The sequence below is a fragment of the Alcaligenes sp. Me129 genome (genome assembly GCF_050487245.1).
GTDB lineage: Bacteria > Pseudomonadota > Gammaproteobacteria > Burkholderiales > Burkholderiaceae_B > Alcaligenes > Alcaligenes phenolicus.
Genome location: NZ_JBKQGX010000003.1, coordinates 112766 through 169905 on the forward strand (window position 1 = coordinate 112766; position 57140 = coordinate 169905).

Consider the following 57140-nt stretch of genomic DNA (forward strand, 5'->3'; position numbering starts at 1 on the left):
GCTTCCAGGCAGCGGCCGAAGCTGGTTTCAAGGGAGTGGAGTACCTGTTCCCCTACGCCTACGACAAACAGCAGCTGGCTGACAAACTGCAACAACACGGTTTGACCCAAGTGTTGCACAACCTGCCTGCGGGCGACTGGGACGGCGGCGAGCGCGGCATTGCAATCCTGCCCGAGCGCGTGGGTGAATTCCAGGACGGCGTAGGCCGTGCCATTGAATACGCCACCGCGCTGGGCTGCAAGCAAGTCAACTGCCTGGCTGGCAAGCTGGCCGAAGGTGCAGACCGCGAACTGGCTCACAAGACCTTGGTCAGCAATCTGCAGTTTGCTGCCGCCAAGTTGAAAGACGCCGGCCTGCGTCTGCTGGTTGAACCCATCAATACCTTCGACATTCCAGGTTTCTACCTGAACCGTACCGAACAGGCCGCGGCGCTGTTGCAGGACGTGGGTTCGGACAATCTGTTCATCCAGTACGACGTCTACCACGCCCAGCGCATGGAAGGCGAGCTGGCTGCCACCATGAAAAAGCACCTGGACAAGATTGCACACATCCAGATCGCGGATAACCCAGGCCGCAACGAACCGGGCACAGGCGAGATCAACTACGCCTGGCTGTTCAAGTACATCGACAGCATTGGCTACCAGGGCTGGATCGGCGGCGAGTACAAACCCGCTGGCGTGACCAAGGATGGCCTGGGCTGGATGACTGAACTGACTAAAGTCACTGCCTGATCGTCGAATACCTGCAGATAATTATTAGGAGATTACACAATGGCTAAAATCGGTTTTATTGGTTTGGGCATCATGGGTGCACCCATGGCCGTCAACCTGATCAAGGGTGGTCATGAGCTGTTTGCCTACACCCGTGGCGACTTCCCCAAAAGCGTGAAAGAAGCTGGCGCCACCGTTTGCGCCAACGGCACCGAAGTAACCCGTCAGGCTGACATCATCATCACGATGGTGCCCGACACCCCGCACGTGGAAGATGCGCTGTTTGGCGAAGACGGCATTGCCGCCGGTCTGAGCGCTGGCAAGATCGTGGTGGACATGAGCTCCATCTCCCCCGTGGCCACGAAAGACTTTGCCGAGCGCATCGTCAAGCTGGGCTGCGAATACCTGGACGCGCCTGTGTCCGGTGGTGAAGTCGGTGCCAAGGCTGGCTCGCTGACCATCATGGTCGGCGGCAAGCAAGAAGCCTTCGACAAGGTCAAGCCCCTGTTTGAACTGATGGGCAAGAACATCACCCTGGTCGGCGGCTACGGCGACGGCCAGATCACCAAGGTGGCCAACCAGATCATCGTGGCCTTGACCATTGAAGCCGTGGGCGAAGCCCTGCTGCTGGCCTCCAAGGCCGGTGCCGATGCGGGCAAGGTTCGTGAAGCGCTGATGGGCGGTTTCGCAAACTCCCGTATTCTGGAAGTTCACGGTGAGCGCATGGTCAAGCGCACGTTTGATCCAGGCTTCCGCATCGAACTGCACCAGAAAGACTTGAACCTGGCCCTGACCACGGCGCGCCAGCTGGGTGTAGCACTGCCCAACACCGCAACGGCCCAGGAGCTGTTCAATACCTGCGCCGCCCACGGTGGCGCCGCACAAGACCACTCCGCCATGGTCCGCGCTCTGGAAATCATGGCCAACTACGAGATTGGTCAATAAGATCGGTTCAAGGATGCTCCCGTCCGGACTGATTTTTTCCAGATATCAAGCCAGTACGACCGGGACATCCAGCAAGCGGGCTGCGGCCCGCTTTTTTTTACCGCCAAGTCCCCCCCAGACAGCACAATCTTTCTCGAAGGCTGCAAGTCAAAGCGGGGAGGTGAAGGCGTGTTGTAGCGCAGTAAGATGGTTTGTTGCCGTCACTCTGCATTAGGATTGACCCATGAAGATCGAGCCACAAGACTTACTCAGCAAAATGTTTCAAGCTGCCGTCAACGCGGCTCAGCCTGAACATTGCATCCCGCCTTATCTGCCCGATGCTCCCAAAGGCCGCACCATTGTGATCGGTGCTGGCAAAGCATCGGCAGCGATGGCCCAGGCACTGGAGCGTCACTGGGACAAAGGCCCCATCAGCGGTGTTGTCGTCACCCGCTATGGCTACGGCGTGCCTTGTGATCACATCAAGATTCTGGAGGCCTCTCACCCGGTCCCCGATCAAGCCGGTGAAGACGCGGCCCGCGAAATTTTGCGCACGGTCAGCGATCTGAACGAAGACGATCTGGTTATTTGCCTGATTTCCGGTGGCGGCTCGTCTCTGCTGCCTCTTGCCGGAGAAGGTATCACCCTGGCGGACAAGCAAGCCATCAACAAAGCGCTGCTCAAATCGGGCGCTTCAATTGGTGAGATGAACACGGTACGCCGCCACTTGTCTGCCATCAAAGGTGGCCGTCTGGCAGCGGCTTGTGCCCCCGCCCGCGTCCTGAACCTGCTGATTTCCGATGTTCCCGGCGACAAGCCCATGGACATCGCTTCTGGCCCCACGGTGGCAGATCCCACCACGTGCGAGCAAGCGCTGGAAATCATTACCCGCTACGGCATCGAGATTCCAGCCGCAGCCCGTGCCCTGCTGGAGAGCGGCGATGGCGAAACCATCAAACCCGACGATCCACGCCTGGCTCATGTCACCACCCATCTGGTTGCTACCCCCCAATTGGCCCTGCTGGCTGCAGCTCGTGTCGCTGAAGCCCGTGGCGTGCGTCCCGTCTTGCTGGGCGACAGCATTGAAGGCGAAGCGCGCGATGTAGGCAAAGTCATGGCTGGTATTGCCCTGAGCGTTTCCCAGCATGGCCAGCCTGCCCAGGCCCCCTGCGTGCTGCTCTCGGGCGGAGAAACCACCGTGACCTTGCGCGGCCAGGGCCGTGGCGGTCGCAATGTGGAGTTCCTGTTGTCCACCGCCATTGCCTTGAACGGGGCACCCGGTATCTACGGTTTGGCAGGCGATACCGACGGTGTGGATGGCCAGGAAGAAATTGCCGGAGCCTTCTGCGGTCCGGACACTTTGGAGCGTGCTTGGCAACAAGGTATACGCCCAAGGGCCAGTCTGGACAATAATGATGGTCATGGCTTCTTTGAAGCCTTGGATGACGCATTGGTTACGGGCCCTACCCTGACCAACGTCAACGATTTCCGTGCAATTCTGGTTTTACCCCCTAGCGATTAACGCTTTTCTTAAAGGACTGGACATGAGAGACACGAAAGTACTGACCCTGGCCGATGTTAAAAAAATTGCTGCTGCTGCCGAGCAAGAAGCGCTGAAGAACAACTGGACTGTCAGCATCGCCATTTGCGATGCAGGCGGTCACGCGCTCTGGATGCAACGTATGGACGGCGCTCCCTTGATGAGCGCGCAGGTTGCTCCCGCCAAGGCACACACATGCGTGCTGGGCGGTGGCAAGCCCAGCAAGGTTTTTGAAGACATGGTCAACAATGGTCGCTTTGCCGCTCTGTCCATGCCCATCACGCCACTGGAAGGCGGCGAGCCGATTGTGGTGGACGGTCAAGTCATTGGTGCAGTCGGCGTGTCCGGCGTAAAGGCACCTGAAGACGCTCAGATCGCCCGCGCCGGTATCGCTGCTCTTTGAGCTATCGATCCCCCTAAGGACAACACCCCATGAAACGTCAACGTCATTCCCGCATACTGGCTACCCTGGGTCCTGCCAGTTCTACGCCAGAACGCATTCGTGAACTGTTCGAGGCCGGCGCTGATGTGTTCCGCCTGAACTTCAGCCACGGCACACATGAAGACCATGCCGCGCGCTATCACACCATTCGTCAGATTGAAAAGGAAACCGGTCGCAGTATCGGTATTCTGATGGACCTGCAAGGGCCCAAGCTGCGCGTTGGCAAAATGCAAGATGGCCGCGTGACATTGGAAACCGGCCAGAAATTCCGCCTGGATCTGGACCCCGCCGAAGGGACCAGCCAGCGTGCCTACCTGCCTCACCCCGAAATCTTCGCTGCACTGGAAGATGGGACAGACCTGCTGCTCGATGACGGCAAGCTGCGTCTGCGTGTGGACAGCTTTGGTCCGGATTTTGCAGAAACGACGGTCATGGTCGGCGGTCCGCTGTCCGACCGCAAGGGCGTGAACGTACCCGGCGTGGTACTGCCTATCTCGCCCTTGACCGAAAAAGACCTGATCGATCTGAAGTTTGGACTGGAATTGGGCGTGGATTGGGTTGCGCTGTCCTTTGTGCAACGTCCTGGCGACATCCGTGAAGCCCGCGAGCTGATCGGCGACAAAGCCTGGATCATGGCCAAGCTGGAAAAACCGCAAGCGCTGGAACACCTGGAAGAAATTGTCCAGCTGTGTGATGGCGTGATGGTGGCACGTGGCGACCTGGGCGTGGAAGTCCCACCCCAGCGCGTGCCTGTGTTGCAGCGTCAAATCGTGCGTACTGCCCGTGCGGCAGGCCGTCCGGTGGTTGTCGCTACACAGATGCTGGAATCCATGATTACCTCTCCTGTGCCTACACGTGCTGAAGCTTCCGACGTGGCTACCGCCATCTATTCGGGTGCCGATGCCGTCATGCTGTCCGCCGAATCGGCCTCCGGCCAGTTTCCACTGGAAGCGGTGTCCATCATGGACAGCATCATCAAGGAAATCGAAAACGATCCTAGCTGGCGCACCATTCTGGAAGCCAACCACAGCACCGCTGAAGCCAGCACCGCAGACGCGATCTGCTGCGCCCTGCGTCGCGTGGCCAGCATTCTGGAACCGGCAACGAACGTGGCCTACACCACAACCGGCTTTAGCGCCTTGCGAGCCAGCCGTGAACGGCCCATCGCCCCTATCCTGGCACTGACACCCCGTGTGGAAACCGCACGCCGTCTGAGCTTGGCCTGGGGTGTCCATGCCGTGCCTTGCGAGGACGTCAGCGATCTGGGCGAGATGATCGACCACGCTACCGATATGGCAGCGCAACATGAGTTCGCCCAGGCGGGCGACACCATCGTGATGATTGCCGGTGTTCCTTTTGGCACCAGCGGTCGCACCAACCTGCTGCATGTGGCCACGGTTCCACAGAAGTAATTTCGCTCAACCTTGGCGATAAAAAAAGCCTTGTCCATCCACAATGATGGGCAAGGCTTTTCCTATTCAGACTGTGCAGTATTTTTTTCATGTGAAGCCAAAACAGCGACGGCGAGCCGCACGGGCATCAACAAGGCCAGAAGCCCCGTAAATGCTAGCCCTTCAAGGCAGGTCATTCACAAACAAAGGATACGGGCAAAAAAAAACCCGAGATCTAGAGATCTCGGGCAAATCCACCAAAGGAGGAGGGTGGAGGAGACAATCGTGGCAAGTTGGGCTACCAGATAAAGTATCGAGCCAGAAAGCTAAGGGTTATTACGCTTGTGCTTTTGCTTATTTCCCGCTTTCTTTTCAACATCCAATAACTAAAGTCTACCCACAAAAATGGTGCAATGCAAGATAAATGCTGTGGAAAACCCTTAGATGCCCATCTTGTCGCTTTAATGCATCAATTTCCTAGCGCAAATCTCATCCCAGGTATCTAGTCGTTAACCCTAAGCCGCCAAACAAGCTCCAAACCTACAAAGCAAAACGGGTCAATTACTGACCCGTTTTGCTACTTGCATCCATGAAGGCTCGGCACTCATCAATAAGTGATTTGGCCCAGAGCCCCGTTTTACAAGCGATAAGCCGTCGTCGTCATGACTTTGGACATCATGCGCATCAAAGTTTTAACGGGTGGAGGCAAACCCACAGCCCCGTGATTCTCGGCGGTACGACGATGCTCAATCTCGTCATCGCGCATTTTTTCTACGATCCGGCGCGAGCGATTGTCTGTAGCAGGCAAGGACTCCAGATGGCTTTCCAGATGCTCTTCAACCTGGCGCTCGGTCTCGGCCATAAAGCCCAGGTTATAAGGCACCCCTGCCCGGCTGGCGAGCAAGCCTAACGCGAAAGAACCGGCATACCACAAGGGGTTGAACACGCTGGGGCGGCTATCGAGCTCGCGCAAACGGTCATCGCACCAGGACAGGTGATCCACCTCTTCCTGCGCAGCTTGCAGCAGCACTTCGGTTGCCTGGGGATCTTTGCACAACATGGCCTGGCTACGGTACAAGGCTTGGGCGCAAATCTCGCCTACATGGTTCACACGCATCAAGCCGGCAGCATGGCGGGCTTCGTCAGCCGTAATCTCGGACACTTCCTTGCCAGCGGGATTCGGGCGCGACGCGCGTGCCGAACGCCCCAATACTTCCAGGGCCCGATTCGTCTCGCTCAGAATCTGGTCAAAAAAGCTGTTGCGTCGGTACAGACGGGTATCGCTGTTGGAAACGGTATGGCTCATGAGGACACCTGCAAAACAAAATGGATGGGTATTATTGCCGCAAAAAGGCGATCACTGCCTTGCTCTCAGACAAGAGCCAAAGCAATGGCAGCACACAAGCCATGATAACCAGGCCTATGCCGGCAATCTCTTGGTCAGACTGCAGATAGAAATTACAGAGCCGAACCGGATTGTCGTAATACAGCAGACCAACAATGGCCATCATCCAACTGAAGTTACCAAAGAAGAACAGACGAAACACCAGATGGGCGCGGCGCCAGGACTCCATGAACAACATGCCCATCAAGACCAGACCGATATATTTGGCAGTAGCCATGGGAGGCGATACCAGCACATCGTCCAGTGCTTTGGGAACCATCCAGTAAGCCGCCGCAAAGCTGACCATGATCAGGCCAGGCAAACCATACTCATTCAAGGCGTAATACGGGCGTAGTAAAGACTGCATGGCAGCCGAACGTCCAACTCCCTGGTAGCGCAAGGCCAGTTGCAAGGTAATGCCCGACAGGACCAACAAGGGAATATGCACCAGCATGTGCAGACTCATGGAGGCGGTCAGCGGGCGATCCCAGAAGGCTGCGGCAGCAAACAGCAAAGCTGCCACCAATGCCAGGGCACTACCAAAATAAGGACGTACTTTAGGGGAGTCGACGACACGTTTTAAGGACATTACATCGCTCCCTTCTTATCCAGATCCTCGAGGGCACGCTTGGCATACGCCAGGGCCAACATAGGTTCACCGTAATCCACGATACGACCCAGGCGCGGTTCGGCACTGACAACGTGATAGGCCGCGTTGTGCTCGTACTCATCAAAAGGGGCGGGAATAACGACGATACCAAAATCATCCAGCACACGTTGACGCTGTTCGCCGGGCATCATGGTGACAAATTGCCAGACGTCCGGGTTGGCCTTCATGGTTTTGCTATAGCGGCGCAGGTGATCAGGCGAATCGGTGGGATCAAAACTGATGCTCAGCAGACGGATACGGTCCTGCAAGCCTTCGTCCACAATCGCTTTTTGCAGTTGCTGATACTCCGAGCCCATCGCCAGACATAGCGTGACACAGCGGGTATAGATGAAATTGACGATGGTAATACGGCCATCGTTTTGCAGCAGAGAGCTTAGCTGGGTACTGCCCCCGGCAGGGAGCAGTACTTCGACATCGGAGATCAGACGCGGCGAGGCGGCAACATCATTGCGACGGGCCGTCTCGGCTGTCAGGGCGGAGAACCCTTGCGTCAAATGGGCCAGTGCCCCAATACCCAGGGCGAAGACCAGGAGAATACTTATAAATAGTCTCATCGCTGGCCCATCATTTCAGTCTTACTCTTCCATGGGAGCCAGATCAGCGTCCCCATTCCAATGATCGGTTTTATCAGCTGTTTTTTCACGTTCGGCTTTGACAAAGGCCACGTCCACAGGATCGGCGCTATTGCCACCCAATTCTGTACGCAGGTAATTAACAACGGCCGTCATTTCCTCGTCATTGAACTTCTCGCGGAACTCGGGCATCGCACCATTGTACTTATTACCCTTGACCGTGATCTCACCCGTAATACCGTGCAGCATGATCTGGACCAAAACTTCAGGCTTGCGCAGTACCCATTCGGAACCCACCAGCGGAGGGAACACGCCTGGAACACCGGCACCCGTTGCCTGGTGACAGGCGGCACATTGGGCTACGAACAGCTGCTGACCATCTACCGCGCCTTCTGGCAATTCGAAGTCGGCAACGATACGGTTGTCGCCCACGGTTGCGTCATGGCTCAGGTCACTGCTGAAAATATAGTAGATGCCCCACAGGAACAGACCTGCAATGATCAGCAGAACCACCCAAGGGATCGGTGCTGCGTTTTCTTCCGGATCGGAATGCTCACGCAGCTGTGCTTCATATTTACGATTGTCGCTCATTCTAATTCTCCGAGGCGCCCCGCCTTGCGGGGCGCGCTAGCTCAGCAATGCCTGTTTATTTGATAACGCTGGCTGGCGCTACGGGATACGTACGATCCAGCGCCAACAGGTATTCAACCAGGTCCAAGGCCTCTTGCTTGGCCACAACCACCTTGCCTTCTGGTGCAAAATCACCTGGCAAGTTGACAACCTTGTCGCCTTCCTCTGCCTTGTCCTTGAGCTCGAACATGAAGGGGTAAGAAGGCATATTGCTGCCAGGAGTATAAGCACGAGGCTGATACAAGTGACCCAGGTGCCAGTCCACGCTAGGCTGACGAGCACCAATATTAAGCAAGTCTGGACCAGTACGCATGGTGCCGAGCAGGTGAGGTGTGTCGTAGAAGTAGTCGCCTGCTACCGAGGCACGACCCCAGCCACGCTGGAAGTCAGGAGCCTGGTTCTGGCTGCGTGGCTGCTGCGAGTGACAGTAGACACAGCCCATATCAATGTATTGCTGACGGCCGCGCAGTTGCACTTCCGTGTAAGGCTTCAGGCCTGGAGAGGGCTCCACCTTTTTAACTTGCAGGTAAGGGACAACGACCAGAGCCGATGTGGCCAGGGCGAGCGTCACCATGGCGCCGCCCAATAGTTTGTATTCGCTTTCCATGACTAAATCATGCCTCCACTACATTGCGAGTTGCCGAGCGCTGGTGAAACAGGGCTGGACCAATACGACGGCTGCCATAGCGCAAAGCCATTGCCACAAAGTGGAAGGCAAACACAAGGTGACCCAGAGTCATCAAACCACCACCAATCGAGCGCGACTTCAGGTAAGGCATCGTGACAAACACCGATTCCATGAAGGCTTTGGCAGGATCAAGCATGGCCAGACCTTGCAGCCAACCGCCAATGCTCAGACCAATAGCGTAGATGGAGAAACCAATCACAACCAGCCAGAAGTGCAGGGAGATCAGTTTGGGGTAAGGCCACTCCCAGGACAGCACGCGCGGCATCACGTAGTAGATGGCACCGAACATCACGATGGTAAAGAAGCCGTACAAGCCGATGTGGGCGTGGGCAACCGTGAAGTGCGTGAAGTGGGTAATCGTGTTGATGCTGCGCAGCGCTTCAAAAGAACCTTGGATGGAGCTGACGGTGTACATCATGCCGCCCAGCACGATAAAGCGCAGGGTGGGCGAGTGAATCAGGGTACGGAAGTGACCCTTCATGGTGTAGTGCTGGTTGATCGAGAAAGCCAGCACAGGGATGATCATCATCATGCTTTGCACGATGGACAGGGTAACCATCCACTGGGGCACAGGACCGCCAACCAGGTGGTGACCACCAACCTGACCGTAGAAAAATGCCAGACCCCAGAAACCCACCAGAGACAGGTTGTAGGAGCTGATAGGCTGACCGATGATCTTGGGCAGGAAGTAATACACCGAAGCCAGAGCCATCGGGGTGTAGAACAGACCCAGCACGTTGTGGCCAAACCACCAGTTCATGGTTGCTTGTTCAACACCCACGTGCACGGCAGGCAGGTTACCGACCAAGAACAGGATAGGGAACCAGAACAGGGCTGCGCCCATGTACCACACCGACACATACAGGTGGTGAGCACGACGGTTTTGCAAGGTGAAGACCAAAGGCAAGGCAGCCAGAGCACCACCGATAACCATCAGGATATCAACCTGCCAAGGCATTTCCAGCCATTCCATACCGTCGGTGATACCCATCGCGATACATGTCAGACCGATAGCCAGGCCAATGTTCCACAAGATCCCGCCCGTGATGGCATAACGCGCACCGATCAGGGGAGTCTTGAGCAAACGAGGCAGCATCCACATGGCAACGCCGAACGCGGCCATTGGAGCCCAGCCGTAAGCCACACCGTTCAGGTGCAGCGTACGCATGCGACCAAAGGTCATCCAGGCGTGTTGCGTCAGAAATTCGGGATCGTGCAGCTTGATCGAGCTGATCAAACCTGCCGTCGAGGCAAAGATCAGCCAGAAGACCGAACAGGCCAGCAAAATGAACGTGACCTTGGCGGAGGAGCGGTCGGCTTCCACGCGTTCTGCCAATTCAAGGCTCAGCGCCTGACGATCTTCAGCCGAAATTGCCTTGCGGCCCATTTCTTCTTGAAGTGCCTGACGTTGTTCAGGGGTGGCGGAGGGGTCATCTACCTGCCCGATTTCGCCTTTGGAGAAGATCTCTCGCGAAGCAGCGGGACTGTGGTCAAAGAAGTTACGGCGTAACGACCAGATGAAAACAAAGAGTCCTGTAACGGACAATATGAAAGCTAGTAGCAGTATTGAAACGGTATTCACAATGATCCAGGCCTGGTTAATGTGAAGCTGCCAAGCAGCTCGGCGGCACCTTGACGCGTCGCAGATCAAAAGAGCATGGACGCAAAAAATCTGCGACTGCCTAGGTCGCGAGAGCCGTCATGTTAAAACACCCGCTTGTGACGTCCGAATAAAGCCCCCATTGAAAGCAAGGTTTATTGAGACAGAACAAATACGAGCACGACATTTTTTGGTATACGGGCGACAGCCATTATAGGCGAGGGTAAACCCCTGTGACATATCTGTTTCAAAATGCCGTGTACCGCACAGCAGTTTATCCTAGGACAAACAACAAAACCAGTCTAAATCTTACAAAGAGCATGGTTCTGCTCTGATTTGTCCATATGGAATTTCTTATACGGGTGCCACATCCGCCACCATCAGATGCCCTGAGAAGTAACAAGGCCCACATCCGGGCTTCACATTTCAATTAGCAATAAAGCTGCAAAAATCCGCATCAAATCACGCTAAACCTGGTTTCCATCCAGGCGCGACACAGCCCTCATCAAAAAGTACAATCACCGCTATCAATCTACTGACGAGTCTTGGCTCGCACTGCAAACAAAGGAATTCATATGGAATGCACAATCGACTGGGGCGGCAAAGACGGAATGTTGTTCGTTGCCCGTACAGGCAGTGGTCATGTGACGGCCATGGACGGTGCACCCGAAGGTGGCGGCAATAACCTGGCTCCACGCCCCATGGAAATGCTGCTGACCGGCGCCGGTGGCTGCGCAGCCTACGACGTGGTGCTGATCCTCAAGCGTGGGCGTCACGCCATTACCGGCTGCCAGGTCAAGCTGACGGCCGAACGCGCCGACACAGACCCCAAAGTCTTTACCAAGATTCACTTCACTTTTGTGGTCACTGGCAAGGACCTGCCCCAGGCCGCCGTTGAGCGTGCCGTACAACTGTCGCACGACAAGTACTGCTCCGCTTCGGCCATGCTGGGCAAAACAGCCGAGATCACCTATTCCGTCGACATTCAGCAAGCCTGAGGCCACCATGTCCCTGTATCCCTACGAAGACCTGCTGCGCCTGGTCTACACCCAAGGCACTCCCAAAGGGGACCGCACCGGCACCGGCACGAACTCGGTATTTGGTCACCAAATGCGCTTCGATCTGTCGCAGGGTTTCCCGCTGATCACCACCAAGAAACTGCATACCCGCAGCATCTTTATTGAGTTGCTGTGGTTTTTGCGTGGTGAGTCCAATGTGCGCTGGCTGCAAGAGCGCGGCGTATCCATCTGGGACGAATGGGCCGACAAGGACGGCAATCTGGGCCCGGTCTATGGTGTGCAATGGCGTTCCTGGCCCACTCCCGATGGCCGTCATATCGACCAGATCAGTCAGTTGGTGGAACAGATCCGCAAAAACCCCGACTCACGCCGCCTGATTGTTTCGGCCTGGAACGTAGCGGATGTGGGCCAGATGGCCCTGCCCCCATGCCATGCCCTGTTCCAGTTTTATGTGGCAGACGGCAAGCTGTCTTGCCAGCTCTACCAGCGCAGTGCCGATATTTTCCTGGGCGTGCCCTTCAATATCGCCAGCTACGCCTTGCTGACTCACATGATGGCGCAGCAATGTGATCTGGAAGTGGGTGATTTCATCTGGACTGGTGGTGACTGTCACCTGTACTCCAACCACTTCGAACAAGCAGAGCTACAGCTCTCGCGCGAGCCTCGCCCCTACCCCAAGCTGACGATCAAGCGCAAACCTGCCAGTCTGTTTGATTACGAGTACGAAGACTTCGAAATCACCGACTACGATCCTCATCCCCACATCAAGGCGCCGGTTGCCGTATGAGTTCCACTCCTTTCATTCGCCTGGTCGTTGCCTATGCGGCCAATCGCTGCATTGGCAAGGACAATGACCTGCCCTGGCGCCTGCCTTCCGATTTGCAGCACTTCAAACGCGTAACCATGGGTTTGCCCATCATCATGGGCCGTAAAACCTGGGAGTCTCTGGGCCGCCCCTTGCCCGGCCGCCCGAATCTGGTGATCAGCCGCAATGCGGATTACCAGGCAAAAGGTGCGCAGGTATTCAGCAATCTGGACGAAGCCCTGGCAGCCTGCCCCGGCTTTGAAACCGCTTGTGTGATTGGTGGCGAACAGCTTTTCCGTCTGGCCCTGCCTGTGGCGCAGGAACTGATCGCAACCGAGATCAAGGCTGATGTGGACGGGGATACTTTCTTTCCGGAACTGCCCGCCGGAGAGTGGCAAGAAGTGGAGCGCCTGCCTCAGCCTGAGGAAAACGGTTTCACTTACGACTACGTGACCTACCGTCGCCGTAGTTAAGAAAACCGGCTACTTGGCCCAAGCTATCCGTCTCACTGCACGCTTAACCGCGTAGGCTCGAAACCAAATAAAAGGCCTGAATCCGATGACACGGATTCAGGCCTTTTTTGCGATCAGTCCGCCGAAATCAGGCAAGACCAAGGCGTATTCCTGCTAACTCAATATCTGAACTTACTCAGCCACCGCTGCATAAGCAGGGCCATCCAGCAAACCTTGCAGATCAGCCGGATTGTCAGCCTTGAGCTTGAAAATCCAGGTATCAAATGGAGCTTCATTGATCAGATGCGGTGCATCGGACAAGGCCTGGTTGAACTCCACCAGCTCGCCCGCTACAGGCGCGTAAATGTCGGAGGCGGCCTTCACCGACTCCACCACACCCGCTGTAGCACCCGCAGCCAGACGCGTCCCTGGGGTGAAGTCACCCACAAACACCAGGTCGCCCAACTGATCTTGAGCAAAGTCGGTAATGCCAACCAGCACAACACCGTCTTCATCTTTGGCCCACTCGTGGCTTACCACGTACTTTCTATCTCCTGGCAGCTGCATATCGCCTCCCTGACTGACCAGCCAACAATTCCGATGATTTCAGAAACGGCAGCAGACCATGCCCACTGCCCTTCCTGCTCGCATACTTAACCCTGCTCTGCCTGTGCCTTCAAAGCACGTGCACACGCTGCTGCCGACGCCCAGGCCCATTGGAAGTTATACCCGCCCAGCCAGCCGGTGACATCGACCGCTTCACCGATGAAGTACAGACCAGGTACTTTACGCGCTTCCATGCTCTTCTGATTGAGCTCGCGTGTATCCACGCCACCGCTCATCACTTCCGCCTTTTTATAGCCTGCGGTGCCACTAGGTTTCAACTCCCAGCCATTAATCACCTGTCCCACCGTGCGCAACACGCGATCCGGCAGATCAGCTAGACGTTGCTGTCCCACGCCTTTGGGCAACAAGTCCGAGGTATCCAGCCACTGCTCGACCAGACGGCGCGGCCACAAGGTCGACAAGACCGTGACCAATTGCTGACGGTTACCCGCTTTCAGATCCAATAATTGTTGCGCGATGTCCTGACCGGGAGCCAGGTCCACACTAATGCTCTCGCCCGACTGCCAGTAGCTGGAGATCTGCAAGATACCCGGCCCGGACAAGCCACGGTGCGTAAACAGCAGATCTTCCAAAAAGGCCTGACGTTGCTTGCCCTGCCCTGTGCTGACCTCCACCTCCAAAGCCATGCCGCTCAAGGCAGAAAATGGCTTCCAATCCCGACCGTCAAAGGTCAAAGGGACTAGAGCGGGGTGTGGCTCAATCACTTTCAGCCCAAAGTGACGCGCCACGCGCAAGGCATAGTCCGTGGAACCCAGCTGCGGAATCGCCATGCCGCCCGTGGCAATCACCACTTGCAAGGCATTCAAATCCCCCTGACCGGTGCGCAGCACAAAGCCTTCCTCGGTACGGCCAATGGACTGCACCGAACAGGGCATGCGCCAGGACACCTGCCCTTTCAAACACTCCTGACGCAGCATCTGGATGATGGACTCGCTGGAGTCATCACAGAACAACTGGCCTTTGTGCTTTTCATGAAAGCCGATGCGGTACTCCCGCACCAGCTCCAGAAAATCCTGAGGGGTATAGCCCGCCAAGGCCGAACGGCAAAAATGCGGGTTCTTGGACAGAAAATTCTCGGGTGAGGTGCCCGTATTCGTGAAGTTGCAGCGCCCTCCACCGGAAATACGGATTTTCTCGGCCAGCTTTTCAGCGTGATCAATCAGTACCACTCGCAAGCCACGCTGGCCTGCGATACTGGCAGCCATCATACCGGCCGCACCTGCGCCGATGACGGCAACATCAAAAAAAGGGATCACGCGGATTTACTCGTTGGTTTCAGACTCAAGCACACAATCTACGTAGTAGCGTGGCAGTCCATCAGGGCCGATATCCTGCGCCAGTCCATGCACATAGGTCTCAAAGCCAGGGAAGCGGGCATTGAACTCGCGCGCAAATTGCAGGTACTCCACAATGCGCGAGTTAAAGCGTTCGCCAGGAATCAGCAAAGGAATGCCTGGGGGGTAAGGCGTCAGCAAGACACCCGTCACACGGCCTTCCAGTTCGTCAATGCCAACGCGCTCGATATCGCCGTGCGCCATCTTGGCATAGGCGTCCGAAGGTTTCAGAGCGGGAATCATGTCGCTCAGGTAAACCTCGGTCGTCAGGCGAGCCAGATCGTACTTGCGGTAAGCTTGGTGAATCTGCTGACACAGGTCACGCAAGCCCATGCGCTCGTAGGTAGGCTGAGTCTTGCAGAAGTCCGGCAAAATGCGCCACATGGGCTGATTGCGGTCGTAATCGTCCTTGAACTGCTGCAAGGCGGTCAACAAGGTATTCCAGCGGCCCTTGGTGATGCCAATGGTGAACAGAATAAAGAAGGAGTACAGGCCGGTTTTCTCGACTACCACGCCGTGCTCAGCCAGATACTTGGAGACCAGAGCGGCAGGAATACCCTGTTCAGCAAAGGTGCCGGAAATATCCAGGCCAGGAGTCACTACCGTGGCTTTGACCGGGTCCAGCATGTTGAAGTTGGTCGACAACTTGCCAAAGCCGTGCCACTCCGCATCGGAGCGCAGAATCCAGTCGTCGCGCTCGCCTATGCCTTCTTCGGGCAGATTGTCCGGTCCCCAAACCTTGAACCACCAGTCGTTCTCGCCGTATTCCTTGGACACCTTGCGCATGGCGCGACGAAAGTCCATGGCCTCGCAAATGCTTTCCTCGACCAGGGCGGTGCCGCCGGGCGGCTCCATCATGGCCGCCGCCACATCACAGGACGCAATAATCGCGTACTGCGGGCTGGTGCTGGTGTGCATCAGGTAGGCTTCATTGAACACGTTGCGGTCCAAGGGGCGGTTCTCCGCATCCTGCACCGTAATCTGGGACGCCTGCGACAGGCCAGCCAGCATTTTATGCGTGGAGTGCGTGGCGTAGATCATGGTGTCTTTGGTGCGCGGACGGTCCGCACCAATGGCGTGCATGTCGTGATAGAAATCGTGGAACGCCGCATGCGGCAACCAGGCCTCATCAAAATGCAGCGTGGGGATCTTGGAATCCAGAGTCTCCTTGATCATTTCCACGTTGTAGATCACGCCATCGTAAGTACTTTGCGTCAGCGTCAGAATACGAGGCTTCTTGTTCTTGGCCTTGCTGGCAAAGGGATTGGCCTCGATCTTGCGCGCAATGTTTTCCGGCAGGAATTCGTCTTGTGGAATGGGACCAATAATGCCCAGGTGGTTGCGCGTGGGGCGCAGGAACACTGGGATAGCGCCCGTCATGGTAATGGCGTGCAGGATCGACTTGTGGCAGTTACGGTCCACTACCACCACGTCGTTATTGGCCACATTGGCGTGCCAGACGATCTTGTTGGACGTGGACGTTCCGTTCGTCACGAAAAAGCAGTGGTCGGCATGGAAGATACGGGCAGCATTGCGCTCGGCCTCGGCCACCGGGCCGGTGTGGTCCAGCAGTTGGCCCAATTCATCGACCGCATTACAGACGTCGGCACGCAACATGTTTTCACCAAAAAACTGGTGAAACATCTGGCCAACCGGGCTTTTCAGAAAGGCTACGCCTCCCGAATGCCCTGGGCAGTGCCAGGAATAGGAACCGTCAGAAGCGTACTTGACCAGCTCGCGGAAAAACGGCGGCGCCAGGCTTTCCAGGTAAGAGCGGGCTTCGCGGATGATGTGACGCGCCACGAACTCGGGCGTGTCCTCAAACATGTGAATGAAGCCGTGCAGCTCGCGCAAAATATCGTTGGGGATATGCTGCGAGGTGCGTGTCTCGCCGTACAGATAGATGGGGATGTCCTCGTTGCGGAACCGCAGCTCGCCAATAAAGGAGCGCAGGTTCTTGATCGCATTGGCGACATCCTCCGGGGAATCCACATCGAATTCCTCATCATCAATCGACAAAATGAAGGCGCTCGCGCGGCTTTGCTGTTGCGCAAAAGAACTAAGGTCACCATAGCTGGTGACCCCGAGAACCTCTACGCCTTCGGCCTCTATCGCCGAGGCCAGGGCTCGAATGCCCAGGCCCGACGTATTTTCGGAACGGTAGTCTTCGTCGATGATGACGATGGGAAAACGAAACTTCATCCAGAACTCCTAGGTACGAGGCAGGGTAACGCCTAGCTGACCTTGATATTTGCCGCCGCGGTCGCGGTACGACACTTCGCACACTTCATCGCTTTCAAAGAACAACATCTGTGCACACCCTTCACCGGCGTAAATCTTGGCTGGCAGCGGGGTGGTGTTGGAAAACTCCAGGGTGACGTGGCCTTCCCACTCGGGTTCCAGCGGAGTCACGTTCACGATGATGCCGCAACGGGCATAGGTGCTCTTGCCCAGACACATGGTCAACACACTGCGAGGAATACGGAAGTACTCAACCGTGCGGGCCAGCGCGAAAGAATTGGGCGGAATAATGCACACATCACCGACAAAATCCACAAAGGATTTTTCATCGAAAGCCTTGGGGTCCACGATGGTCGAGTTGATGTTGGTGAAAATTTTGAATTCGTTGGCACAACGCACATCGTAGCCATAGCTGCTGGTGCCGTAGCTGACGATACGTTGTCCGTCTACATTGCGCACTTGGCCTGGTTCGAAAGGCTCGATCATGCCCTGGGCAGCAGCCCGCCGAATCCAACGGTCGCTTTTGATACTCATAAGAAATTAGCCGCCTTAAATCAGTAACCGGTTATTTTATCGTTTAGATACACACACAAGCCAATTGCGGCGCAAATATGTCATTTGCGCCACAATTCTCTGCCCGCTTTGCGCCGGGCAAGCCTGCATCAATCCTTCGAGAACCAGCGGTAAATCAGGGCCAGACCGTTTACCGTACCGGCGCTGACCTCAGCCGTCAGGCCTCGTGCCAGGCGGTAGCTGGCTCGACCCACCGTTCCGGTATCGGCCATGGCCTGCTCCAGGCTAACGGAAATATCCGCCGTCAGTGCCTTGGTGATCGCAATAAACTTGCGCTCTTCGTTGCTGGTGCCGCTGTTCAGGGATTTGACCACACTTTCCACCGGCAAAATGCTACCGGCACTGCCCAGGTCGCCCGAGCGCATGGCCACTTCATCAATCCCGAACTTGCGGTAGAAGGGCTCGCCATCGCCCAGGAAGGACGTCCCGACACTGAGCAGCAAGGCCATGTCACCACCAGAATCATCCGGCCCGTGGCCCAGCAGGAGCCAGGACAGTTTTTCAACTTCGCTGACTTCCGGGTAGGACACCAAATCAATTCTGGGCTTGCGAGCCGTACCGGCTACCTTAACACCTGCCTCTACTGCCTGACCGGTACGCAAGGCTTCGATGTCCAGAATAGGCGAGGTAATGTCACCCTGGAAGGTCACGGTTCCGCGCTTGAGCAGCAACTTCTGACCATAGAGCTCAATTCGCCCGCCACGAGTGCGCAAGGCACCCATGCCGGTCAACTTGCCGCCGATCATGGTGACCCTCAGGCTGCCAACCAGACCGGAGTTCACGCCGTAACCCGTCAGGTAAAAACGCGGCCCCAGATCCACATCAATTTCCATGCTCATGTCGGTTGCAGCCTGGGAAGGCTCGGAAGCCGGTTCGTCGCCTGCCCGCACAATCACCACATCGCTATCAACAGTGGGAATACCACCCAACATGTCCAGGTTGAACCAGCCCGCATCAGCAACAACCTTGCCGGTAATGGCAATACGCGGCAGTTCCATGTCCAGATTGATATTGCCGGACATCATGGCGTAACGATCGGAGCGCTGCAGAATCGGGAAGCGGAAAATATCCACGTCAAAGGCCCCTTGCTGAGTGCTCAGGTTCCACTGCCCCGACACAGTCAGCTTGCCATCCTTGGCGTCCGGGCTCTCTTTCAGCCAGGTTGCGGTACGCCATTCCTGCGGCTCTACTCGTGGGCGAGCCGGGAACGTCAAGGACTCCAGGCGGAAAATGTCACCATCGAAACGGGCATCCAACTGACCGTCAATTAGACGGATGCCGTCATCCAGACGTGTGAAACGCAACTCGCGGCCCCTTACCGTGCCACGACTGGTCCAGGCCCATTTCGCACCCACATCAATATTCACGTCTGCATTCAAGCGACCGCCCAGCTCCATGGCATCGCCCAGGAACAGGCGCGTCCAGCTCAAGTCATCAATATTGGCTTGTATGCTGACCGTTTTGCGATCGTTCTCATTCAAGGCCAGCCCGTGAAGGGGAGTCTGGGCCTTGGCTGTGACGTAACCCATTTCCTTGGTACGCACATCCATCTGAGCATCCAGACGGCTGGTCGTGGCCGAGGTAGGTTTCGCATTGATGACGATACTCAGATCTTCCAGCCCCAGGGACATGGGCGGCTCAGCAAAAACCTGTACATCCCCCGCCACGCGGTCGACGCGCACCTGGCCGGACAAGGCGCCATTAAATTTCAGGTCCCAGCGCGCTTTGATATCAATTTCGGGCGGCTGGGTTTTCTTGTTCTTGGCAATCTTGACGCCACCCTTGGCCTTGTCAGCGTTTTCTTCTACGCCGACTTTACGCAGCAAGCGCGCGATGCGAGGCTCGGACAGCACCAGATCCAACAACTCACCACGGCTGGCCCATTGTCCAGGCTGGTAAGTGGATTCCTGATGACGCAGATTGATCCAGGGTTCGCCATCAACTGTGGTGCTCAACGTACCGGCACCAACTCGCACTGACCAGGGAGCCAAAGGCTCGGGTGCCTTGGGAGCGTTTGCTGTTTTATCGGCTGCGTTTTCGGGAACGCCAGCCTGTGCCTTCGCTTGCTCTGCTGCCAATGAAGCAGACGGAGCAGCATTGGCCGCAGCAGCAGGCTTAGTATCGGGGCTGCCCTTAGTTTCAGGATTTATACCGGCCTGAGCCGCTCCTTCTTCCTTGGCGGCCACCTGGCCTGCTACATCACCTTCAACCTTGGATTGGCCCTTGGCCTCTGCTGTGGCAACTTGAACAGGAGGCTCCAGCGCCCGCAGAGTATCGGTAAAACGTACAGGCAGTGCCGACTGCAAACGCACGATCAATCCGGCATGGTCGGCCACCAAACGGTTTACCTTGCCATCCCAATACGCGGCCTTGCCCTGATCGGCAAAATGCCAGCCACCTTCCAGTGCCAGATCGGCCTCGGCCATGCCTTGGCCCAACTGCCCCTTGGCCTTGCCGCCCAAGTCGTACTGGCCCTTCAACTGCAGGGTGTGATGAGCGATATCGCCACGCAACTGCCCTTCTGCCAACGCCTTGCCCAACTCCAGGCCAGGCCACAATTGTTCGGCACGAGGAATCTTCGCCAGCAAATCCAGCTCGGCCTTGCCGGACATGCCAAAACCACCTTTCAGCTGAACCTGGTTATCCCCGATCTTCATATCGGTGAGCACATCCGAAACCGACAGCAAACGCCACCAATCCGCTTGGCCCGGCTGAGCCGGAGCCGACGCTTTTGCCTTGATCTGCCCGATAGCGGCCTGCTTGTTCCAGCGACTGCCCTGCAAAAGCTGCACATCCACATCCGCGGAGAGCAATTGTTCTTTATCCGCCAAGACCACATCGAACTGGCCTTGGGTATTGATCAGAGCGTCGGGCAGCACATCGCCCAGCAAGGCATGCAGATCCAGCTTGTCGCTGCGGAACTGACCTTTGAAATGATCTTGAACGTGCACACCTTCCTGTGTGGCATCCCAGGCGAAGTCTGCATCCAGCGAGGACTCGTCCGGCAGTTTCACCGCCACCTTGGCCTGACGCACTGGCACGGAATCCAGCGGGCTCAATTCTGCGCTGGCGTCCAGGCTATAGCCCTGGCCCTGACCGTTAAGCAGCAAGGTGGCTTGTTCCAGAGAGCCATTCAAGGTGATTTGAGCGTTGACCACACAATCGGGCAAAGGCTCGGGCTCAGGAACAGCAACTGGTTCCTGGATACGTTCTTCATCGACAAGACCCGTACTACCCTCGGGCTCGGAGCTGATGACTCCGGCGACACCATGGGCGTCTACGGGTTGATCGACTGGCTGGCTGGCAGGAGTTGCATGACTCGGTGCGCTGGCCTCAGCTTGACCTTGCTGTGTTATTGCAGCCTTGGCACTAGTCTTGGCCGTTTCAACCGTGGCTGTTTTTTTGGACCGATCGAGTACTGCCTTCTCGGCAGGTTTGCCGGATTTCGACGGCTCTGCATAAGCGGGCAAATACTGTTTCGCACAAATAGGCGAATCGGCCGTCAAACCGCGAGCAATGATTTGAATATCGGCTCGTGCCGGGTAAGGCGCTTGCAGTCCCGCCAGTTCCACCTCACCCTGAAAACCAGCGCGGATGGACTCATTAGCCACCATTAAATCGTACAGTCGAAGCTGCGCGCTGTCGGAATCCAACGCCAGTGCCGAAGACAAATCCGCAATCGCGACCGGCAAGGGCGTGCCATCCTGCGTTAACAAGAACTGCCCCAAAGCCAGCTTGTCCACGGCAATACTGATAGGCAGCTCGGGCATTGTGAAGGGCTCATCGGACTTGGGCTCGTCCGAGGAGGTCAAGGCCACATCCACTTTCTGAGCACTAAGCTCTACCACGTGCAGGCGGCGTTCCCACAGTTCTTTCCAGTTGGCCTGCAAGCGCAAACGCTCGATATCCACATGTGTGTCCGGCAAGCCCAGCACCAGGTGGTCGATACTCAAGCCATCCCAAATGGTTCCGCGCACGCCTTGGGCGCTGCCCTGCGCATAGGGCAAAGCCGTGCGCAAGGCCCAGCTTGTACCGGCCTGACTGGCCAGCACCCAATACACAAAGCCGCAAACAAGCAGCAGGGCAATCACCACAAAGGGAATGCCCCACAAAGCGAAATATCGGAACCAGCGCCGAACCCAAGCCATTAAAATGCGATTCCCAAAGAAAAGCTCAAACGTACTCGTTTGTCTCGCTGACCATAGGCCAGATCAAGATTGAAAGGGCCAGCAGGGGTGCGCACCACCGCACCCAAACCGTAGCCCCAGGCTAAATCCATATCACCAAAGCTGGGCGCAGCGTCACCCACGTCAACAAAAGCGCGCATGCCATACATGCTGGTGAAAAAGTGCGTGTATTCCACGCTGGCTACGGCCATGGCTGGCGCCCCCACCACGGCGTCGCCTTGTCGAAGGCCAATGCTTTGATACTTGTAGCCACGGACACTGCGAGCGCCCCCGGTGCGATAACCGAAGTCAGGCGGTGTGCGGTCCGTCATGCGCCAAACCTTACCGATTTCACCCCGCAGGGACAAAATATCCCGCTCCCCAACTGGCCACCACTGCTGCAATCGCAAATTACTGCGGTAAAAGGTCTCGCCCTTGTCCAGCGTGACACCGGCACCTACGCCGAAATCAATCAGATTGCCTTCGCGCGGATCGTACTTCTTGTCTACGTCCCGACGCAGCCATTGCCAGGTTGCAATGGCAGAAGGTGTTTCACGGGTGGGCAGACCGGAAATCTTGGTCTTGTCCCAGGCGCCCAGTAAGCCCCATTCGGTTTCATATTCCACGCGGCTATTGCCCGCTGCCTGTCGTTCCTGGCGCAGCTTCCAGCCCAGGGCCGCCCGCTCCGTGTCCAAACCTTCAATGTCGGAACGATCGTACAAGACACCAAAACTGTTCTTGTAGCCGCTAATGGTGGGCGGCAAGTGAATGTCATAAAAGGCCCGCTGACGTTTTTTATCCACGCCAATACCGGCCTCGGTCCAGATCGGCAGGCCAAACACAATATTCTTTCGATACAAGGCCTCAACACGCGCACCGTGGTCGCTGTCAAAACCCAAAGAGCCGGTGAACTGCCTGGATGGCGCTTCTGTAACCCGTACACGTACAGGCAGTTCTACATCACCATCTGGAAGCTCTTTCTTTTTGCCGGCTTCTTCATCCAGGGTGACAAAGGCACCCCGGAAAAAAGTGGTGGCAGCCAAAGATTGCTGCCACTCGTCCAGCTTGTCCTGATCGTAAGGATCACCGGGGGTATAGCGCACATAGCGGTCTACCAGAGACTGGGGAACTCGCTTCAGGCCAGTGGTTTCCAGCGGCCCCATGCGAACCCTCGGCCCGCTATCCACTTTCAGGGAAAGGTCGGCCACGCCTTCATCGGCCAATACGGTCGCCCGCGTGTCTATGTAACGAGCGTAGTAAAAGTCCTGGCGCTGTACGCTTTCCAGCAGATCCGATTTGGCGGAGGACCAGACCGAATTCAAAAAGGGATCGTCCACTTTCAAAGGAAAGCTGGCTTTGATCCCTTCCAGACGCACCTGATATTCCGGCTCCTGAATCTTGCCTTTGAAGTCCAGGGCAATGTCTCGTACACGCGTGATTTCGCCCGGCTGAATAATGATGTCCCAATACTCACCGCTGGAATCCTCGCCCACCTCCAGCGTGACTACAGAATCAAAATAACCCTGAGTCTGCAAGGCGGAGACGGTCGCATCGTGAGCCCGGCGCCGCAGACGCGAGACCTCTCCCAAGTCCTGGTCTTCCGCCAAACGTGTAATGGCACTGACCGCGCGCTGAATTTCTTTCAGCGCCTGGGGGGGCACGCCCCCCGGATCAATAATGACATCGGGAACGGAAGACTGAGCCCATACTGCAGGGCTCAGGACTATCGAAAACAACAGGCAAAAGCCGGATTTGCGCATACGTACTCAAAGAGGACGAGGAACAACCTTGGGGCGCTGCCCCGACGTGTCTGGAGGAAGTTGCGACAAGTTAGCCGAAACGCGATTGGCAATCTCGTGATACAGGCGGGCCTCGGGACTGTCTGCGCTGGCAATCACCGTCGGGGTACCGGAGTCGGTCTGAGCCCGAATGCTCATTGCCAACGGCAAGGCACCCAGCCAAGGCACGTTGAACTGGCTGGCCATATCGCGACCACCATGCTGACCGAAGACCGGGTCAGCATGACCACAGTTCGAGCAGATATGGACCGACATGTTTTCCACAATACCCAGAACAGGCACATTCACCTTCTGGAACATGTTCAAGCCACGCTTGGCGTCGATCAGCGCCAGATCCTGAGGGGTGGTCACAATCACCGCACCCGTCAAAGGCACTTTCTGCGACAAGGTCAAGGCGATATCGCCAGTGCCGGGAGGCATATCGATAATCAGGTAATCCAGATCATCCCAACGCGTTTGTGTAAGCAGCTGTGTCAACGCCTGGGTTGCCATCGGGCCGCGCCAGATTGCGGGAGCGTCTTCGTCCAGCAGGAAACCAATCGAGTTGGCTTGCAGACCGTGACCGATCAGCGGCTCCATCATCTTGCCGTCTGCACTGCGCGGGCGCTCGTGCAGGCCCAGCATGGTGGGCACGCTAGGGCCATAAATATCCGCATCCAGCAAACCAACACGCGCACCTTGCATATGCAAGGCCAAAGCCAGGTTCACCGACGTTGTACTTTTACCCACACCGCCCTTACCCGAGGACACCGCAATAATGTTGCGGATATTGGGCATGGGTCGCAACCCTTCCTGCACAGCATGCACGCCAATGCGGGGATTCAAATGCAGCTTGGACAGGGTGGCACCCACGCCTGCCAAGGCTTGCTCGATACGTTCGCGCAGCTGTCCCTGAATGTCATAAGCCGTATAGGGCAGGTGCAAAGTCAGCTCAACCTGGTTCTGGTCAATGCTCAGCTCGCATCGACCCGCATCGACCGATAACTTCTTTAACGTGTTGGGATCGGTCACACTCGCCAGGGCTTGCAACACGCGCTCGGAACTCACTGTCATTTATCCAAAACCTTGATATAAAGAAACATCACCATACCTTTAAACCAGAAAATTAGCGGTTCAAGAGGAATTTTTTTACACTTATGATGTCATACTAACCCTATGAACACATTTAACCAGATTATCCGCACAGCCCTCTTTGTCTTGCTGACAATTTTCGGTGCAATCATGGCGTTTATCTTCATGGTTTCTACCGCTATTGCGATCGGCATTTTATACATTGTGGCGCGTATTAGTGGCCGTCCTTTCGGCGTTAAAGCCTACTGGGACCAGCGCCGCCGCCCTGCCGCTGCCAGCAAACAGTCGACCACACCACGTTCGCGTGATGTCACCGACATCGAGATGCGCGAGATTCCTTAACAGTTCTTGACTGTTCGCCAAGCCTTTGGCGAGCAGCAACGCTGATTAGGCACTGCCCCCGAACACCCTGAGTCGTCAAAGGCTCAGGGTGTGTGCATTTGTATCATTCGCAATTGCCCATCAGCACTTTGCCCGTGGACATTCCTCGGTCTGGCGCAGCACAAGTGTGCAATAGACCGTAGAATCCTTGTTCCCTTTCTCTTTTATTTTGTTAAGTCATGTCACGAACGATATTTGTTACGACCGCCCTGCCGTATGCCAACGGCTCGTTTCACATCGGCCACATCATGGAATATATCCAGGCCGACATCTGGGTTCGGTCCATGCGAATGTCGGGACATACTGTGCATTTTGTGTGTGCGGACGACGCCCATGGCGCGCCCATCATGCTCAAGGCAGAAAGCGCTGGCATTACCCCCGCTCAGTTGGTAGACAAGATCGCGGCCGAGCGCCCCACCTACCTGAACGGCTTTAACGTCAAATTCGACCACTGGCACCGTACGGACTCGCCAGACAACGTCGAACTGGCCCAGGACATCTACCGCACGCTGAAAAGCGCCGGCTTTATTGACACCCGCACCATCGAACAGTTCTACGATCCGGTCAAAGGCATGTTCCTGCCCGATCGTTACATCAAGGGCGAGTGCCCCAAGTGTCACGCCAAGGACCAGTACGGCGACAGCTGCGAAGTCTGTAGCGCGGTTTACGCTCCTACCGAACTGATCGAACCCTACTCCACCCTGACCAATGCGCGTCCGGTGTTAAAGACCTCGGAACACTTTTTCTTCCGCTTGTCCGACCCGCGCTGCGTAGCCTTCCTGCAAGAGTGGACCACGGGCAAGAACGCCCAAGGCAAGCCGCGTCTGCAATCGGAAGTGCTGGGCAAGACCCGCGAATGGCTGGGTACAGGCGAAGGCGCAGAGGCCTCTCTGAACGACTGGGACATTTCCCGCGACGAGCCCTACTACGGCATCCCGATTCCGGACGCTCCCGGCAAATATTTCTACGTCTGGCTGGATGCGCCTGTTGGCTATCTGGCCTCCTTGAAAGCCTACTGCGCCAAGGCCGGTCTGGACTTTGATGCCTTGCTGGATCCGGAAGGCAGCACCGAGCAGGTCCACTTCATCGGCAAGGACATCGTGTACTTCCACGCCCTGTTCTGGCCTGCCATGCTGAAGTTCTCTGGCCGTAAAGTGCCTGATGCCTTGAACGTGCACGGTTTCATCACGGTTAGCGGCGAGAAAATGTCCAAGAGTCGCGGCACCGGCATTTCGCCTCTGCGCTACCTGGAGCTGGGCATGGATGCAGAGTGGATGCGCTATTACATGGCCGCCAAGCTGAACTCGCACGTCGAAGACATGGATTTCAATCCTGACGACTTCATTGCCCGCGTCAACAGCGACCTGATTGGCAAGTACGTCAACATCGCCAGCCGTGCCGCCAACTTCATCAGCAAGCATTTTGATGGCAAGCTGGCATACCAGGGCGACACTTCCGAACTACAAAACCAGCTCAAGGAAGTCGCCGAGAAAGTCCGCGCCGACTTGGAAAGCCGCGAGTATGGTCGTGCCGTGCGCCAGATCATGGCTCAGGCCGACATCATCAACCAGGCTTTTGATACCGCCCAGCCCTGGGTCATGGCCAAAGGCATTGCGACCGCCGAGCAAGCTCAGAAAGATGCGCTGCAAGATATTTGCTCGCGCACCCTGGCTGGCTTCAAGGGCTTGTCCGTCATGCTGACCGCCATCTTGCCCACCCTGACCCATCGCGTGGCCCACGAACTGTTTGGTCTGGACCGCGACTTTGTCTGGGACGACGTGGCTGCCTTGCCTGATCACATCGCTCCCTTCAAGCATCTGATGCAGCGTGTAGACAGCGCCATGGTGGACGAGCTGCTGGCTCCGCCACCCGCTCCCGTCGTGTTGCCCGGTGGTGAAGCCATTGCCGAAACCATCGACATCAAGGACTTCATCAAGGTAGACCTGCGCATTGCCAAAATCGTCAGTTGCGAAGCCGTGGAAGGTTCGGACAAGCTGCTGCGTCTGAGCCTGGACGCTGGCGAAGGCCGCTTGCGCCAAGTGTTCTCCGGCATCAAGTCGGCTTACCAGCCCGAAGATCTGATCGGCAAGCTGACGGTACTGGTCGCTAACCTGGCTCCTCGCAAGATGCGTTTCGGCGTATCCGAGGGCATGGTTCTGGCGGCCAGCCATGCGGATGATGCCGTGGATCAAGGCATCTATATTCTGGAACCATTCCCCGGTGCCCAGCCCGGTATGCGCATCAATTAAGACGCATTCCTGATACGCAAAAGAGCCTCGCCGAAAAAGCGAGGCTTTTTTGTCTACATATACCAAAGAACAGGCTCAAAACAGCCTGCCAAGCCCCTTTCAGCGACCCGTAACCCAGGAAAGCCGATACACTCTTTATCTTGAAACTGCTGTATTGATGCACAGTCTGCTGCTTTGAATGCAAGGACCTCTTGGCATGGAAAACATCCCCCCTTCTGAACTGGATCGGCACCTTGGTGCACAGCGCTCCACCTGGGTCAGTGTCATCGTCAATATCAGTTTGAGCGTGCTGCAAATTGTGGTGGGTCTGTTTGCTCATTCGCAGGCCCTGATTGCTGACGCCATCCACTCCCTGTCCGACCTGCTGTCAGACTTTGTAGTGCTGATCGCCAACCGCCATAGCCGTCGAGGTCCGGACGCAGATCACCCTTACGGACATTTGCGCTACGAAACGGCGGCCACCCTGGCCATTGGCGGCCTGTTGCTGGCCGTAGGACTGGGCATGTTATGGAATGCTGTGTCTTCCTTGCGCGACCCCAGCAGCATCGAAGCAGTACACCCGATTGCCCTGGCCGTTGCCTTCATCGCGCTCTGTAGTAAAGAACTCCTGTTTCGCTACATGTTGCGTGTCGCGAAGCGTTTGCGCTCGACCATGCTGGTTGCCAATGCCTGGCACGCGCGCTCCGACGCAGCCTCCTCGCTGGTCGTTAGCGTCGGGGTGATGGCCAACCTGGCAGGTCTGCCTTTGGGCGACCCCTTGGCCGCCAGTATTGTGGGTTTGATGATTCTGCGCATGGGCTGGAAGTTTTCTATTGGCGCATTTCACGACCTGACCGATAAAGCGGTCGATCAGGAAACGGAAGAGCGCATTGCCAAGCTCTTGCGCGAGACCCCCGGTGTGGAAGGCATACACCAGCTACGGACCCGCAAGCTGGGGGACATGATCTGGGTAGAAGTGGATCTGGAAATGGACAGCACCCTGACTATTGCTCAAGGTCATGCCATTGCCGTGGCCGCACGGGACCGTGTGATGGCCGAAGAGCCCGTGCTGGATGTCATGACACACTTTGATCCGGTCACACCCCAGCGCTAAACCCTGTCTAAGCTCTACGAGCCTCGCCAGCCCAACAGCAGGCTATCCAGGACGGCGGGCGCTCTCGGGCGCCAGCATCTCCACCAGCACACGGGACAAGGCCGTCACCATCTCATTGGCATGAGGTCGATGCAAAATTGCCAGTTCAAAAGCATCGATACGGGGCAGACCTTGTGCTTGGCCCAATTCAATATGGTCATCGCGCACCGCACGCCGCGGCAGCAAGCTGATCCCCATCCCGTCTGCCACCGCCCCTTGAATACCGCTCAAGCTGGAACTGGTAAAGCTGATACGCCAACGACGTCCCAAGGACTCGACAGCACTGATGATTTCCTCTCGATACACACCCCGACGCGGGAAGGTCACCAAGGGGATGGGGTCCAGATGAAAGACCGGATCAGTCGCGCTATCCACCCAGGCTGTCTGCTCGGGTAGACAAGCCACCGCTTCACGGGCATTGTGACGCTGCTTGACCAGCACCAGATCCAGCTCACCCTGATCGTACGCGGCCAGCAGGTCGCTGCTCAGGCCGCTACTGACTTCCAGACGCACCTGCGGGAAGCGACGGTTGAAGCCCGCCAAGGCCCGCATGGTCTGTCCATTGGTAAAGTCCTCAGGCACGCCAAGACGCACGGAAATAGTCACCAGAGAACCGGACAGGGCTTCAGACAGCTGATGATTCAAAGCCAGCATCTGGCGGGCGTAACCCAACAGGGTCTGCCCCGCTTCAGTCGTGCTGACGCCCCGGCTAGCCCGGTCCAGCAGACGCAGCCCGGCCAGTTCCTCCAGGCGCCGCACTTTCTGGCTGATCGTGGACTGCGTGGAATGCAAACGCGTTGCGGCCGCCGTGAAGCTGCCGCAATCGACTACCGTCAACAAAGCCAGCAGCAGGTCCAGATCGTACAAAGGCCGATTCAGGCTGGGACTGCTTGATAGTTGATGATCCATATGCTCAAACCCTTTCTGAAATCCGCCAGGGCAATCCACCCACCGCCCTTTTATTCAAAAAACAAATACTAGAGATTTATACATTTAATTTGTAAATATCACCAGCAGTCGTTAAGGTGTATTGGTCCCGCGCATTACAACGACATCCCGCCTGTGCCTTTTGCCAGCCGCCGGGATTGCGCCGTGCCGTTCGACAGATTTTTCCTTACTGAATTTCAATGGGAATCAACATGTCCAAAGTCAATTACTACGCCCCTCTAGGTGGCCATCCTCCTCAGACTCAGTTGCTGACGGACCGCGCCATGTTCACCGAGGCCTATGCCGTGCTGCCCAAAGGCGTGCTGCAAGACATCGTGACCAGCTACCTGCCCGGTTGGGAAAATACCCGTCTGTGGGTATTGGCACGTCCTCTGTCCGGCTTTGCCGAGACCTTCTCCCAATACATCATGGAAGTAGGCCCACAGGGTGGCAGCAACAATCCTGAGTCCGACCCCGAAGCCGAAGGCGTGATTTTTGTCGTCAAGGGCCAGCTGGAGCTGGTTCTGGAAGGCACCAAGCACATCATGGAAGAAGGCGGCTATGCCTTTATTCCTCCTTCCACCAACTGGACCTTGCACAACCGCACGGGCGAGCTGGCCAACTTCCACTGGATTCGCAAGCGCTACCAGCGTGTGGAAGGCCTGGATGCCCCTGAAGCCTTTGTAACCAACGAAAAAGACGTGAAACCTGGCGTCATGCCTGACACCGAAGGCCGTTGGAGCACCACCCGTTTCACCGACATGTCCGACCTGCGTCACGACATGCACGTGAACATCGTGAACTTTGAACCCGGTGGCGTGATCCCCTTCGCTGAAACGCACGTGATGGAACACGGTCTGTACGTTCTGGAAGGTAAGGCGGTGTACCGTCTGAACCAGGACTGGGTTGAAGTGGAAGCCGGTGACTTCATGTGGCTGCGCGCTTTCTGCCCGCAGGCTTGCTACGCAGGCGGACCAGGCCGTTTCCGCTACTTGCTGTACAAAGACGTAAACCGTCATGCCAATCTGACACTTGGCGGCACCCGCTAATATGGTCTGAAACAGAACAGCCGCTGCCCGTCAGCGGCTGTTTTGCATTACAAACACGCCAAACCGGAACGCGTCCCCCTGATGCCGCCTGTGCCCGCAGGGGTCCCACACGGCACAAATAGAGACTCTGGTTCCAAGGCTCATTCCAACCTTGCTTCTCTACAGGAGAAAAACATGAACGATAAACACTATCTGCTGCGCTCCATCCAGATCGCCGAAGAGAATGTCGCCCGCGGCGGTCAGCCCTTTGGCGCAGTGCTGGTCCGCGATGGTCAAGTTCTGGCCGAAGGGGTTAATGAGACCTACATTGCCCATGACCCCACCGCGCACGCTGAGATCCAGGCGCTGCGTACTGCCAGCCAGAACGTGAAAAGCAGCAGCCATGCAGGCAGCACCATGTATGCCAGCGGCATCCCCTGCCCCATGTGCATGGCCGCCATGATCGCCTCGGGCGTGGAGCGCGTGGTGTATTGCGCCGACGATGAGGAAGGCGAACCCTTTGGCTGGTCTACCGAATCCTTCTACAAAAAAATGCAGCAGGACTTTGGCAAGCAGGGCGTGAAAATGGAGCACCTGCCCTTGCCGGAAAAACGCAAAGTGTATGAAGCCTGGCAAGCCCGATTTGGAAACGGCTCCAAGCAGGACTAAAACAAAAGCCATTCAAAACCCTGCCATCAAGCAGGGTTTTGCGTATTTACATAGACAGACAAGTCAGAAAAGTTTATAAAACAGAGCAGTTATAGTAACGATTCTCATTTATTGAATCCCAAAGGAAATACATGATTGCGTCCCGCCCAGCCTCTTTAAAAATGATTGTTGCCTCCGTAATGGGCGCTTTGCTGCTCAGTGCATGCCAGACTGCACCGCAATCGCAACAAGCGGGCCAAACATCGTCCTTTAATGCGACTGCGCCTCAGGCACAGGTCACTTTCCGTCAGGACACCATTGATGGTGCCTATGAAATTCTGGCCGCCAAGGACAGCAAGCAGTTGTTTGTTGCTGCTACTCCTTTGTTTGAAGACCGTGCTGCTGGCTTCCTGCACGTTCTGGACCAGGACACCCTGCGTGAATCGCAGCTGATCCAATTGCCGCGCCGTGCCTTTGCACTGGGCCTGAACCAGAAAACTCACACTCTGTACGTGGGCAACACCCTGGACGGCTCGCTGCTGGCAATCAACAGCCTGAATGGCACCGTCAAGCAACTGATCCAACTGGGTCAAAAAGAAGACAAGGGCGGCTGGGAACACACCCGTAAAGTCGTTATTGACGAGCAAGACAACCGCATCTTCGTGACCAACCCCTCCGAAGGTGGCCGCGTATGGATTGTGGATGGCGCCGACGGTCGTATCCTGCACAATATCGATAATGTGGGCTTGTGGCCTGCTGGCGCTGCCTACGATGCCAACACCAAGCGTCTGTTCGTGGGCCACGGCGGCAAGGATGAAATTGCCGTCATCAACCCGGCCACCGGCGCTATCGAACAGCGCTTCACCACTGGCGATGCAAAAAGCGATAAACGTGAAGATTCCCGCCACTTCTTCGTGAACATCGCCCTGAGCGCGGATGGCAAGAAACTGTTTGGCGCTGACGCCAATACCGGCAAGATCTACCAATTCGACACCCGCTCCGGCAAAGTGGAAAACACGGCTGAAGTGGGTCTGGGGCTGCTGGATATCGTGTACAACGACGCTCGCAAAGAGCTGATTGCTACCAACCGTGGCGTGGATCGTGAAACACCAGCCGGTACCGGTTCGGTCACCATCCTGGATGCCAACACCTTGGCTGTTAAACACCGTATCAGCGCCCCTGTGCACCCCAACAGCGTCACGCTGAGCGCTGACGGCCAGACCGCTTTTGTCACTATCAAAATCCCTCATGGCGACAAGAGCCCGCACTACCTGAAAGGTGCCAAGGACAGCGTTCTGCGTCTGAACCTGAATCAGCTCTAAGCCCCTGGCTTAAAGCCTGGTCCCAAGCCGAGACTGCCCACAAGGCAGCTCGGCTTTTTTTGTACCTGCCACTTTGGTCTGCCAGGCGGCCTGCCCCTCATCTGTGCCTTGGCCGCAGGATAGTTTTGTCCGCTGTTCAAGCTCTAAGCCAAGGCCCGCCATCACTGGCTCTTGGGCGTTTCAACGCTGTTTTAGCAATGCGGTCTGGAAACAAGCAGCAAAGCGGATTGCTGCAACCGGCCACTTGCTCAATAGAATCAATTAGTGGCCTAGCAAGACGCCTCTTGTCTCCCGGCCCCACACTCCCTTTCCCGCCTCCAGCTGTGCCACAGATTGGCATTTCTGGAGCGTTTTCTATTGAAGACAAGTCATGGTTCAGCTGAACGCGTATCACCAGCCTATTGGCCCCTCGCTCCCTCATTGGCAGGCCCGCCCGCAGCCAGCACGCTGCGTTCTGCACGGCAAATACTGCCGTCTGGAAGCCGTGAACCCGGAACAACATGGCGACAGCCTGTACGAGGCCTACAGCAACGCCAGCGATGGCCGCGACTGGACCTATTTGTCTGTAGGCCCCTTTAACAACCGCGCACAGTTCGACCAGCACCTGCAAACCATCAGCCAGGCCAGCAATGCCGTGCATTACGCCGTCGTCGAACAAACCACGGGTCGCGCATTGGGCACCTTGTCCCTGATGCGGATCGACCCACAAAACGGCTGCATTGAAGTGGGCTTTGTAGCCTGGTCGCCCGCTCTGAAACAAACCCGTATGGCCACCGAAGCCCACTACCTGTTGATGGCTTATGCAATTGATGGACTGGGCTACCGTCGCTACGAATGGAAGTGCGACACACACAATGCCCCCTCCCAAGCCGCTGCACGACGATTGGGCTTTCGTTATGAAGGTATCTTCCGTCAGGCGATTGTGTACAAGGGCCGCTCGCGCGATACAGCCTGGTTCTCCATTACCGACCAGGACTGGCCAGCCCTGAAAGCGAATTTCCAGGCCTGGCTGGCACCTGAAAACTTTGACGATCAAGGTCGTCAGAAACATCGTTTGGGGCAGCAAATAACTGTCGCTCCAGCCGGTCCCGGGGCCCGCCGCTTAAAGCAAATGCTGGCCCTGCAAACCGAGCTGAATCAGCTGATTGATCCGAACTGGCGAGTGGCCAAGCAGGACTACTACCGGGCGATCTGGGTGGAATGTGCGGAGCTGGCCGATTACCTGGACTGGAAGTGGTGGCAGCATAGCGAGCGCAATCTGCCGCAACTCCAACTGGAGCTGATCGACATCCTGCATTTTGGTCTGTGCGATGTACTGCGTGCCAACGATGCGCTGCGCGAGCAAGAAGCCGCCACCGCACTGGATCAGCTCCAGCACGCATCAGCCACCGCCAGCGACTCTACGGCCATCATGACGGCTCTGGAACACTTTACCTTGCGCGTTCTGGAGACACGCCAGTTCGATTTCAGCGGCTTTACCCAACTGGCTGCTCTTTGTGGTCTGACACTGGACACGCTCTACCACTCCTACGCGGGCAAGAATGCCCTGAACCGCTTGCGCCAACTGCGCGGCTATCAGCACGGCCACTATCACAAGCAGTGGGGCGGGCAGCAGGACAACGAGCATCTGGCACAGCTGCAATTGCGTCTGCCCACCGAGCATGACCATTACCCCGAAATGATCCTGCATGCCCTGCAAGAAAGCTACGACACGTTTTTTTCGGGAGCCTCCCAGGTCCGGAACGGAGCCTGCGTACCGCCTCCCCTTTCTTCACGTTGACAAAGGACTGTCCATGTACCTCGATTGCGATTGTTCCATCAATGTCTTTCTGGACTCGCCTAAACCGGACTCCAATCCCGTGGAAAGCAATGACACGCGACATCCACCCGACCCCCGGCCACAGCCGCATAAGGTGCAACATCCCTGGTCCCGCTCGCGACGCCGCGAGCGCTCCCGCTGGCGCCAGGGTTAAGCAGCCCCAGCGCTTGTCTAACGGCCCGGCACCACTGCCGGGCTCGTCTCCTTGATAAGGCTCCAAGCAAATGGAATAGGAGCTATGAGCCAGCGCGCATAGCTCCTCTTGATGTAAATCAAGACAATGAATCCCATCGTCGGCACAAGGATCGACGAGGCCTACCAAAGGAGACAAGCACATGGATACCCCACTCAGAGACAAATCCTATTTTGATGAACGCGCCACCAAAGAGATGGCCACTCATCTACAGCAAGTGCAACGCGACACCCGCGAAACCATGGCATTTGCCTGCCGCATCCTGGCCATGACCGAGCAGGAAGCTGGTTTGGCCGGCCAGATCAGCGTCCGTTCCGAGCGCCCCGGTGCGTATTGGACCTTGCGCTTTGGTCTGGGTTTTGACGAAGCCACCCCCGAAGACTTCATTGAAGTTGACCGCGACTTGAATACCCTTAGCGGCGAAGGCATGGCCAACCCGGCCACACGCTTTCACCTGTGGGTCTACGAAGCTCGCCCCGACGTCAATTCCATCATCCATACACACTCGCCCTGGGCCACGGTATTGGCCACCGCCCGCCAGCCCTTGGTGATTTCGCAAATGGATATGACGCCTCTGCACAATGACTGTGCATTTTTGGGCGAATGGCCTGGCGTGCCCATTGCCGATCAGGAAGGTGTCATCATCTCCAAAGCCCTGGGTGACAAGCGTGCCATTATTCTGGCCCACCACGGTTATCTGACCGCAGGTAAAAGCTGCCAGGAAGCCACTTACCTGTCGGTGTATCTGGAACGCGCCGCACGTCTGCAAGTGCGTGCACAAGCGGCCTTTGGCCCACTTACCCCTGTGGACGATACCTTGGCGGCCGAAGCGCACGACTATCTGCTCAAGCCCTCCATTGTTAACGCTACCTTTGACTACTGGTCCCGTCAGACCCAAGGCATTGCGCCCTTAACTAAAACTCGCTGACGCCCGCAACCAATACCCCGCTTCCACCAGGAGGTCGCCATGACGATGCCTAACAATGGACAGGCGCGTTCGTCGCGCCAGTACGTTACCGCTGGCTTGGCCAGCATGATGGGAACCACCATAGAGTGGTATGACTTTTTCCTGTACGGCACCGCTGCCGCACTGATTTTCAACAAGATCTTTTTCCCCGCCTTTGACCCGATTACGGGCACGCTGGCGGCCTTTGCCACCTACTCTGTGGGCTTTTTCGCCCGTCCTTTAGGAGGATTTGTTTTCGGCCATTTTGGCGACAAGCTGGGCCGCAAATCCATGCTACTGATCACGCTCTTTCTAATGGGAATCCCCACCATCCTGATCGGCCTGATTCCCTCTTATGAAAGCATTGGCTACTGGGCCGCTGTGCTGCTGGTGCTGATGCGCTTTCTGCAAGGTATCGCAGTAGGCGGAGAATGGGGCGGAGCCGTGTTGATGGCGGTTGAACATGCCCCGGAAGGCAAAAAGGGCTTTTTTGGCAGCTTGCCGCAAACAGGGGTAGCCCCCGGCCTGATCCTGTCTTCCCTGGCTATGGGAGCCGTCGCCAGCTTGCCTGAGGAAGACATGCTGTCCTGGGGTTGGCGCCTGCCCTTTCTAGCCAGCGTCGCCCTGCTGCTGGTGGGTTGGTGGATACGTGCCAAAGTGGCCGAATCCCCCGACTTCGAGCAAATGAGCAAAAAGGGCAAACAGGTTCCAATTCCTGCTCTGGAAGTTCTGCGTCATTACCCACGCGAAGTCCTGCTGGTCGTGGGAGGCCGTCTGGCAGAAGTGACCTGGTTCTACACCGTGGTGACCTTTGCCCTGGCTTACGCCACCACCACCTTGGGAGTAGAGCGCAGCGTCATGCTGGATGCTACCGTCTGGGGCGCCTTTGCGGCCTTGTTCACCATGCCCCTGTTTGGCGTATTGGGCGACCGAATCGGCTTCAAATGGGTCTTTATGGCAGGCACGATCTGCATGCTGGCATTCTCCTCCACCTTCTTTTCCATGCTGGGCAGCCTGGATTCCAGGACCATCACCCTGGCTTTGGTGATTGCGATTGGGCTGGTGTATGCCGCGCTGTATGGCCCGCAAGGTGGCCTGTTTTCCACGCAATTTCCACCTGAAGTGCGGTACAGCGGCATCTCCATTGCCGTGCAGGTATCCGGTGCCATCGGTGGCGGCCTGGCTCCCTTGGTGGCGACCTCCCTGCTGGCCTATGGCGACGGTCAACCCGACTACATCGTCTGGTACCTGAGCGCGCTGGGTCTGATTGCTTTTGCCAGTACCTGGTTCATGCATGGGCCGACGCACTTCTCCCTTCCCGCCCTATCCAGCCGAAAGGTACGCACATGAACGCAGCCGGTATTCACTACTACTTCTGGATGAATTCGGACTGGGCCTACCTGGGAGCCGACAGACTGGAAGCGATTGCTCGCAAGCATGGCATCCCTATCCACTACAAACCCGTGGACTTGCCGCAAGTCTATGCACGTACAGGCGGTGTCCTGCTGGGACAGCGCTCACCAGAACGTCAGGCTTATCGCATTGCAGAGCTTAAACGCTGGTGTCGCAAATTGGGCATACACGTCAATCCCACACCGCGCTTCATGTGCCCAGACGCCACGCTGGCCTCCACCCTGGTGATTGCTATCAATCAGGCTGGTCTGCCGGTACTGGATCTGTACAAAGCCATTTTGCGGGCGCAATGGTGCGAGGAGCAGAACATTGCTGACCCCACACAACTGGCTCGAATCCTGCAAGCACAGCAGCTGGATGCAGACTACTGGCTGAAACAGGCACCGCTGATGCAGGCGCAGTATCAAGCCCACACCGAAGAGGCCATTAAAGCCGGTGTCTTCGGTTCGCCCTCCTATGTGTATCAGGGCGAACTGTTCTGGGGTCAGGACAGGCTGGACATGCTGGACGAAGCCATCGCCCTGCATCCTGCGCCAGCTTGAAGCACAACCCCGACACCAAGCCTGACTGTTTTTAAAACAAGGGCGGGGCAAGGTTTATCCACCTTGCCCCGCTCTACTTGTTTACAGCTTGGTTCGCAGGCTCAAGCCCTGCCCCCAAGCCATCAAAATGATTCAAACGGTCTATCCCGAAATCGCTCTAATAGCCATAACAGTCATCAACGGCGAGCATCCGTGCTTGGTCAAAATCCAACAAAAAAGCGGCAAATAAACGCCTCGCTACGGGCTGCGCTTGCTGCTTGAACAAATCGTCACCCAAAGAGCCTCACAATCTTCCCCGGACGGCCTCATCCAGATGCACACTAGTGCGGGCAAAACCGCGGCTGGCCTGCCTGGACATAGTCCTTTATTCAGAGGTAAAAGCCGTAGAATCACGCCTTTTCCTGCCAGGAAAATTCACCGATACGCCAGCGTAGCATTCCTGAAATTGGACTTTTGGGTCCGCCTTAAGGCCCGAGTTTCGGGCTTTCGGCATGCCGCCTGCCAAAAATGAAATGCAATGAGCAATTTTGAAAATTTACTTTTTCCATTGATACAGAATGTTATGTCTGCCGTACGAATCATATCGATAGATTTTATCTATTCATTGAGTCTGTATTCTGAGGAAATTGGCTACTTGAGCAATGCCAGTAAAGGTAGCCGTCTTCGTCAGAAGAAGGGCGCGGGGCTTTATATTGAACAAATACGCCACTATAAAGTATCAGCCAGATCAAAAAATCAGGATTCTGCTGATCTCCAATAACACTCGACAGCACGAACAACTTCTTCAAGCCCTGCTGGCTGGTGCTTTTCGGGTTTCTGTTGCTGCTGACGGAGTGCAAGGATATACCAAGGCCCAATTAACGCTACCCGAGCTTATCCTGATGGATAAGCAATTGACGGGGATAGACGCTTTGTCCTTGACCCATATGTTGCAAGGATTAAAAGCCACGGCTCAAATCCCCATCATCATTCTGGATTCACGCATGGATGGCAGCAGCGATGAATGCGTCACTTTTCTAAAGGCTGGTGCGGTTGATTACATTGGCAATCCGTATGCGGTCGATGAAGTCAAAGAACGTATCAACGTGCCCTTGCGCTGCCCCAAGCAGATGGCGCCTGCACTTGTACCGGGCAAGATGCCAAGCCAGCGGCCCAGCACGACAGCCGAAACCAGCATGCTGATCCATGCCATTCAGAAAACCATTGATGCCAATCTGGGTGCACCGCCCAGTCAAAAAGAACTGTGCGATATGTTCAAGATTTCACGTCGAAAAATCATGAATATATTTCAGCGTAATTTTGGCCTAAGTGTGAGCAGTTATATCCGATTGCAGCGTATGTATCGGGCCGAGTATTTGCTGAAGACTACGGCCTTGAAAATTGATGTGATTGCAACCGATTTAGGATTTTCCAGCCCGGCCAATTTCTCTACCGCATTCAAAACGTATGCGGGAGTGTCTCCCGGAAAATTCCGCCAGGCTATGGAGAAGAACAAACCCTATACAGAAAACACACCATGTATTCGCTCCATGGGCCCACCTGTTTTCTCATCTGGATGGTGTCCGCCGTAAATGGCAACAGGAAAAGAACAAGGTCCACAGGAGACTCGCGCCAGACTCACACAAAAATAAAACAGCCGAACGAAACAATGCCAGGAAGGTGATAAAGGAACCCGCCCTTCACGCCTCCACCGTGGCCAGATACAGAAAAAGATGGCTGCACGCCACACAAATCCGGTTTCAGAGGGTCCGCACTTGCCGCCAAGGGGCAAGGTGATAAAATCGTGGCTACTTGAATAGTTCAATTCAAAACAGATCCGGGACGACCTGGATCTGCCTTTTCAGTACAGGGACGGCCCTACCTCTTTGGCGGAGCATCCACGATGGCCCACCCTGCATCACCCTCAACTCAACTCATTACTCCCATCACCTGGCTGCGTCTGCTCGGTTCCTGGTCCATTGTTGTCCTGTTCATGATTTTCGGCGGGCAATGGCTGGGAGACTCCCTGAACGGCACCACGGCGGCCATCGTCTTTCTGGTGCTGTTCGTGACCATCCTGGCGGCCTCGTTTGGTGTGGTCCGTGAAGCCGACCACCTGGCCCACCAACTGGGCGAGCCCTACGGCACCCTGATCCTGACCCTGTCCATTGTGCTGATCGAAGTTATCCTGATTGCCTCGGTACTGCTGGGGCCGGGCGACTTTCCCACCATAGGTCGGGACTCGATCTACGCCGTGATGATGATCATCCTTAACCTGATCACCGGCCTGTGTCTGATTGCCGGCGCAGCGCGCAATGGCGATCAGGAGTTCAATCGCCAAGGCACCAATACCTACTTGTCCATGATCGTCTTGCTGACCAGTGTGGGCCTGATTCTGCCCAACTACACCAGCAATGCGGGCGAGTTCAGCACCACCCAGGCCATTGGCATTTCGGTTCTGACGGGCCTGGTCTATGCCATCTTTCTGTATCTGCAAATGGGCAGTCACCGCCATGACTATGTGCAGCCCAATCAGGCGATTCAAAGCACTGACGATACGACACCCACACCGCGTGATCCCCAGGCGACTCGCGCGATGCTGATATGCAGTCTGGTGCTGATCGCCCTGATCCTGCCTATCGTCCTGTTGGCACACCATCTGGCCATTGTGACGGACTACGGTATCGCCGCCTCGGGCGCCCCCGTTGCCGTCGGCGGTGTACTGATCGCCATTATCGTATTCACCCCGGAGTCCATCACTGCGATCAAGGCGGCCATGAACAATGAAATGCAGCGCGCCATCAATCTGTGTCTGGGTGCCTTCGTCTCTACCGTGGGGCTGACTGTGCCAGTGGTGCTGATGATTGGTCTGATCACCGGCAAGCAAGTGATCATGGGCATCAGCAATATGGAAATCGTGTTGTTTCTGATCACGGCACTGCTCAGTATCTTGAGCTTTAGCGGCAAGCGAACCTCACCCATTCAAGGCTATATGCATCTGATGGTTTTCGCCGTGTTCGGGCTGCTGCTGTTTTATCCCTGAGAAGAACAAGGCAAACAGAGCCAAACCGGCTTTGTTTGCACCTGTCCAACGGGACAGACAAGCATAGCGGGCCTTCGTGGCCCAAGCGCCTGTCACTCAAGGTCTATGATTTACTGACAGAAACCGAGCTGCTCAGGATCGATCCGGTTCCGAACGAACACACTTGTACTCGAACTCGTTCATACCATCGGCAAAGTCCACGTGCTCCCACCCCAGGTGCGTAAAAAAGCGGCAGGCACGCTGGTTCTCCGGGAACACAAAAGCAACCCATTTACGACATGGGGGATGGCCTGGCCAAGCCAATACCGCTTCCAGCATGGCTCCGGCCAGACCATTGCCACGTAATGGCGGCGCAACGGCAATATCGGTAATTGCATGTGGCAGATTTCGCCCATCTCCCCAGGCACACCCAATCAAACCAATGGGCTGACCGTTCTGCTCGGCAACCAGCTGGACGCCATCGCTTTGGTTCAACACGTGCTCCAGCCACTCCTGATCCAGTGGCCCCAACTCGCGGTTCAAGTCCTCGTCCTGGAACCATTGCTGTATCCAGTCCCAGTCCGTCGCACGAATTCTTCTGATTTCCATCGCTACCCCGTTTTGAGTTGTCCGCTGCAGCTTGGAGCAGCCCCAGACAAAAACGTTCGAGACCAGCCTCATTCCAAGGCGGAATGACGCAACAAATTTTCCAGCCAATCCGCAAACACCTGAAAACGACGCGACAAGTGTTGGCGATGCAAATACAGCAAGGACATGGGCATGGGAGCGGCACGGTGATCCGGTAGTACCTCCACCAATTCACCTGATTGCAAATGCGCCTGCACATCGTAAGCAGGGATCTGAATTAGCCCCAAGCCGGACAGACAGCAGGCGATATAGGCCTCGGCATTATTCACCGTCACACGACCTGGCAGATCCAGCACCTGACGCTTGTCCTGCTCCATCCACTCCCAAGGAGCCACACGCTCGCTGGTGGGCGAGGCATAACGCACCACTTGATGGTTTTCCAGATCCGTTGGCGTCTGGGGCATGCCATAACGGGCAAGATAAGCCGGGCTGGCTACATTGATCAAGGGCAAGCTGCCCATTTTTCTGGCGATCAGGCCCGAATCACTTAGGGGTCCCACTCGCAGCACACAATCCACCTGCTCCTCGATCAGATTCACCTCGCGGTCCGTCACGCCCAGATGCACATGGACATGCGGATAGCGCTCCAGAAACTCCGGCAGCGCAGGTGCCACAATCAGGCGGCCTACCCGCCCCGGCACATCCACCTTGATCGTGCCACTAGGTCCTACACTGGCTTGGCGAAACAGGTTTTCGGTTTCCTGCACATCAGCAATCACGCGCAGACAGCGCTCATAAAACGCCGCACCATCTTGCGTGACTGTCACTTTGCGCGTGGTGCGATTCAACAGGCGAGCGCCCACTCGCCCTTCCAGCTCCTGAATGGCGGCCGACACCGAAGAGCGCGGCATACCCAAGGTATCCGCCGCGCGGGTGAAATTGGCACACTCCACGACCCGCGTAAAGATGCGAAACAGGTCAATGCGGTCCATAACTTTCTCCAGATAAGCAGCGGCAAAACACGGGCAGAACTGCTAGACCCGGTTGACTCAAGCGGCGGTGCGTATTGTTCGTTTTTTCAGACAAATGATGTCAGAACTAGATGATTTAAACAATTTCAGCGACCTATATCATGAAAAAACGAAAAGGCTTGCAGCCCGCAGCCCACACTAGCAAGGAGTCATCATGGCAAAGCACAGCATCAAAGGTAAAACCGTTCTGATTGCAGGCGGGGCAAAGAATCTGGGCGGCCTGATCGCCCGCGACCTGGCAGAGCAAGGAGCGCGCGCCATTGCCATTCACTACAACAGCGACAGCTCCCAAGCGGATGCCGAAGCCACCGTCAAAGCCATCCAGGCAACTGGTGCACAAGCCGTCGCCTTCCAGGCCGACTTGCGTTCGGCCAGTGCCATGGAAAAACTGTTTAGCGATACCGTCGCCGCAATTGGCCGCCCTGATATCGCCATCAACACGGTGGGCAAAGTACTGAAAAAGCCACTGACCGAAGTGAGCGAAGCCGAGTACGAGGAGATGAGCGACATCAACTCCAAAACTGCTTTTTTCTTCCTGAAAGAAGCCGGCAAACACGTACAGGACAATGGTAAAGTCTGCACCCTGGTCACATCCCTGCTGGGTGCCTTCACCCCCTTTTACGCCGCGTATGCCGGCACCAAAGCGCCGGTAGAACACTACACCCGCGCCGCCGCCAAAGAATATGGCGCACGCGGTATTTCCGTCACGGCGGTTGGCCCTGGTCCTATGGATACGCCCTTCTTCTATCCAGCCGAGGGGGAGGATGCCGTGGCCTATCACAAGACCGCGGCTGCCCTGTCCCCCTACTCCAAGACCGGGCTGACGGACATTGAAGATGTTGTGCCCTTTATCCGTCATCTGGTGAGTGACGGCTGGTGGATTACCGGCCAGACCATTCTGATCAACGGTGGTTACACCACCAAGTAAGAAGGCAAGCCAGTGTCTGAGCCTGCAAGATCACTGCTTCGGGCTTGAGCACTGGCTTTTCTCAATACCTGCGCATGGATGTCCAAAAGGCATCCACAAGTGGGAATGCCAACCAGAACGTAACCGCGTTCAAGCCCGAGATTCCTGATACGGGTTCTCGAAAATATCTTCTACGGTCTGCTCGAACAAGGCACTAATCTTGAATGCCAAATCCAGGGACGGTGCATGTTTGCCCGTTTCCAGCGCATTGACCGCCTGCCGGGACACCCCCAAGCGCTCCGCCAAATCTGCCTGCGTCCAGTTCGCCTCGGCCCGCAATACACGCAATCGATTTTTCATTTAATCGCTAGTCCGGACAAAGGGTGAAACCAGAGCGAACACCGCCCAAAAGAAGGGGTAAATCAGCCAGGCAGGAATATGGGGCGCAGCGGCGTAGGTTTCCCCAAAGCCCCAGGCTGTCCACAAGGTCAAGGTTGCGCCTGAGGCCAGCACAAAACACTTGGCCACGATCACCCGCACGAACTCATCGCTTTGCGCCATCAAGCGCAAGGTGGCCCAGACTTGTCCGGCCACAGGCAAGGCGACGGCTATGGCAATCAGCCAACCAACAGGCCGACCGAGCAGGCTGTCAAACAGGCCCAGAATGGTCAAGGCATTGACCAGGATATACACGCCCATAAAGAGCAAAGTGCGAATCAGATAGCTGCGACCTGGTGACGGCGCAGAGGAAGAGTTCCGGTTGGCAAGCATGGTTAAGCACCTGAATGTAAAGTAAACCTGACTTTATAGAAGTCAAAACCACTTGTCAATAAGTAATGTTTACTTTACATTTTTGAATATAGAGCCAGTCAACCAGCAAGCATTCCGATTGGCTGGCTGGTCTATTTGGGCCTACACGTTCTGCCCATAAAAACGAGATTTGCAGCTGGCACCTGCGCGCGTTGCTACCCCCCAACACGCAGCCTGGATATAAAGCCACTTGAACAGGCAAAGTTCAAGACCTGCCCGTGTAGCCTAGCGTCGAGGGAGATTGCCCAAACCGCGCCTGAAATAGACGGCTGAAATGAGAGAGGTCCTTGAAGCCACAGGCCATGGCCACTTCGGTCACCCGTTTAGGTTTCCCGCCCTCCAACAAACGATAGCTCTGGATCAAACGCTGCTCCCACAGCCATTGCATGGGTGTGGTCGCTTCAAGCGCAAAGAGCCGATACAGAGTGCGAGTCGCCATGGACGAAGCACGGGCAATCTGGTCCACATCCAGCCCATCCTCATGCAAATGTGCACGCATATAAGCCTGAACCTGCTCCAGCCGCCGCTCCTGATGAGTGCCCCGAGAAAGCGCAGGAGCGTCAGACTCGAATACCGCGGAGAAGATATCCAGCACAGAAGCCGTCACACGCCGATCCATACCGTCCGCTGCCGCCTCCCCCAAGCTAAGCAGTTGCTTGACCAAGGCACCAGCCATCGGCCCCAGACGCGAGTTGGCTGCAATACGACGCGCTGCCAGATTGCCCACCGAGGGCAAGCGCGATGCCAATAAGGGGCGGGGAATCATGACCATGGCCGCGTTAGCCAAAGAGCCCAGCTCCAGATCAAAAGGCCGAGATTGATCCTGAAGTACCAGATCCCCTGCTCCCAGGCTGACGTAGCGTCCGTCCTGGCTCAGTTGAATATGACCATCCAGCATGAGCCACAGCATGAAACAGTCGCGCTGATCTTTACGGATATCGGCCTGCCGTCTGCTCACCCGTATCGCCTCCCCCTGAGGGGTGACAGACCAGATGCTGCTCAGGCCCAAACCACCAAAACTAGTGAGGGTGACCCGCGCCTGAAACTGGGGCCGGGCAATCTGGCTGCACTCGGTCTGTGAAAACTGCCTGCAAGTGACCTCGTGCCAGTGCTCAAAGCTGTCTCCGGGCTTGACCGCTATGATCGCTGTCATAGGTTCAGTCTCCATAATCGGGGCTATCTGCACCGATGGATTAATCGTTTTTCAACAAGATTACGTCCATTACCCAAAGACAGACAAGCCCTGAAAATACCAAGCCTCAGCTCCCTGCCCGTGTACTGTCCAGGATGGCAGGCACAGTCAAAAAAAACGTAAAACTGGCAGTGGCAGCCAAGCCAAAACTGCGCCACCCTCCTACTCTACAAGCGTCTATGACACCGGCAGCGGCAATACCAAATACACAGTCGCCCGGCCGTGAACAAACCAAAGGAGAATGAAATGGCTATTCAGATTGATCAAATCAACCCCAGCAGCACGGCGGTCATTGTGATCGACATGCAGAACGACTTCATCGCACCCGGCGCCCCACTGGAAACACCCATGGGCATGGAGTTGATGCCCCGCCTGCAAAAACTGCTGGGCCACGCTCGCCAAACTGGCATGGAAGTGATCTTCACCGCCCACGCCCACCGCCGCAACGGCTGCGATATGGGCCTGTTCGGAGAGATTTACCCTCCAATTCAGAACCAGGTGGGGCTGGTAGATGAGACAGCGGGCGTTGATATCTACCCCGAAGTAGCCCCACAGGGGGATGAAGTCGTCATCAAGAAGCACCGTTACAGCGCGTTCTTTGGCACCGACCTGGACATCATCTTGCGTACTCGCAAGATCGACACCGTTGTCATCACCGGCGTGACCACCGAAAACTGCTGCCACGCTACGGCTCGCGATGCCATGTTCCATGGCTACAAAGTGGCCTTTATCTCTGATGCCACAGGCACCTACAACTACCCGGATATGGGCTTTGGGGCGATTCCGGCTGAAGAAGTACACCGCGTCACCTTGGGGGTGCTGGCGGTATCCACCGCGCATGTCATGACGACGGATGAGCTTATTCACAAATCCAGACAATAATCACGAACCGGACCAGAACCTGCATGCATTGAGCCTCCAGCTCATCAGGCAGCACCACAGGTCTTGTGAACCGCCCCACTTTTGAGGATCGCTTCCCAAGACCTGAGGTTATTTTTCTTGTGCCACAACAAGTTGCGCCAGCCGCTGTATGGAGAGCGGCGCACAGCCTTCCGCATCATTGCTGATCGTCACATATGCCGCCTGCCCCGCCCCCGTGATCCCGCGAATCGTGCGGGCCAGCACCGTGCGAGTATGCACGTCCTCGCTGACAATGGCATCGAATGGGGTATGCTTTTTTTGAGCATCGGCATAGCCGTAAGCACCAAACTCCCGGTTCAAGTTCCAGCGACACACCAAGGGTCCCGGCCACAAGGCGCGCAAGACGGGCAGTTGCTCTTCAATCGGCGGCATCTTGCCATGCAGCCCCAGACAAAATGTCGCGCCATTGGCCTTGAGTGTATCGACAAGATGTTGAGTCAACAGCTCTGGATCTCTTACCTCTACCGCAAGCACCACCTGTGAGCCTTGCGGCAAAGCCTCACGCGCCGCTGCCAGCATCAGCCCCAACTTGTCGAACAACTCTGCCGGACGACTCAACCAGCCCCAGGACAGAGGGCTTAACTGGAAGACCAAGACGCCCAACTTGGCACGCAAGCCCTCGACTGCAGGCTGCACGAACTGCTCTACAGCCAGACGAATATCCAAAAAGTCCGGATTAGATTTGCGTACCTTGCCCTGCTCATCACGAACTTGAGCGTCCGTAATCATGGAAGGACATTTCACAACGAAGCGGAAATCTTCATCAACCTGAGCGGCATAGGCGGAATACTGCGTGACCGTCAAAGGACGCCAGAAGGTGCGATCCACACAGACGGTGCGCATCAAGGGATGCTGGTGATAGGCCTCCAGGCCGTGTTTGGACAAGATGCTCGACTCGTACTCGCCATCCCAGATCAAGCCTTCCCAACCGGGGTAGGACCAGGTGGAGACACCGAAACGCAAGGTTTCAGGAAGCTGAGCGGCCAGATCGCTTAGCTCCAGCGCGGAAGCAGCAAGGCTGACTTTGGTGATTTTGCGTCGGGAAGGAGCAGCGGGCTTTGAGGCGGGTGGCTGGGGAATGGCATCGCCGAAAAGATCTTCTTGCATGCTGGGTATAGTGCCATGGGAATGAAGTTAAGCAAATGCCGGCTCAAAATCCACCAGATCCGTACTTTGCATGCCTAGCCCTTTGGCGACGCTACGCCAACGACTAACAGCCTGAACAATCTCCGCCCAGATTGCTTCTGCTTCCTTCACCGTTAACCTGAAGTATGGTGCCCCACAACATGCGCACTGGAACCTGGAACCCAGGTGCACCTCCAGGTCTGAGCGCTTGGCAGATCGTGTCGTCATCAGAAACCTTCCAACTTGTCAGGATTCACAGAGGCCGAATCATCTTGCGACTTGGCCCCCGAGGTTTGATCCGCTTTGATACGTCGTGGCCGCCTGACGCGCTGGGGCAACTGCTCACGCAGCAAGTCCATCCCCAAGGCATCATTTTCCATGGTCATTACTTTAGTCACATCATTCAGGCGTCCCAACACATGCAAAGCGCTTAAAAAGGTATGCAAGGCAGTACCGGCATTACCATCCTCCATGCGCCGGACTGTGCTCAACGACGTACCAATACGCTGGGCCAAATCCTCTTGGCTTAATCGTCGCGCACGGCGAGCCGCAGAGATATCCCGCCCCAGCCGCAGCAAGGCACGGTCTACAGGACGGGAGATGACACTACGAGGAGCATTTTTATTCTCTGAATCAGTCATATTTTTATCCATTCATATATGAACAAATATAAATCATAAGAACTCAAATATGAACAATAAGGACGCAGTATATGCTTTCAGTGAAACTCTCCATACCCAAGTGGGTACAGGTGCTTGATCACACGCCAAGAAGCGGCACAGCGCTACAAGACACCTGTACAAGCAAATGGCCAATATGCTCATCACGCGACAGTGCGGTGAACAGCCGATAAAAGTATTGGGGGAGATATCAGAACTGGAGCGGGTGATGGGAATCGAACCCACGACGGATGCTTGGGAAGCATCAGTTTTACCATTAAACTACACCCGCCCTGATGGAGAGGTCTGCCTCAAAAGCAGACGATCCCGCGAATGGGGAAGCGAAAATTATAGCGCGATCTTTTCTTCATGCGTCGCCCCGGCCCTATCTTTTTCGCGCGCCACCACATGAATTCGGCGGCAAGACTCACTACAATAGAGTTTTCCCGCTTTTAGCTGATACGCGAGCCATTCCTGATGCCCGCGCCACAACCATGACCTCCAGCAACGAAAAACAATCCCTGCTGTCGCCCAATGTCGCGAACAGCAATTCCGGCGAGACCCATATCCGTAGCTTTGTTCATCGGCGCGCGCACATTACGCCCAGCCAGGAGCAAGCCCTGGCGCGCCTCTTGCCCCTGTGGTCGATCAGCTACCGCGACAACATCCTGAAACCGGAAACGGTGTTTGGCAATGACAATCCCCTGATTCTGGAAATCGGGTTTGGCATGGGTGAAACCACCCAGAAAATTGCCCAGGCTCGTCCCGACGACAATTTCCTGGGCGTGGAAGTCTTTAATGCCGGTGTCGGTGCCTTGCTCAAGCGCATTGATGACAACCAGATCAGCAATATCCGCATCATCCAGCATGACGCGGTGGAAGTGGTGCGCGACATGATCGCTCCCGGCTCGCTGGCCGGTATTCATATCTACTTCCCCGACCCCTGGCCCAAGAAGCGCCATCACAAGCGTCGTCTGGTGCAATCGCCCTTTATTCAGTTGCTGACCAGCCGTCTGAAACCCGGTGGCTACATCCATTGCGCCACCGACTGGGAAAACTACGCCGAACAAATGCTGGAAGTGCTGTCCGCCGAGCCCATGCTCAGCAACACGCACGAAGGCTACGCACCCCGCCCCGACTTCCGTCCACTGACCAAGTTCGAGAACCGTGGGCTGCGTCTGGGTCATGGCGTGTGGGATCTGATCTTCACCCGCAATGACACCCCTACCCCTGAACTGAACTGGCCCAAGAAAGAACAATGAGCGCTACCCTGTTCCCGCCTATAGAGCCTTACGCCCAAGGCACGTTGCACACCGATGATGGGCACCATATCTACTGGGAATGCTGCGGCAACCCGGCAGGTAAACCGGCCATTTTCTTGCACGGTGGGCCGGGATCAGGATGTTCTACCGATCACCGTCGCCTGTTCGACCCGCAAAAATATAATGTGCTGCTGTTTGATCAGCGCGGTTGCGGGCGTTCCTACCCTCATGCCAGTCTGGAGAACAACACCACTTGGCATCTGGTTCAGGACATGGAGCGGCTGCGCAAGGAAAAGCTCAAGGCCGACAAGATGCTGGTGTTTGGCGGCTCCTGGGGCTCGACTCTGGCGCTGGCCTACGCCCAGACTCACCCCGAGCACGTCAGCGAACTGATTGTGCGCGGTATCTTCATGGCCCGTCCTGAAGAGCTGCATTGGTTTTATCAGGAAGGTGCCTCGCGCCTGTTTCCCGATATCTGGGAACAGTATCTGGCCCCCATTCCCAAGGAAGAGCACGGGGACCTGATTACCGCCTATCACAAGCGTCTGACAGGCGATGACCCCGCTGTGCAGTTACGGGCCGCACACGCCTGGTCGCAATGGGAAAGCAATACCATCACGCTCTTGCCTAGCCAGAATCACCTGGATGCCAAGTCCAGTGATAAAGCCGCTTTGGCCTTTGCGCGTATTGAAAACCACTATTTCATGAACCGGGGTTTTCTGGAGCCGGATCAGTTGCTGAAAAACGCCCACCGCTTGCATGGCATTCCCGGTGTCATCGTGCAGGGACGCTATGATGTGTGCACTCCGGCGCATACAGCCTGGCAACTGCATCGCGCCTGGCCCCAAGCAGAATTTCATATGGTTGCGGACGCAGGCCACGCCTACGACGAACCCGGCATTTTGGCCCGGCTGCTGGCCGCCACCCAGAAATTTGCCATCTGAATCACTCGTCCGGCCCTGGCCGGACCATATCCAGAGACAAGAATGAACATTACCCTGAACGGCCAGAGCAAGACTCTGGCAAACTCCGACACGGTTGGCACGCTGATTATCGAGCTGGGCTACGAGAACAAGCGTATTGCCGTGGAACTGAACGGCGATATCGTGCCCAAAAGCCAGCACGCCAGCACCCCGATCAAAGAAGGCGACACCATTGAAATCGTGGTTGCCGTCGGTGGCGGCTGATACTCGCCCTTTAAAATGCACAATTGCTGACATTCAGCTACGGCTTCGGGGATAAAAATGAGGTCATAATGGGCCGTCTCGCCTGCCATCAAGCAGGCAGCCGTAGAACCCTAACTTCAGGAGCAAAGCGATGGGCGTATTCAGTTTTCTTAAAGATGTCGGCGAAAAACTCTTTGGTGCCAACGAAGCCAAAGCAGCAACAGCTGACGAACTCCAGAAAGAACTGGCCAAACACCAACTTTCCGCCGACGGTCTGAATCTGACGGTTGATGGCGACAAAGTCACGGTTAGCGGCCAAGCCGCCTCCACCGAACAAGCCGAAAAAATTGTGCTGGCTCTGGGTAACACCCTGGGTGTCTCTCAAGTCGACAACCAGCTCAGCGTTGCTCAGCCTTCCGCAGAAGCCACCATGTATACCGTACAGAAAGGCGACACCCTGTGGAAAATTGCTGAAACCAACTACGGCAAGGCAAACGGCGCAAAATACACGGTTATTTTTGAAGCCAACAAGCCTATGCTCAGCCATCCTGACAAGATCTATCCCGGTCAGGTACTGCGTATTCCTGCGCTGTAACAACAACAGCTCAGGACGAAAAAAAGCCCGCGTATGCGGGCTTTTTTTGTTGGTGGTCCTGCCAGAGCGATTCACGCCTTTGCGGCAAGCTCCAAGCGCTTCTTAGCGAAAGCCCTTGAAGCCCTTGCCAGCCAGACCTTTCAAGGCACCCATACCGCCCAGGCCGCGCATCATCTTGGCCATGCCGCCTTTTTTCATCTGCTTCATCATGCCTTGCATTTGCTCGAACTGATTGAGCAAGCGGTTGACCTCTTGCACTGGCACGCCAGAACCGGCAGCGATACGACGCTTGCGCGAGGCTTTGAGCAGTTCGGGCTTGGCACGCTCGGCCGGGGTCATGGAGTTCAAGATCCCTTCCGTACGACGCAATTGCTGTTCAGCCTGACCACCTTGCAACTGGGACGCGGCTTGCGAGAACTGGGCAGGCAGTTTTTCCAGTAAGGAGCCCATATCACCCAGCTTCTTGACTTGCTGCAGCTGGTCACGGAAGTCATTCAGGTCGAACTTGTCGCCCGATTTGATCTTGTCGGTAATCTTCTGCGCTTCGGCGATGTCGATATTGCGCTGGGCCTGTTCGACCAGCGAAACAATATCGCCCATGCCCAGCACGCGCTGAGCCATACGCTCGGGGTGGAATGGCTCCAGACCATCCAGCTTTTCGGAAACACCCACAAACTTCAGCGGCTTGCCGGTGACATGACGTACGGACAAGGCCGCACCACCACGTGCATCACCATCCAGCTTGGTCAGCACCACACCCGTCAGCGGCAAGGCATCAGCAAAGGCCTTGGCCACGTTGACCGCGTCCTGCCCCTGCATGGCATCGACCACGAACAAAGTTTCAATCGGGTTCAGCAGATCGTACAGAGCGCGAATTTCGCGCATCATTTCTTCGTCAATACCCAGGCGACCGGCCGTGTCGACAATCAGCACATCAAAGTGATGACGCTTGGCGTGATCCAGGGCATTGCGGGCAATGTCGGCCGGTTTCTGGCTGGGATCGGAGGGCAGGAACTCGACGCCTACTTGGGCGGCAACGGTTTTCAGCTGCTCGATAGCGGCTGGACGATACACGTCGGCACTGACCACCAGAACTTTCTTCTTGCCTGTCTTGCGGCCATGCTGAACGTGGCCGCCTTCGCTCAGCCATTTGGCGAGCTTACCGGTGGTGGTAGTTTTACCCGCACCTTGCAGACCGGCCATCAGAATAATCGCGGGAGGCTGAGCCGCCAGGGACAGCTCGCTGGCGTTGTCACCCAGGTCTGCGCCCATCAGATTGGTCAGCTCCTGGTGAACAACACCCACCAGTGCCTGGCCAGGATTCAAGCTGTCGGCAACTTCAACACCAAGCGCCTTTTCTTTGACCCGTGCGACAAACTCGCGCACGACGGGCAAGGCCACGTCCGCTTCCAGCAAAGCCAGACGCACTTCCCTCAACATATCCTGAGTATTGGATTCGGTCAGACGAGCCTGTCCGCGCATGGTTTTCACCACACGCGACATACGCTGGGTCAGATTTTCAAACATAGGACTGGGTTCGCTTAAACTAGGTTATCGTGTGGTCTACGAATAAGAATAAAATGGCCACTTGAGGTACGCCCCGTACCGTTTTTCAGGAAATCCGGGACTTATGTCTGCAAGTATTGTATTTCACTTGCTCGCCGCACTGGCGTACATCGTGCTGTCGATCTCGCTCTGGCGTCCGTTGACTCGCGGCAGCACCCGAACCGTACTGAACGCCCCCAGCCGGGTGGCCTTGCTCTGCGCCATCATTGTGCACGGAGCGGGCCTGCTGCTGACTATTGTGCTGCCCCAAGGGCTGCATCTGAGCTGGGCACTGGCCCTGTCAGCGGCAATATGGCTGGGCATGGTGGTGTTCTGGTTCCAAAGCCTGTATCTGCGTCTGGACAGCCTGTTGCTCATTCTACTGCCTGCAGCCACAATCGTCAGCCTGCTGGCCATGGCCTTTCCCGAAGGCCATATCGTCAACCATGTCGGCAATGAATGGCTACGGATTCACTTGATGATTGCGCTGGTCGCCTATGGGCTTAGCACCGTGGCGGCTTTGCACGCCGTCTTGATGACGGCTCTGGACCGTCAGTTGCACCGCCCTATTCTTCATCAGGAGCAACGTGGTTTGTTCAGCCGGGTTCTGGACACCATGCCGCCCCTGCTGGTGCAAGAGGAGCTGCTGTTTCGCCTGATCCGTGTCTCTTTCGTGATTCTGACCTTCACGATTCTGAGCGGTGCCGCCGTCTCCATGGCGATAGACGGTAAATTTTTGCCCGCCGACCACAAAACTGTCTTTACCTTGCTATCCTGGGTTACATTTGGTGGCTTATTATGGGGTCGGAAACAGTATGGATGGCGTGGTCGCGTTGCCTTGCGCTGGACCTTGGCCGGTTTTGCCTTCCTGCTGCTGGCCTATACAGGCAGCCACTTTGTACTAGACGTCATCTTGCAACGAGGGAAAATTGGGTAAAGTCTTATTTTGGGTTGTCGCCATCCTGGCGGCCATGATCATTGCCCGCATCGTGTCGCAAAACAAGGCCCGCAAGCGCAATCCACCCAACCCCACCATGCGTCCCCCGCGCAAGCAAGGTGCTGCTGAAGAAATGGTCCGTTGCGCACACTGTGGGATTTATCTGCCACGCTCCGAAGCCTTGATGAGCAATCATCACACCTGGTGCAGCCTGGAACACGCCAAGCGCGGCCCACGCAGCTAACGCCATGGCTCGCATGCACCACGCCTACGACCTGGACCGACAGGGCTGGCTGAAACCTCATGCCAATGTCCTGCGCGCCCTGTCACCCAATCAGGATGACCGCCCCGAGGGCGACACTCCGACCTTGCTGGTGCTGCACAATATCAGCCTGCCACCGCAAGAGTTCGGCGGGCCCTACATTCGGGATTTTTTTCAGAACAAGCTGGATATCAGCGCCCACCCCTGGTTCGAGAACATCCGGGACCTGAAAGTTTCGGCTCACTTTCTGATCCAGCGCACTGGCCACATCATCCAGTTTGTTCCCACTACCCGCCGCGCCTGGCATGCGGGTGTGTCGCGCTTTGAAGACCGCGAGCGCTGCAATGATTTCTCTATTGGCATTGAACTGGAAGGCAGCGATTTCGAGCCATTCACAGACGCGCAGTACCGGGAGCTATCCCGCCTGAGCCGCGCCTTACGTATGCGCCATAACTTGCGCGCCGTACGTGGCCATGAGCACATCGCTCCGGGGCGCAAGACAGATCCGGGCCCTTTCTTTGATTGGGAACGGGTGAAGCGGGAACATGGCTGGCCCAAAGAAGCATTGCCGGAACAAGAGTTGGGACCAAGGCCAACACAAGTGCCAGATCAAGACCGATAAAGTAGTTCAGGGCCAATAACAAGAAAAATGCTACAGCATTCACTATCGTGATCCGCCCTAAAGCTCACTCATAGATACAGATGCAAAAAGCCCCGATCATCGTAAGACGATCAGGGCTTTACCTGATTAGTATCTAGCCCTGCTTGGCGCAGAGCCAGCAAGATTCAGGTTTACAGATTCAACAGCAAGCGGTTCACACGCTTCACAAAACTGGCGGGATCTTGCAATGCGGCACCTTCGGCCAGCATGGCTTGTTCCAGCAGCAACTGTGCCCACTCACCAAAAGTCTCGTCGTCAGCGGCCTGGACTTTGGCGATCAAGGCGTGCTCCGGGTTGATTTCCAGAATCGGCTTGACCTCGGGAGCTTCCTGGCCAGCGGCTTGCAGCATACGCAGCAGGTGCGGGCTCAGTTCGTTGGCATCGACCACCACGCAAGCAGGGGAATCGACCAGACGGGCAGTAATGCGCACTTCCTTGACCTTCTCGCCCAGTGTGGTTTGCAGGCGCTCGACCAGAGGTTTGAAGGTTTCAGCCACTTCTGCCTGATGTTTCTTTTCTTCCTCGTCCGCCAGCGAATCCAGGTCCAGGCCACCCTTGGCCACGGATACCAGTTGCTTGCCTTCAAATTCGCGCAAGTAAGACAACATCCACTCGTCCACACGGTCGGACATCAACAGCACTTCGATGCCTTTCTTACGGAATACTTCCAGATGCGGGCTGTTAGATGCAGCGGCAAAAGTGTCAGCCGTGACGTAGTAAATCTTGTCCTGACCTTCTTTCATGCGACCGATGTAGTCGTTCAGGGACACGGTCTGGGCCGAACCTTCCTGATTCGTGGAGGCAAAGCGCAGCAAGGCAGCGATACGGGCCTGATTGCCCATGTCTTCGCCAGTGCCTTCTTTCAGGACCTGGCCGAACTGGTTCCAGAACTCGGCATATTGCTCGGGCTGGTTCTCGGCCAGATCTTCCAGCAAGGACAGGATGCGCTTGGCACTACCTTCGCGGATAGCGCGAACATCACGGCTTTCTTGCAGGATTTCACGCGAAACGTTCAGCGGCAGGTCGGCCGAATCGATCACACCGCGCACAAAGCGCAGGTAAGCAGGCAGCAGCTGCTCGGCGTCGTCCATGATGAATACGCGTTTCACGTACAGCTTCACGCCACGGCGAGCATCGCGGTCCCACAAGTCAAACGGAGCCTGCTTGGGGACAAACAAGAGCTGGGTGTATTCACTACGGCCTTCAACACGGTTATGTGTCCAGGCCAGAGGATTCTCGTAATCGTGAGCGATGTGCTTGTAGAACTCCTGGTACTGCTCGTCGGTGATTTCCGACTTGGAGCGTGTCCACAAGGCGCTGGCCTGGTTCACGCTTTCCCACTCGTCCTGCTTTACTTGTTGCTGCTTTTCTTCGTCCCACTCTTCCTTGCGCATTTGCACGGGCAAGGAGATGTGATCGGAGTAGCGACGCAGCACGTTGCGCAGTCGCCAGCCGTCCAGGAAATCGTCCTCGCCTTCACGCAGGTGCAAGGTGATGGTGGTTCCGCGCTCGGCTTTTTCAGCGGCGGCAATGGTGAACTCGCCTTCACCGGCGGACTCCCACAGCACGGCTTCCTGATCGCCACCGGCACGACGTGTCAGCACGGACACTTTATTGGCCACGATAAAGGAGGAGTAAAAGCCCACGCCAAACTGACCAATCAGTTGGGTGTCTTTTTGCTTGTCGCCCGTCAGTTGGGAGAAGAACTCTTTGGTGCCCGAGCGCGCGATGGTGCCCAGGTTGGCAATGGCTTCATCACGCGACATGCCAATGCCGTTGTCGGAAATGGTGATCGTGCGCTGGTCCTTGTCGAACTCCACACGGATACGCATTTCTGGGTCGCCTTCCAGCAAAGCTGGATTGTCGATAGCTTCAAAGCGCAGTTTGTCACAGGCATCCGACGCATTGGATACCAGCTCACGCAGGAAAATCTCCTTGTTGCTATACAAGGAGTGAATCATCAAATGCAGTAATTGTTTGACTTCAGCCTGAAAACCCAAGGTTTCGGACGTATTCGCAGTGTCAGTCTGGCTCATGGTGAAAAAGCAAAAAAATGGGTTGATTGCCGCACGCCAAAGCGCGCCCTATTGCAGACAGATAGGGACGACCCACCATATTTCAAGAGACGGATCAGGCCGCCGGCCCGGATGTCAGGGCAATGACTCCGCTGATCATGATGGCGCAACCGAGCAAACTCCAGACATTGGCCTTTTCGCGCAGGACGACCATACCCAATATGGTGCCGGCCATCATGGACATTTCACGGGCGGGAGCCACCATGGACAAGGGTGCGCCCATACTTAATGCCTGCAAGACCAGGATGTAGGACATGGGCGATAACAAACCCACTGCAGCCGCCAGCTTCCAATAAGGTTTGAACTTGGCGAAGCCTGCCCGCCCCCGCTTGGCGATAAAAGGGGCCAGCATCCCCAGGCGCAACACATTGCTGAACCAGTCCAGCAGGAATGGCGAGATCAGCAGCACCTTGACGCCATAGGCATCGACCACGGTATAGGCCGCAATCAGAATCCCGGTCTGCATGCCCCAACGCACACCCGTCAGCGCTGCAGGGCTGAAAAAACGGCGCAGTCGACCTTGCGTGGCGATCAGCAAAATCCCCATCACGACCAGCAAGATGCCGAGCACTCCCAAAGGACGCACAGGCTCGCCCAGCAGGATAAAAGCACCAATGGAAGAGAGCATGGGGCCCGTACCACGGGCAATGGGATACACCACGGACAGGTCTGCAACCTGATAGCCTTTTTGCAAACTCAGGCTATAGCACATGTGCAGCAAGGCACTAAGCACCAAACAGGTAATGGTCTCGCTGGTCCAGGGCATATTGCCTTGCGTAAAAACCACCCACAGCGTGATGGGGAAATAAAACAGAATGGCAAAAAAGGAATAGGCGAATACAAAATGCGCCCCTGCCATCGCCGCCCGTTTAGAGAGCAAGTTCCAACCCGCATGAATGAACGCAGCACACACCACCAACAACAAAGCGGTCCAGGACATGAGGGCTTCCACCAGCAAATAGCAAAAGAAAAACTATACGCCCCCTTCAAGGGGGAGGCCAGCCAATCACGGGCCTTTCAACGTCCCATGACAAATAAGAGACAGTACTGGACAATTCAAACATCAAGGTATGATGTTCGGCACGTATTTTGATATGGAGCCGATCATGAGCACCCTGCTGTATGTTGATTTTCCTTACCCCGGCCCTTGGGGTTCAGAGATGAG

55 protein-coding genes and 1 tRNA gene (2 of these 56 running past the window's edge) are annotated in these 57140 nt (G+C 56.2%); 31 read left to right on the plus strand and 25 right to left on the minus strand.

Features of this window, described 5'->3' with window-relative positions:
- From hyi to pyk, 5 genes are all read left to right on the plus strand, one after another.
- A protein-coding gene (hyi, locus tag ACLPGZ_RS04470) for a hydroxypyruvate isomerase (protein ID WP_239055112.1) crosses the window boundary here: on the plus strand, window positions 1-731 show its 3' portion. It extends 58 nt beyond the left edge of the window; only the last 731 of its 789 coding nucleotides appear in the window; its start codon lies off the left edge, out of view; the stop codon is at window positions 729-731.
- Window positions 732-770: 39 nt separating this feature from the next.
- Complete coding sequence (locus ACLPGZ_RS04475; protein ID WP_035271253.1) at window positions 771-1655, plus strand: 2-hydroxy-3-oxopropionate reductase; 885 nt, start codon at window positions 771-773, stop codon at window positions 1653-1655.
- A 223-nt stretch (window positions 1656-1878) separates the two neighbouring features.
- Window positions 1879-3156, plus strand: coding sequence for a glycerate kinase type-2 family protein (locus ACLPGZ_RS04480; protein ID WP_060186272.1), 1278 nt, complete (start codon window positions 1879-1881; stop codon window positions 3154-3156).
- A 22-nt stretch (window positions 3157-3178) separates the two neighbouring features.
- A complete protein-coding gene (locus tag ACLPGZ_RS04485; RefSeq protein ID WP_239055111.1) occupies window positions 3179-3577 on the plus strand; it encodes a GlcG/HbpS family heme-binding protein in 399 nt (132 codons plus the stop codon).
- Between the two features lie 29 nt (window positions 3578-3606).
- Window positions 3607-5028: a pyruvate kinase gene (pyk, locus tag ACLPGZ_RS04490; protein WP_060186271.1), complete on the plus strand. Its 1422-nt coding sequence runs from the start codon at window positions 3607-3609 to the stop codon at window positions 5026-5028.
- A gap of 616 nt (window positions 5029-5644) precedes the next feature.
- On the opposite strand, the gene coq7 is transcribed toward pyk, so the two are convergent.
- From coq7 to ACLPGZ_RS04520, 6 genes are read right to left on the minus strand one after another with little or no spacing between them, the layout of a single operon-like run.
- Window positions 5645-6313: a 2-polyprenyl-3-methyl-6-methoxy-1,4-benzoquinone monooxygenase gene (gene coq7 / locus ACLPGZ_RS04495; protein WP_009461117.1), complete on the minus strand. Its 669-nt coding sequence runs from the start codon at window positions 6311-6313 to the stop codon at window positions 5645-5647.
- A gap of 31 nt (window positions 6314-6344) precedes the next feature.
- Window positions 6345-6980 carry a hypothetical protein gene (locus ACLPGZ_RS04500; RefSeq protein ID WP_239055110.1) on the minus strand — a complete coding sequence of 212 codons (636 nt, stop codon included), beginning with the start codon at window positions 6978-6980 and terminating at the stop codon, window positions 6345-6347.
- Window positions 6980-7615, minus strand: a complete 636-nt coding sequence (locus ACLPGZ_RS04505; RefSeq protein WP_009461119.1) for an SCO family protein — start codon at window positions 7613-7615, stop codon at window positions 6980-6982. Before ACLPGZ_RS04505 ends, ACLPGZ_RS04500 begins: the two co-directional genes overlap by 1 nt.
- A 21-nt stretch (window positions 7616-7636) precedes the next feature.
- The gene (locus ACLPGZ_RS04510; protein ID WP_026485026.1) at window positions 7637-8224 is read right to left on the minus strand and encodes a c-type cytochrome; all 588 of its coding nucleotides are present in this window, start codon (window positions 8222-8224) and stop codon (window positions 7637-7639) included.
- Window positions 8225-8279: 55 nt separating this feature from the next.
- A complete protein-coding gene (locus tag ACLPGZ_RS04515) occupies window positions 8280-8870 on the minus strand; it encodes a cbb3-type cytochrome c oxidase subunit II (protein ID WP_026485025.1) in 591 nt (196 codons plus the stop codon).
- Between the two features lie 7 nt (window positions 8871-8877).
- The gene (locus ACLPGZ_RS04520) at window positions 8878-10533 is read right to left on the minus strand and encodes a cbb3-type cytochrome c oxidase subunit I (RefSeq protein WP_035271261.1); all 1656 of its coding nucleotides are present in this window, start codon (window positions 10531-10533) and stop codon (window positions 8878-8880) included.
- A gap of 593 nt (window positions 10534-11126) precedes the next feature.
- Between ACLPGZ_RS04520 and ACLPGZ_RS04525 the strand changes: the two genes are divergently transcribed.
- From ACLPGZ_RS04525 to ACLPGZ_RS04535, 3 genes are read left to right on the plus strand one after another with little or no spacing between them, the layout of a single operon-like run.
- Window positions 11127-11549, plus strand: coding sequence for an OsmC family protein (locus ACLPGZ_RS04525; RefSeq protein ID WP_009461122.1), 423 nt, complete (start codon window positions 11127-11129; stop codon window positions 11547-11549).
- A gap of 7 nt (window positions 11550-11556) precedes the next feature.
- Window positions 11557-12357: a thymidylate synthase gene (locus tag ACLPGZ_RS04530; protein ID WP_009461123.1), complete on the plus strand. Its 801-nt coding sequence runs from the start codon at window positions 11557-11559 to the stop codon at window positions 12355-12357.
- Window positions 12354-12848, plus strand: a complete 495-nt coding sequence (locus ACLPGZ_RS04535) for a dihydrofolate reductase (protein ID WP_257112973.1) — start codon at window positions 12354-12356, stop codon at window positions 12846-12848. Before ACLPGZ_RS04530 ends, ACLPGZ_RS04535 begins: the two co-directional genes overlap by 4 nt.
- 171 nt (window positions 12849-13019) lie before the next feature.
- On the opposite strand, the gene gcvH is transcribed toward ACLPGZ_RS04535, so the two are convergent.
- The 7 genes from gcvH to apbC all read right to left on the minus strand — a co-directional run bounded on the left by gcvH (window position 13020) and on the right by apbC (window position 24620).
- Window positions 13020-13394, minus strand: a complete 375-nt coding sequence (gene gcvH / locus ACLPGZ_RS04540; protein WP_021446974.1) for a glycine cleavage system protein GcvH — start codon at window positions 13392-13394, stop codon at window positions 13020-13022.
- A gap of 86 nt (window positions 13395-13480) precedes the next feature.
- A complete protein-coding gene (locus ACLPGZ_RS04545; protein ID WP_429640998.1) occupies window positions 13481-14710 on the minus strand; it encodes a BaiN/RdsA family NAD(P)/FAD-dependent oxidoreductase in 1230 nt (409 codons plus the stop codon).
- A 6-nt stretch (window positions 14711-14716) separates the two neighbouring features.
- Window positions 14717-16990 (minus strand): arginine/lysine/ornithine decarboxylase, encoded by a 2274-nt coding sequence (locus ACLPGZ_RS04550; protein WP_026485019.1) that lies wholly within the window; start codon window positions 16988-16990, stop codon window positions 14717-14719.
- Between the two features lie 9 nt (window positions 16991-16999).
- Complete coding sequence (gene dcd, locus ACLPGZ_RS04555) at window positions 17000-17563, minus strand: dCTP deaminase (RefSeq protein WP_009461128.1); 564 nt, start codon at window positions 17561-17563, stop codon at window positions 17000-17002.
- Between the two features lie 128 nt (window positions 17564-17691).
- The gene (locus ACLPGZ_RS04560; RefSeq protein WP_429640999.1) at window positions 17692-21750 is read right to left on the minus strand and encodes a translocation/assembly module TamB domain-containing protein; all 4059 of its coding nucleotides are present in this window, start codon (window positions 21748-21750) and stop codon (window positions 17692-17694) included.
- The gene (locus ACLPGZ_RS04565; RefSeq protein WP_060186267.1) at window positions 21750-23528 is read right to left on the minus strand and encodes an autotransporter assembly complex protein TamA; all 1779 of its coding nucleotides are present in this window, start codon (window positions 23526-23528) and stop codon (window positions 21750-21752) included. The genes ACLPGZ_RS04560 and ACLPGZ_RS04565 overlap by 1 nt, the downstream gene beginning before the upstream one ends.
- A gap of 6 nt (window positions 23529-23534) precedes the next feature.
- Complete coding sequence (apbC, locus tag ACLPGZ_RS04570) at window positions 23535-24620, minus strand: iron-sulfur cluster carrier protein ApbC (RefSeq protein WP_060186266.1); 1086 nt, start codon at window positions 24618-24620, stop codon at window positions 23535-23537.
- Window positions 24621-24722: 102 nt separating this feature from the next.
- On the opposite strand from apbC, the gene ACLPGZ_RS04575 reads away from it, so the two are divergent.
- The 3 genes from ACLPGZ_RS04575 (at window position 24723) to ACLPGZ_RS04585 (ending at window position 28361) form a co-directional block, all read left to right on the plus strand.
- Window positions 24723-24980, plus strand: a complete 258-nt coding sequence (locus tag ACLPGZ_RS04575; RefSeq protein WP_009461132.1) for a hypothetical protein — start codon at window positions 24723-24725, stop codon at window positions 24978-24980.
- A gap of 218 nt (window positions 24981-25198) precedes the next feature.
- Entirely contained in the window at window positions 25199-27268 is a 2070-nt protein-coding gene (gene metG / locus ACLPGZ_RS04580; protein WP_035271267.1) for a methionine--tRNA ligase, read from the plus strand.
- A 196-nt stretch (window positions 27269-27464) separates the two neighbouring features.
- Entirely contained in the window at window positions 27465-28361 is an 897-nt protein-coding gene (locus tag ACLPGZ_RS04585; protein ID WP_429641000.1) for a cation diffusion facilitator family transporter, read from the plus strand.
- Between the two features lie 42 nt (window positions 28362-28403).
- On the opposite strand, the gene ACLPGZ_RS04590 is transcribed toward ACLPGZ_RS04585, so the two are convergent.
- Window positions 28404-29279 carry a LysR family transcriptional regulator gene (locus ACLPGZ_RS04590; RefSeq protein ID WP_196784069.1) on the minus strand — a complete coding sequence of 292 codons (876 nt, stop codon included), beginning with the start codon at window positions 29277-29279 and terminating at the stop codon, window positions 28404-28406.
- A gap of 260 nt (window positions 29280-29539) precedes the next feature.
- Between ACLPGZ_RS04590 and ACLPGZ_RS04595 the strand changes: the two genes are divergently transcribed.
- From ACLPGZ_RS04595 to ACLPGZ_RS04640, 10 genes are all read left to right on the plus strand, one after another.
- Window positions 29540-30376, plus strand: coding sequence for a bifunctional allantoicase/(S)-ureidoglycine aminohydrolase (locus ACLPGZ_RS04595; protein ID WP_429641001.1), 837 nt, complete (start codon window positions 29540-29542; stop codon window positions 30374-30376).
- Window positions 30377-30550: 174 nt separating this feature from the next.
- Window positions 30551-31024, plus strand: a complete 474-nt coding sequence (locus ACLPGZ_RS04600; protein ID WP_042482892.1) for a nucleoside deaminase — start codon at window positions 30551-30553, stop codon at window positions 31022-31024.
- 131 nt (window positions 31025-31155) lie between these two features.
- Window positions 31156-32325, plus strand: a complete 1170-nt coding sequence (locus ACLPGZ_RS04605) for a YncE family protein (protein ID WP_257112966.1) — start codon at window positions 31156-31158, stop codon at window positions 32323-32325.
- A gap of 370 nt (window positions 32326-32695) precedes the next feature.
- Window positions 32696-34105 (plus strand): GNAT family N-acetyltransferase, encoded by a 1410-nt coding sequence (locus ACLPGZ_RS04610; RefSeq protein WP_321290152.1) that lies wholly within the window; start codon window positions 32696-32698, stop codon window positions 34103-34105.
- Window positions 34106-34118: 13 nt separating this feature from the next.
- Entirely contained in the window at window positions 34119-34298 is a 180-nt protein-coding gene (locus tag ACLPGZ_RS04615) for a hypothetical protein (protein WP_137430725.1), read from the plus strand.
- A gap of 181 nt (window positions 34299-34479) precedes the next feature.
- On the plus strand, window positions 34480-35265 hold the full coding sequence (locus ACLPGZ_RS04620; RefSeq protein ID WP_026485007.1) for an aldolase: 786 nt from the start codon (window positions 34480-34482) through the stop codon (window positions 35263-35265).
- Between the two features lie 39 nt (window positions 35266-35304).
- Window positions 35305-36633 (plus strand): MFS transporter, encoded by a 1329-nt coding sequence (locus tag ACLPGZ_RS04625; protein WP_009461140.1) that lies wholly within the window; start codon window positions 35305-35307, stop codon window positions 36631-36633.
- On the plus strand, window positions 36630-37238 hold the full coding sequence (locus ACLPGZ_RS04630; RefSeq protein ID WP_137430726.1) for a 2-hydroxychromene-2-carboxylate isomerase: 609 nt from the start codon (window positions 36630-36632) through the stop codon (window positions 37236-37238). Before ACLPGZ_RS04625 ends, ACLPGZ_RS04630 begins: the two co-directional genes overlap by 4 nt.
- A 692-nt stretch (window positions 37239-37930) precedes the next feature.
- Window positions 37931-38809, plus strand: a complete 879-nt coding sequence (locus ACLPGZ_RS04635; protein WP_035271274.1) for a response regulator transcription factor — start codon at window positions 37931-37933, stop codon at window positions 38807-38809.
- Between the two features lie 311 nt (window positions 38810-39120).
- Window positions 39121-40260: a calcium:cation antiporter gene (locus tag ACLPGZ_RS04640; RefSeq protein ID WP_239055104.1), complete on the plus strand. Its 1140-nt coding sequence runs from the start codon at window positions 39121-39123 to the stop codon at window positions 40258-40260.
- 132 nt (window positions 40261-40392) lie between these two features.
- Here ACLPGZ_RS04640 and ACLPGZ_RS04645 read toward each other — a convergent pair whose 3' ends face one another.
- Complete coding sequence (locus ACLPGZ_RS04645) at window positions 40393-40848, minus strand: GNAT family N-acetyltransferase (RefSeq protein ID WP_411762649.1); 456 nt, start codon at window positions 40846-40848, stop codon at window positions 40393-40395.
- A gap of 68 nt (window positions 40849-40916) precedes the next feature.
- Window positions 40917-41819, minus strand: a complete 903-nt coding sequence (locus tag ACLPGZ_RS04650) for a LysR family transcriptional regulator (RefSeq protein WP_060186258.1) — start codon at window positions 41817-41819, stop codon at window positions 40917-40919.
- Window positions 41820-42012: 193 nt separating this feature from the next.
- Here ACLPGZ_RS04650 and ACLPGZ_RS04655 point away from each other — a divergent pair, with 193 nt between their 5' ends.
- The gene (locus tag ACLPGZ_RS04655; RefSeq protein ID WP_411762648.1) at window positions 42013-42786 is read left to right on the plus strand and encodes an SDR family oxidoreductase; all 774 of its coding nucleotides are present in this window, start codon (window positions 42013-42015) and stop codon (window positions 42784-42786) included.
- A 129-nt stretch (window positions 42787-42915) separates the two neighbouring features.
- Here ACLPGZ_RS04655 and ACLPGZ_RS04660 read toward each other — a convergent pair whose 3' ends face one another.
- The 3 genes from ACLPGZ_RS04660 to ACLPGZ_RS04670 all read right to left on the minus strand — a co-directional run bounded on the left by ACLPGZ_RS04660 (window position 42916) and on the right by ACLPGZ_RS04670 (window position 44728).
- Window positions 42916-43125, minus strand: coding sequence for a helix-turn-helix transcriptional regulator (locus ACLPGZ_RS04660; protein WP_060186256.1), 210 nt, complete (start codon window positions 43123-43125; stop codon window positions 42916-42918).
- Window positions 43126-43536, minus strand: coding sequence for a hypothetical protein (locus ACLPGZ_RS04665; protein ID WP_009461148.1), 411 nt, complete (start codon window positions 43534-43536; stop codon window positions 43126-43128).
- A 244-nt stretch (window positions 43537-43780) separates the two neighbouring features.
- Entirely contained in the window at window positions 43781-44728 is a 948-nt protein-coding gene (locus ACLPGZ_RS04670) for a helix-turn-helix domain-containing protein (RefSeq protein ID WP_411762647.1), read from the minus strand.
- 285 nt (window positions 44729-45013) lie between these two features.
- Between ACLPGZ_RS04670 and ACLPGZ_RS04675 the strand changes: the two genes are divergently transcribed.
- The gene (locus ACLPGZ_RS04675) at window positions 45014-45649 is read left to right on the plus strand and encodes a cysteine hydrolase family protein (RefSeq protein WP_009461152.1); all 636 of its coding nucleotides are present in this window, start codon (window positions 45014-45016) and stop codon (window positions 45647-45649) included.
- Between the two features lie 108 nt (window positions 45650-45757).
- On the opposite strand, the gene ACLPGZ_RS04680 is transcribed toward ACLPGZ_RS04675, so the two are convergent.
- From ACLPGZ_RS04680 to ACLPGZ_RS04690, 3 genes are all read right to left on the minus strand, one after another.
- Complete coding sequence (locus tag ACLPGZ_RS04680; protein WP_137430731.1) at window positions 45758-46795, minus strand: DUF72 domain-containing protein; 1038 nt, start codon at window positions 46793-46795, stop codon at window positions 45758-45760.
- 245 nt (window positions 46796-47040) lie between these two features.
- Window positions 47041-47454, minus strand: coding sequence for a helix-turn-helix domain-containing protein (locus tag ACLPGZ_RS04685; RefSeq protein WP_009461154.1), 414 nt, complete (start codon window positions 47452-47454; stop codon window positions 47041-47043).
- Between the two features lie 236 nt (window positions 47455-47690).
- A tRNA-Gly gene (locus ACLPGZ_RS04690) sits at window positions 47691-47764 on the minus strand.
- A gap of 202 nt (window positions 47765-47966) precedes the next feature.
- Between ACLPGZ_RS04690 and trmB the strand changes: the two genes are divergently transcribed.
- From trmB to lysM, 4 genes are all read left to right on the plus strand, one after another.
- The gene (gene trmB, locus ACLPGZ_RS04695) at window positions 47967-48734 is read left to right on the plus strand and encodes a tRNA (guanosine(46)-N7)-methyltransferase TrmB (RefSeq protein WP_009463250.1); all 768 of its coding nucleotides are present in this window, start codon (window positions 47967-47969) and stop codon (window positions 48732-48734) included.
- Complete coding sequence (pip, locus tag ACLPGZ_RS04700; RefSeq protein ID WP_009463248.1) at window positions 48731-49678, plus strand: prolyl aminopeptidase; 948 nt, start codon at window positions 48731-48733, stop codon at window positions 49676-49678. The genes trmB and pip overlap by 4 nt, the downstream gene beginning before the upstream one ends.
- Window positions 49679-49720: 42 nt before the next feature.
- Window positions 49721-49921 carry a sulfur carrier protein ThiS gene (gene thiS, locus ACLPGZ_RS04705; protein WP_060186249.1) on the plus strand — a complete coding sequence of 67 codons (201 nt, stop codon included), beginning with the start codon at window positions 49721-49723 and terminating at the stop codon, window positions 49919-49921.
- 130 nt (window positions 49922-50051) lie between these two features.
- Window positions 50052-50495: a peptidoglycan-binding protein LysM gene (lysM, locus tag ACLPGZ_RS04710; RefSeq protein WP_026484988.1), complete on the plus strand. Its 444-nt coding sequence runs from the start codon at window positions 50052-50054 to the stop codon at window positions 50493-50495.
- Between the two features lie 102 nt (window positions 50496-50597).
- Here the strand turns inward: lysM and ffh are convergent, their stop codons facing one another.
- Window positions 50598-52022, minus strand: coding sequence for a signal recognition particle protein (ffh, locus tag ACLPGZ_RS04715; protein ID WP_009463242.1), 1425 nt, complete (start codon window positions 52020-52022; stop codon window positions 50598-50600).
- Between the two features lie 103 nt (window positions 52023-52125).
- Here ffh and ACLPGZ_RS04720 point away from each other — a divergent pair, with 103 nt between their 5' ends.
- Genes ACLPGZ_RS04720 through ampD form a run of 3 tightly spaced genes read left to right on the plus strand, consistent with a single transcriptional unit; the run spans window position 52126 to window position 53861 of the window.
- The gene (locus tag ACLPGZ_RS04720) at window positions 52126-52977 is read left to right on the plus strand and encodes a cytochrome C assembly family protein (RefSeq protein ID WP_009463240.1); all 852 of its coding nucleotides are present in this window, start codon (window positions 52126-52128) and stop codon (window positions 52975-52977) included.
- Complete coding sequence (locus tag ACLPGZ_RS04725) at window positions 52970-53221, plus strand: PP0621 family protein (protein WP_009463238.1); 252 nt, start codon at window positions 52970-52972, stop codon at window positions 53219-53221. The genes ACLPGZ_RS04720 and ACLPGZ_RS04725 overlap by 8 nt, the downstream gene beginning before the upstream one ends.
- A 4-nt stretch (window positions 53222-53225) precedes the next feature.
- Window positions 53226-53861 carry a 1,6-anhydro-N-acetylmuramyl-L-alanine amidase AmpD gene (ampD, locus tag ACLPGZ_RS04730; protein WP_411762641.1) on the plus strand — a complete coding sequence of 212 codons (636 nt, stop codon included), beginning with the start codon at window positions 53226-53228 and terminating at the stop codon, window positions 53859-53861.
- A 170-nt stretch (window positions 53862-54031) separates the two neighbouring features.
- On the opposite strand, the gene htpG is transcribed toward ampD, so the two are convergent.
- Both htpG and ACLPGZ_RS04740 read right to left on the minus strand, forming a co-directional pair.
- Window positions 54032-55936, minus strand: coding sequence for a molecular chaperone HtpG (gene htpG / locus ACLPGZ_RS04735; protein ID WP_247966000.1), 1905 nt, complete (start codon window positions 55934-55936; stop codon window positions 54032-54034).
- Between the two features lie 94 nt (window positions 55937-56030).
- Entirely contained in the window at window positions 56031-56915 is an 885-nt protein-coding gene (locus ACLPGZ_RS04740) for an EamA family transporter (protein ID WP_083054200.1), read from the minus strand.
- 166 nt (window positions 56916-57081) lie between these two features.
- Between ACLPGZ_RS04740 and ACLPGZ_RS04745 the strand changes: the two genes are divergently transcribed.
- On the plus strand, window positions 57082-57140 hold the beginning of the coding sequence (locus ACLPGZ_RS04745) for a monooxygenase (protein WP_060186241.1). Its footprint extends 253 nt past the window's final position; the window shows 59 of its 312 coding nt (coding positions 1-59); it begins with the start codon at window positions 57082-57084; the stop codon falls past the right edge of the window.

Coding starts and splice junctions, on each gene's coding strand:
- ACLPGZ_RS04565 (WP_060186267.1), bottom strand. CDS start 23,528: ATGCGCAAATCCGGCTTTTGCCTGTTGTTTTCGATAGTCCTGAGCCCT.
- ACLPGZ_RS04505 (WP_009461119.1), bottom strand. CDS start 7,615: ATGAGACTATTTATAAGTATTCTCCTGGTCTTCGCCCTGGGTATTGGG.
- lysM (WP_026484988.1), top strand. CDS start 50,052: ATGGGCGTATTCAGTTTTCTTAAAGATGTCGGCGAAAAACTCTTTGGT.
- ACLPGZ_RS04475 (WP_035271253.1), top strand. CDS start 771: ATGGCTAAAATCGGTTTTATTGGTTTGGGCATCATGGGTGCACCCATG.
- ACLPGZ_RS04525 (WP_009461122.1), top strand. CDS start 11,127: ATGGAATGCACAATCGACTGGGGCGGCAAAGACGGAATGTTGTTCGTT.
- coq7 (WP_009461117.1), bottom strand. CDS start 6,313: ATGAGCCATACCGTTTCCAACAGCGATACCCGTCTGTACCGACGCAAC.
- ACLPGZ_RS04600 (WP_042482892.1), top strand. CDS start 30,551: ATGAACGATAAACACTATCTGCTGCGCTCCATCCAGATCGCCGAAGAG.
- metG (WP_035271267.1), top strand. CDS start 25,199: ATGTCACGAACGATATTTGTTACGACCGCCCTGCCGTATGCCAACGGC.
- ffh (WP_009463242.1), bottom strand. CDS start 52,022: ATGTTTGAAAATCTGACCCAGCGTATGTCGCGTGTGGTGAAAACCATG.
- ampD (WP_411762641.1), top strand. CDS start 53,226: ATGGCTCGCATGCACCACGCCTACGACCTGGACCGACAGGGCTGGCTG.
- ACLPGZ_RS04685 (WP_009461154.1), bottom strand. CDS start 47,454: ATGACTGATTCAGAGAATAAAAATGCTCCTCGTAGTGTCATCTCCCGT.
- ACLPGZ_RS04620 (WP_026485007.1), top strand. CDS start 34,480: ATGGATACCCCACTCAGAGACAAATCCTATTTTGATGAACGCGCCACC.
- ACLPGZ_RS04485 (WP_239055111.1), top strand. CDS start 3,179: ATGAGAGACACGAAAGTACTGACCCTGGCCGATGTTAAAAAAATTGCT.
- ACLPGZ_RS04625 (WP_009461140.1), top strand. CDS start 35,305: ATGACGATGCCTAACAATGGACAGGCGCGTTCGTCGCGCCAGTACGTT.
- ACLPGZ_RS04720 (WP_009463240.1), top strand. CDS start 52,126: ATGTCTGCAAGTATTGTATTTCACTTGCTCGCCGCACTGGCGTACATC.
- ACLPGZ_RS04640 (WP_239055104.1), top strand. CDS start 39,121: ATGGCCCACCCTGCATCACCCTCAACTCAACTCATTACTCCCATCACC.
- ACLPGZ_RS04480 (WP_060186272.1), top strand. CDS start 1,879: ATGAAGATCGAGCCACAAGACTTACTCAGCAAAATGTTTCAAGCTGCC.
- trmB (WP_009463250.1), top strand. CDS start 47,967: ATGACCTCCAGCAACGAAAAACAATCCCTGCTGTCGCCCAATGTCGCG.
- ACLPGZ_RS04610 (WP_321290152.1), top strand. CDS start 32,696: ATGGTTCAGCTGAACGCGTATCACCAGCCTATTGGCCCCTCGCTCCCT.
- dcd (WP_009461128.1), bottom strand. CDS start 17,563: ATGAGTATCAAAAGCGACCGTTGGATTCGGCGGGCTGCTGCCCAGGGC.
- ACLPGZ_RS04575 (WP_009461132.1), top strand. CDS start 24,723: ATGAACACATTTAACCAGATTATCCGCACAGCCCTCTTTGTCTTGCTG.
- ACLPGZ_RS04615 (WP_137430725.1), top strand. CDS start 34,119: ATGTACCTCGATTGCGATTGTTCCATCAATGTCTTTCTGGACTCGCCT.
- ACLPGZ_RS04665 (WP_009461148.1), bottom strand. CDS start 43,536: ATGCTTGCCAACCGGAACTCTTCCTCTGCGCCGTCACCAGGTCGCAGC.
- ACLPGZ_RS04645 (WP_411762649.1), bottom strand. CDS start 40,848: ATGGAAATCAGAAGAATTCGTGCGACGGACTGGGACTGGATACAGCAA.
- ACLPGZ_RS04585 (WP_429641000.1), top strand. CDS start 27,465: ATGGAAAACATCCCCCCTTCTGAACTGGATCGGCACCTTGGTGCACAG.
- ACLPGZ_RS04605 (WP_257112966.1), top strand. CDS start 31,156: ATGATTGCGTCCCGCCCAGCCTCTTTAAAAATGATTGTTGCCTCCGTA.
- ACLPGZ_RS04510 (WP_026485026.1), bottom strand. CDS start 8,224: ATGAGCGACAATCGTAAATATGAAGCACAGCTGCGTGAGCATTCCGAT.
- ACLPGZ_RS04550 (WP_026485019.1), bottom strand. CDS start 16,990: ATGAAGTTTCGTTTTCCCATCGTCATCATCGACGAAGACTACCGTTCC.
- pip (WP_009463248.1), top strand. CDS start 48,731: ATGAGCGCTACCCTGTTCCCGCCTATAGAGCCTTACGCCCAAGGCACG.
- ACLPGZ_RS04515 (WP_026485025.1), bottom strand. CDS start 8,870: ATGGAAAGCGAATACAAACTATTGGGCGGCGCCATGGTGACGCTCGCC.
- ACLPGZ_RS04655 (WP_411762648.1), top strand. CDS start 42,013: ATGGCAAAGCACAGCATCAAAGGTAAAACCGTTCTGATTGCAGGCGGG.
- ACLPGZ_RS04500 (WP_239055110.1), bottom strand. CDS start 6,980: ATGTCCTTAAAACGTGTCGTCGACTCCCCTAAAGTACGTCCTTATTTT.
- ACLPGZ_RS04740 (WP_083054200.1), bottom strand. CDS start 56,915: ATGTCCTGGACCGCTTTGTTGTTGGTGGTGTGTGCTGCGTTCATTCAT.
- ACLPGZ_RS04630 (WP_137430726.1), top strand. CDS start 36,630: ATGAACGCAGCCGGTATTCACTACTACTTCTGGATGAATTCGGACTGG.
- ACLPGZ_RS04650 (WP_060186258.1), bottom strand. CDS start 41,819: ATGGACCGCATTGACCTGTTTCGCATCTTTACGCGGGTCGTGGAGTGT.
- ACLPGZ_RS04595 (WP_429641001.1), top strand. CDS start 29,540: ATGTCCAAAGTCAATTACTACGCCCCTCTAGGTGGCCATCCTCCTCAG.
- thiS (WP_060186249.1), top strand. CDS start 49,721: ATGAACATTACCCTGAACGGCCAGAGCAAGACTCTGGCAAACTCCGAC.
- gcvH (WP_021446974.1), bottom strand. CDS start 13,394: ATGCAGCTGCCAGGAGATAGAAAGTACGTGGTAAGCCACGAGTGGGCC.
- ACLPGZ_RS04660 (WP_060186256.1), bottom strand. CDS start 43,125: ATGAAAAATCGATTGCGTGTATTGCGGGCCGAGGCGAACTGGACGCAG.
- ACLPGZ_RS04530 (WP_009461123.1), top strand. CDS start 11,557: ATGTCCCTGTATCCCTACGAAGACCTGCTGCGCCTGGTCTACACCCAA.
- htpG (WP_247966000.1), bottom strand. CDS start 55,936: ATGAGCCAGACTGACACTGCGAATACGTCCGAAACCTTGGGTTTTCAG.
- apbC (WP_060186266.1), bottom strand. CDS start 24,620: ATGACAGTGAGTTCCGAGCGCGTGTTGCAAGCCCTGGCGAGTGTGACC.
- ACLPGZ_RS04535 (WP_257112973.1), top strand. CDS start 12,354: ATGAGTTCCACTCCTTTCATTCGCCTGGTCGTTGCCTATGCGGCCAAT.
- pyk (WP_060186271.1), top strand. CDS start 3,607: ATGAAACGTCAACGTCATTCCCGCATACTGGCTACCCTGGGTCCTGCC.
- ACLPGZ_RS04670 (WP_411762647.1), bottom strand. CDS start 44,728: ATGACAGCGATCATAGCGGTCAAGCCCGGAGACAGCTTTGAGCACTGG.
- ACLPGZ_RS04680 (WP_137430731.1), bottom strand. CDS start 46,795: ATGCAAGAAGATCTTTTCGGCGATGCCATTCCCCAGCCACCCGCCTCA.
- ACLPGZ_RS04560 (WP_429640999.1), bottom strand. CDS start 21,750: ATGGCTTGGGTTCGGCGCTGGTTCCGATATTTCGCTTTGTGGGGCATT.
- ACLPGZ_RS04675 (WP_009461152.1), top strand. CDS start 45,014: ATGGCTATTCAGATTGATCAAATCAACCCCAGCAGCACGGCGGTCATT.